Origin of the sequence: Arenibacter algicola (genome assembly GCF_018860365.1) — a bacterium.
GTDB classification, from domain to species: Bacteria; Bacteroidota; Bacteroidia; order Flavobacteriales; family Flavobacteriaceae; genus Arenibacter; species Arenibacter algicola_B.
Genome location: NZ_JAHKPO010000025.1, coordinates 1 through 57,671 on the forward strand (window position 1 = coordinate 1; position 57,671 = coordinate 57,671).

Annotated in this window: 37 protein-coding genes (1 of these 37 running past the window's edge); 27 read left to right on the top strand and 10 right to left on the bottom strand. The window is 40.8% G+C overall.

All coding sequences use genetic code 11. The features are described from left to right. The 4 genes from KO529_RS20760 to KO529_RS20775 form a co-directional block, all read left to right on the top strand. Positions 1-1,551: gliding motility-associated C-terminal domain-containing protein (locus KO529_RS20760; RefSeq protein WP_215949779.1), on the top strand; the 1,551-nt coding region annotated here is incomplete at its 5' end. A 24-nt stretch (positions 1,552-1,575) separates the two neighbouring features. Next, complete coding sequence (locus KO529_RS20765; protein WP_215949780.1) at positions 1,576-2,505, top strand: PorP/SprF family type IX secretion system membrane protein; 930 nt, start codon at positions 1,576-1,578, stop codon at positions 2,503-2,505. 10 nt (positions 2,506-2,515) lie between these two features. Beyond that, positions 2,516-4,438 carry an OmpA family protein gene (locus KO529_RS20770; protein WP_215949781.1) on the top strand — a complete coding sequence of 641 codons (1,923 nt, stop codon included), beginning with the start codon at positions 2,516-2,518 and terminating at the stop codon, positions 4,436-4,438. Between the two features lie 146 nt (positions 4,439-4,584). Next, a complete protein-coding gene (locus KO529_RS20775; protein ID WP_215949782.1) occupies positions 4,585-5,580 on the top strand; it encodes a sterol desaturase family protein in 996 nt (331 codons plus the stop codon). Here KO529_RS20775 and KO529_RS20780 read toward each other — a convergent pair. Next, on the bottom strand, positions 5,570-6,358 hold the full coding sequence (locus KO529_RS20780) for an endonuclease/exonuclease/phosphatase family protein (protein ID WP_215949783.1): 789 nt from the start codon (positions 6,356-6,358) through the stop codon (positions 5,570-5,572). The genes KO529_RS20775 and KO529_RS20780 overlap by 11 nt on opposite strands. A 62-nt stretch (positions 6,359-6,420) precedes the next feature. Next, the gene (glmM, locus tag KO529_RS20785) at positions 6,421-7,809 is read right to left on the bottom strand and encodes a phosphoglucosamine mutase (RefSeq protein WP_215949784.1); all 1,389 of its coding nucleotides are present in this window, start codon (positions 7,807-7,809) and stop codon (positions 6,421-6,423) included. A gap of 96 nt (positions 7,810-7,905) precedes the next feature. Between glmM and KO529_RS20790 the strand changes: the two genes are divergently transcribed. From KO529_RS20790 to KO529_RS20805, 4 genes are all read left to right on the top strand, one after another. Continuing rightward, complete coding sequence (locus KO529_RS20790; RefSeq protein WP_215949785.1) at positions 7,906-8,493, top strand: ACP phosphodiesterase; 588 nt, start codon at positions 7,906-7,908, stop codon at positions 8,491-8,493. A 243-nt stretch (positions 8,494-8,736) separates the two neighbouring features. Further along, positions 8,737-9,549, top strand: a complete 813-nt coding sequence (locus tag KO529_RS20795; protein WP_215949786.1) for a DUF5602 domain-containing protein — start codon at positions 8,737-8,739, stop codon at positions 9,547-9,549. A 300-nt stretch (positions 9,550-9,849) separates the two neighbouring features. Further along, entirely contained in the window at positions 9,850-11,538 is a 1,689-nt protein-coding gene (ggt, locus tag KO529_RS20800) for a gamma-glutamyltransferase (protein ID WP_215949787.1), read from the top strand. Positions 11,539-11,618: 80 nt separating this feature from the next. Further along, entirely contained in the window at positions 11,619-12,323 is a 705-nt protein-coding gene (locus KO529_RS20805) for a hypothetical protein (protein ID WP_215949788.1), read from the top strand. 946 nt (positions 12,324-13,269) lie between these two features. On the opposite strand, the gene KO529_RS20810 is transcribed toward KO529_RS20805, so the two are convergent. The 4 genes from KO529_RS20810 to KO529_RS20825 are packed head-to-tail and all read right to left on the bottom strand — an operon-like array spanning position 13,270 to position 16,752. Beyond that, on the bottom strand, positions 13,270-14,163 hold the full coding sequence (locus tag KO529_RS20810; protein WP_252734498.1) for a sugar phosphate isomerase/epimerase family protein: 894 nt from the start codon (positions 14,161-14,163) through the stop codon (positions 13,270-13,272). A 26-nt stretch (positions 14,164-14,189) separates the two neighbouring features. Further along, complete coding sequence (locus KO529_RS20815) at positions 14,190-14,990, bottom strand: SDR family NAD(P)-dependent oxidoreductase (RefSeq protein WP_215949789.1); 801 nt, start codon at positions 14,988-14,990, stop codon at positions 14,190-14,192. A 5-nt stretch (positions 14,991-14,995) separates the two neighbouring features. Next, entirely contained in the window at positions 14,996-16,021 is a 1,026-nt protein-coding gene (locus KO529_RS20820; protein WP_215949790.1) for a zinc-binding dehydrogenase, read from the bottom strand. Positions 16,022-16,053: 32 nt separating this feature from the next. Beyond that, on the bottom strand, positions 16,054-16,752 hold the full coding sequence (locus tag KO529_RS20825; RefSeq protein WP_111625341.1) for an orotidine 5'-phosphate decarboxylase / HUMPS family protein: 699 nt from the start codon (positions 16,750-16,752) through the stop codon (positions 16,054-16,056). Positions 16,753-17,197: 445 nt separating this feature from the next. On the opposite strand from KO529_RS20825, the gene KO529_RS20830 reads away from it, so the two are divergent. Beyond that, positions 17,198-19,255, top strand: coding sequence for a TonB-dependent receptor plug domain-containing protein (locus KO529_RS20830; RefSeq protein ID WP_215949791.1), 2,058 nt, complete (start codon positions 17,198-17,200; stop codon positions 19,253-19,255). Between the two features lie 673 nt (positions 19,256-19,928). On the opposite strand, the gene KO529_RS20835 is transcribed toward KO529_RS20830, so the two are convergent. The 3 genes from KO529_RS20835 to KO529_RS20845 form a co-directional block, all read right to left on the bottom strand. Continuing rightward, entirely contained in the window at positions 19,929-22,649 is a 2,721-nt protein-coding gene (locus KO529_RS20835; protein WP_215949792.1) for a bifunctional YncE family protein/alkaline phosphatase family protein, read from the bottom strand. A gap of 166 nt (positions 22,650-22,815) precedes the next feature. Next, a complete protein-coding gene (locus tag KO529_RS20840; protein WP_252734499.1) occupies positions 22,816-23,955 on the bottom strand; it encodes a saccharopine dehydrogenase family protein in 1,140 nt (379 codons plus the stop codon). 549 nt (positions 23,956-24,504) lie between these two features. Continuing rightward, positions 24,505-25,185, bottom strand: a complete 681-nt coding sequence (locus tag KO529_RS20845) for an FMN-binding protein (RefSeq protein WP_215949793.1) — start codon at positions 25,183-25,185, stop codon at positions 24,505-24,507. Positions 25,186-25,822: 637 nt separating this feature from the next. Between KO529_RS20845 and KO529_RS20850 the strand changes: the two genes are divergently transcribed. The 14 genes from KO529_RS20850 to KO529_RS20915 all read left to right on the top strand — a co-directional run bounded on the left by KO529_RS20850 (position 25,823) and on the right by KO529_RS20915 (position 45,959). Further along, positions 25,823-26,830, top strand: a complete 1,008-nt coding sequence (locus KO529_RS20850; RefSeq protein ID WP_215949794.1) for a zinc-binding alcohol dehydrogenase family protein — start codon at positions 25,823-25,825, stop codon at positions 26,828-26,830. Between the two features lie 18 nt (positions 26,831-26,848). Further along, on the top strand, positions 26,849-28,501 hold the full coding sequence (locus tag KO529_RS20855; protein WP_215949795.1) for a UxaA family hydrolase: 1,653 nt from the start codon (positions 26,849-26,851) through the stop codon (positions 28,499-28,501). 75 nt (positions 28,502-28,576) lie between these two features. Continuing rightward, positions 28,577-29,407, top strand: a complete 831-nt coding sequence (locus KO529_RS20860; RefSeq protein WP_215949796.1) for an amidohydrolase family protein — start codon at positions 28,577-28,579, stop codon at positions 29,405-29,407. Between the two features lie 1,918 nt (positions 29,408-31,325). Then, complete coding sequence (locus KO529_RS20865; RefSeq protein ID WP_215949797.1) at positions 31,326-32,486, top strand: MraY family glycosyltransferase; 1,161 nt, start codon at positions 31,326-31,328, stop codon at positions 32,484-32,486. Between the two features lie 76 nt (positions 32,487-32,562). Next, positions 32,563-34,089, top strand: coding sequence for a lipopolysaccharide biosynthesis protein (locus KO529_RS20870; protein WP_215949798.1), 1,527 nt, complete (start codon positions 32,563-32,565; stop codon positions 34,087-34,089). Between the two features lie 90 nt (positions 34,090-34,179). Beyond that, the gene (locus KO529_RS20875) at positions 34,180-35,094 is read left to right on the top strand and encodes a polysaccharide pyruvyl transferase family protein (protein WP_215949799.1); all 915 of its coding nucleotides are present in this window, start codon (positions 34,180-34,182) and stop codon (positions 35,092-35,094) included. Between the two features lie 28 nt (positions 35,095-35,122). Next, on the top strand, positions 35,123-36,232 hold the full coding sequence (locus KO529_RS20880) for an EpsG family protein (protein WP_215949800.1): 1,110 nt from the start codon (positions 35,123-35,125) through the stop codon (positions 36,230-36,232). A gap of 1 nt (position 36,233) precedes the next feature. Then, positions 36,234-37,208, top strand: coding sequence for a glycosyltransferase (locus tag KO529_RS20885; RefSeq protein WP_215949801.1), 975 nt, complete (start codon positions 36,234-36,236; stop codon positions 37,206-37,208). A gap of 21 nt (positions 37,209-37,229) precedes the next feature. Beyond that, a complete protein-coding gene (locus tag KO529_RS20890; protein ID WP_215949802.1) occupies positions 37,230-38,240 on the top strand; it encodes a glycosyltransferase family 4 protein in 1,011 nt (336 codons plus the stop codon). Positions 38,241-38,311: 71 nt separating this feature from the next. Next, positions 38,312-39,598, top strand: a complete 1,287-nt coding sequence (locus KO529_RS20895; protein WP_215949803.1) for a phenylacetate--CoA ligase family protein — start codon at positions 38,312-38,314, stop codon at positions 39,596-39,598. A 61-nt stretch (positions 39,599-39,659) separates the two neighbouring features. Then, positions 39,660-41,312: a glucosamine inositolphosphorylceramide transferase family protein gene (locus KO529_RS20900; protein WP_215949804.1), complete on the top strand. Its 1,653-nt coding sequence runs from the start codon at positions 39,660-39,662 to the stop codon at positions 41,310-41,312. A gap of 228 nt (positions 41,313-41,540) precedes the next feature. Beyond that, the gene (locus KO529_RS20905; protein WP_215949805.1) at positions 41,541-42,752 is read left to right on the top strand and encodes a phenylacetate--CoA ligase family protein; all 1,212 of its coding nucleotides are present in this window, start codon (positions 41,541-41,543) and stop codon (positions 42,750-42,752) included. Beyond that, on the top strand, positions 42,752-43,528 hold the full coding sequence (locus KO529_RS20910; protein WP_215949806.1) for a glycosyltransferase family 2 protein: 777 nt from the start codon (positions 42,752-42,754) through the stop codon (positions 43,526-43,528). Before KO529_RS20905 ends, KO529_RS20910 begins: the two co-directional genes overlap by 1 nt. Before the next feature lie 100 nt (positions 43,529-43,628). Continuing rightward, positions 43,629-45,959, top strand: a complete 2,331-nt coding sequence (locus tag KO529_RS20915; protein ID WP_215949807.1) for a GumC family protein — start codon at positions 43,629-43,631, stop codon at positions 45,957-45,959. Positions 45,960-46,953: 994 nt separating this feature from the next. Here the strand turns inward: KO529_RS20915 and dnaK are convergent. Continuing rightward, positions 46,954-48,864: a molecular chaperone DnaK gene (gene dnaK / locus KO529_RS20920; protein WP_215949808.1), complete on the bottom strand. Its 1,911-nt coding sequence runs from the start codon at positions 48,862-48,864 to the stop codon at positions 46,954-46,956. A gap of 1,610 nt (positions 48,865-50,474) precedes the next feature. On the opposite strand from dnaK, the gene KO529_RS20925 reads away from it, so the two are divergent. The 4 genes from KO529_RS20925 to KO529_RS20940 form a co-directional block, all read left to right on the top strand. Beyond that, positions 50,475-51,389 carry a metallophosphoesterase gene (locus KO529_RS20925; protein ID WP_215949809.1) on the top strand — a complete coding sequence of 305 codons (915 nt, stop codon included), beginning with the start codon at positions 50,475-50,477 and terminating at the stop codon, positions 51,387-51,389. Positions 51,390-51,775: 386 nt separating this feature from the next. Beyond that, the gene (locus KO529_RS20930) at positions 51,776-53,200 is read left to right on the top strand and encodes an L-serine ammonia-lyase (protein ID WP_215949810.1); all 1,425 of its coding nucleotides are present in this window, start codon (positions 51,776-51,778) and stop codon (positions 53,198-53,200) included. Positions 53,201-54,507: 1,307 nt separating this feature from the next. Beyond that, positions 54,508-56,748, top strand: coding sequence for an SMP-30/gluconolactonase/LRE family protein (locus KO529_RS20935; protein ID WP_215949811.1), 2,241 nt, complete (start codon positions 54,508-54,510; stop codon positions 56,746-56,748). Between the two features lie 55 nt (positions 56,749-56,803). Then, a protein-coding gene (locus KO529_RS20940; protein WP_215949812.1) for a hypothetical protein crosses the window boundary here: on the top strand, positions 56,804-57,671 show its beginning. It continues 1,400 nt past the right edge of the window; the window shows 868 of its 2,268 coding nt (coding positions 1-868); it begins with the start codon at positions 56,804-56,806; the stop codon falls past the right edge of the window.

A 57,671-nucleotide genomic window follows, 5' to 3' on the forward strand; every position in this document is an offset into this window, starting at 1 on the left:
CTTACCGATAACGGGAACGATACCTGGACCCTGACCGTACCCGCAGGGAGCGAACTGGCCGAAGGCACCTACGATGTAGCGGCGACCACCACAGACCTGGCCGGCAATACTGCAAACGATACCACTACGGACGAACTATCCATTGACCTTACGGATCCTACGGCACCCACCGTAAATACCCTGTTGACCAACGATACTACCCCGACCATTACCGGGACTGCAGATTCGGCCGACGTGCTTACGGTCACCCTGAACGGGACCACCTATACCGAGGGCGATGGCAACCTTACCGATAATGGGAACGATACCTGGACCCTGACCGTACCCGCAGGAAGCGAACTTCCTGAAGGGACTTATGACGTGTCGGCAACCACCACAGACCTGGCGGGGAATACAGCAAATGATGCCACCACAGACGAGCTTAGTCTTGTGCCATTACAAACTCTTACCACAAATTCCACTAACCAAGAATTTTGTGCTTTTGACAGACCAAGTCTCAATGATATTCAAATTAACGAGAGTAATGTTTTATGGTATGACCAAGAAAATGGAGAAAACATATTAGACTCTTCCACTTTATTGGAACATCAAAAAACCTATTATGCTTCACAATTATCGGGTGATTTAAAAAGCACAGCCCGTTTAGGAATTACTATTAATTTAATTGAACCACCTACGCCTACTTCAGAAAGTTTGACTCAAGTATTTTCTACAGTCGATAATCCAACCCTTGGTGATATTCAAGTCAACGAAAGCAATATTATCTGGTATGATGCTCCTGTACTTGGAAATATCTTGGATTTTGACACCACATTGGTAGACGGAACAAACTACTATGCTGCATTGATCGATTCAAATTGTGAAAGTATAAATCGACTTGTAATTAGAGTTCAAGTAGATGGAATATCAGATTTAAAAATAAGAAAAGAAGCCAGCAGCTATAATCCTATGGTAGGTGAAAATGTTAATTTTACCATTACCGTTACCAATGACGGAGATACTAATTTCACCGACCTTACAATCAATGAAAGAATTGAAAGTGGATTTACTTATATAGAATATACAGCAACCAAAGGCACTTATAACCCATCCAACGGGGAATGGAGTATCGATAATATTGGGCCTTCAGAGACGGTGGAATTGAATATTGGGGCAACTGTTAAAGCTGCTGGAAGTTATATTAACAATGCATCCATATCGAGATCTACTCCATTGGACAACAACTTGAATAATAATAGTGCTCAGATAGTATTGGAACCATCATGTTTAAAAGTATATAATGAATTTACTCCAAACGACGACGGTGATAATGACTACTTCAGAATAGATTGTATTGAAACGTTTCCAGAGTCGGATTTCCAAGTTTTTAACAGATATGGTGCCCTGGTGTATCAGAAAAAAGCATACCAAAATGATTGGCGAGGATTGGCCAATGTACAAGGTGTTGTGCGCAAAGGAGAGCCATTGCCCACAGGAACCTATTTCTATATACTTAAAACCGATGCTTTGAGCGAAAGCAAAACAGGTTGGTTATTTTTAAGAAAAGACTAACAAGCATTACACATCAACCAATAGATGAAGATCCTAAATAAAAATATACCAAAACTCTTAACACTGTTTCTCCTTTTAGGTGGAGGTAGACTAATGGCGCAGCAATTGCCACAATATACCCAGTATATGTACAATACCTCTACCATAAATCCGGCATACGTTAATGAAAACAACCGTATGGATGCCACTTTGAGCTACAGGGCACAATGGATTGGAATTGACGGTGCCCCAGAGACTAAAGCACTTACAGTTTCCGGGATCATCAACAACAAAATTGGTTTGGGCGTTAATATCTTTAAAGATAACATTGGACCTTCGACCGAATTTAGTTCCAATGCGGTTTTCTCTTACTATCTAAACTTGAGCAAAAAAGTAAAATTATCGCTAGGCCTAAATGCGGGCATCGATTTTTTTGAGGTCGATTATTCCAAAGGCAGTTATTACGACCAGAATGATGTTCTTTTTAGTTATGACGATTATTACAATGCCCTCCCCGTTATAGGTGCAGGGACATATATTTTTAGCGATAACTGGTATGTAGGTTTTTCAATTCCCAACATGCTCATAAACCAATCCAATGTAGAAAGCGACAAGAATTTGATACATCGGGACAACCATATATATATTATTGCTGGGTATGTAATAGATGTTTCAGCTACCGTAAAATTAAAGCCTTCTATTTTGGTCAAGACTATAGATCATGCACCTCTTACAATAGACGCCTCCCTAAACGTGCTTTTTCTGCAAAAATTTACCTTAGGTGCCTCACATAGACTTAAGGACAGTTATAGTGCCATGGCCGGATTCCAGATTTCCAAGAACTTTTTTATGGGTTATTCATATGATTACAGTATATCCGATATTGGTAATTACAATCAGGGTTCTCACGAAATTATACTTAAATATTTAATGCCAAGATGGGGGCCAAATGCCCGTTCACCCAGATTTTTCTAAGCAAAGACCTATGAAAATTATCCTTTCCATATTAACTCTATTTATTTATAATGTCCATCTGGCACAAAATTCCAGAGCGGATGCGAACGAGTATTTTCAAAATTTAAATTTCACGGAGGCGATAAATATTTACCAGCAACTGGAATCGAAAAAGAAAAAATCCAAACCTCTTTTTGTGGAACGCTTGGCAGAAAGTTATTTCAATATTAATGATTATGCCAATGCCAAAATTTGGTACGAAAAATTTTATGCCCTTAAGGATAAAAGAGTAGATGAGAAAACGATTATCAAATACATACAAAGCCTTAAAGCCTGCCAGGAATATAGTGTTGCCAATAGTATAATCAAGGAATATTACAACTATGATAAGCAAAAATTGGCCACCATCTTGGAGCAGGAAAATTATTTGGATAGCCTTATGGCGGAGGCACCCCAATACAACATTGCCAATTCAGAAATAAACTCGCAACTTTCGGACTTTGCCCCTATGTACTATAAAGATGCTATTGTATTTTCCTCAAGTAGAGCTCCGGAGTTTTCCGAAGATGCCGAATACTCCTGGAACAACCAACCATATCTTTCCATTTTTACGGCCGATAGGAACAAAACTACAGGAGAGCTTGGCGATGTACAAAAATTCCATAAGAACATTCAATCCTCCTTTCACGAAGGAACCCTAACCTATTCCTCCGATTATAAAACCGTTTATTTTACCCAAAATTATTTAAAAGGCAACGAGCTGCAGGTAAATCCAAAAGGGTTCTCCAATATGCAGATCTTACGGGGAGATGTGGAAGGAGATTCCATTGTGAATGCAGTTTCCTTAAAATTCAACAATCCCAAATACTCTTTCGGGCATCCATTTTTAACAGAGGACGGGAAACGACTATTCTTTGTTGCAAATATGTACGGAGGCTTTGGAGAAACTGATATTTACTATGTGGATATTGATGAAGACGGAGACTTGGGCCCTGCCACCAACCTTGGACCTACCATTAATACCTCGGGAAGGGAAATGTTTCCATATGTTGAAGGCGAATACTTGTATTTTGCTTCGGACAGTCATTTTGGCCTGGGTGGATTGGATATTTTTAAAGCTGAAATGGAATCGAGCAATGTTTATGGAATCCCAAAAAACATGGGAATGCCCATCAATAGCAATATGGATGATTTTGCCCTTATCATAAAAGACTCGGAAAACACGGGCTACTTTTCTTCCAACAGGGCCAATGGAAAAGGGGACGACGATATTTATTCCTTTAATAAATCGGCCGAAATGATGGTTTATAAAGGCACTATTTTAGACGATATGACCAAGAATCCCATTCCAGAAGGCACTATAAAGGTATATGATGAGAACAAACAATTGGTTATACAGGCCAATACAGATGAGCAAGGTAACTTTGAAGTAGCTTTAGATCCCAATATCAATCACATATTTGCCTTCTTTAAACTAGAATACAAACAGGAAATTCTTGCGGTCAACAATGCTGATAATCCAACCCTTTATAAGGACGTTAATAAAACGATGTTGATTCCCTTTTCAAAGTTTGTGGTTAACGAAGGTGGAGTAGAAAAAGTTAGGGTAAACCCTATATTTTTTAATCTGAACCGATTTAATATTACGTATAAAGCCGCTGCAGAGCTGGACAAGATAGTGAGCTTTATGAATGACTTTCCATCGGTAAAAATTAAGATAGAAGCACATACCGATTCTAGGGCATCAGATGAATTTAATATGCAACTTTCCGATAATAGGGCAAAATCTACCCTGGATTATCTTGTTTATATGGGAATTGATCCCTCAAGAATTGAGAGCGCCATAGGTTATGGAGAGTCCCGTTTGATAAATAATTGTGCTAACGGTGTCCCCTGCAGCAATGAAGACCATCTGGCCAACAGGCGCTGCGATTTCATTATTATTGGTAAATAGGTGAGAAAAAGTTTGAGTGCATTTGTGTTACCTACTGTCCTTATAGCAACCAAACTCTTGTCTAACAGGGCGTTGGTCTAAATTTATGGTACGTTTTAACTTTTATAATTATATTAAAGCCATAATTATAATAAGTCAAACCTCTTATGGACATTTTAGGAACCCTATACAATGAAATCATTGGATTTTTGGGCATACGGCAGGCACTGGAAATTTTGCAAGCAGGAGATTATAGTGTTTTCTCTACTTACGATGGTGTTGTTTCCCTTATTTACCCCATAATTCCCCTATTATTACTATTGGAATTCATTCTTGGTCTGGTATACAAAAAGCCTAATACCAAGGTATATAAGGTTAACTTCCTCATCTATGTATTTAATAGGTTTATTGGCCGATTTATAGCCATAGCCATGGTGACCTTTATTATAGGGTGGTTACAACCCTATGCCCTTTTCCAGACAAAAATGACCTGGTATTGGTTTATTTACGGATATATTGTTTGGGAATTCGGTCATTTCCTATACCACTATTGGGGGCATAAAGTGCGACTTTTTTGGTGTTTGCATTCTACCCACCACGCTCCAGAACAAATGAACCTTTCCGTTACCCATGCCCATTTTTTTCTAGAGGCCCCTTATGCCGATGCCATTAGAACCACAGTATGTATCCTCTTGGGCGTTGAACCAATTTTACTATTTCTGATCATGTTTATAGATGGCACCTATGGCGCATTTATCCATGTTGGTGAAAATATGATGAAAGATGGTAGAATGGGCTTTTTGAACAAAATTATATTAACCCCCTCCCATCATAGGGTACATCACGCCAGGAATCCATTATATATGGATACCAATTTCTGCAATTTGCTGAATATCTGGGACAAGGTTTTTGGAACCTACCAGGATGAACAACATGATATTGAAATAGAATATGGTATAACCCGTAAAATGGATAGCGGCAACTTTTTGGATGTTTATTTCGGCGAATTTGTGGCCTTGTTCAAAGATGTCGCCAAAGCGCCTGGCTTAAAAAATAAACTACTTTATATTGTTATGCCTCCGGGTTGGAGCCATACCGGCGAACACCAGACCTCAAAATTGGTACGTGGAGCCTACCTAAAGGAACAACTGGCTAAGGAGTAAATACCAGAGTGGCAATCACGATACAGTGATCGCTGGCATAATTCTCACATACCACCTCATAATCCAACACCTGCCATTTTTCGGGCTGATTGTACATAATATGATCAATGCAGATATTGGGACCGGTTGCCGGAAAAGTGCCTTTCCAAGCATTGGGGTGTTTGGGTTTTGAAAATTTTTCAGATATAATAGTGATAGGGTTACTATTTGGCACTGCGTTAAGATCGCCCACCAACAAAGTTGGGAGTTCCGTATCCCCCAAATGGGCAATGATGGCCTTGGCCTGCATCACTTTATCGGTTTCATCCTTCAAGTGATCCAGATGGGTACCAACAAACTGAATGGTATTACCGTTTTTGGTTTTGACTTGGGTTACCAAAGCTGCCCTAGGTTCCGAATTCGGTAAATGTGGCAGCGCTAAATTCTCACTGCCAATAAAAGTAAATTTTGATAGCACCGCCTCTCCATACTCCCCTCCATCATAATACATGGCTCTGGCAAATAACGAGGCCATTTTTGTTCGGATTCCCAATTCGGTGGGCAAATCGTAGTTTTTGGCTCTCTTCGTTTTAAAATCGACCTCCTGTAACGCTACCAAATCGGGTTGATAATGATTAATCACTCCTGCTATGGTATCCAAATTAAAATCGTTCTTGGTAGTGGCCCCATGTAGAATATTAAAACTCATCACCCTTAGGGTATCTGCCTGTGCATGGATACCAAAAGAAGATCCCGCCACAAAAACGACAAGAAGTAATTTTAAAATGTGATATTTCATATGCCCAATTAAAAATTTGGGCCGAAAATATGCGATTTCCGACCCTTATTTAAACTATTATATTAGATTCCTGCTACTGCCTTTATCTCGCCTATTATTCTATCTGCCAGGCCATCCGCTTCGGCCTGACTTTTGGCTTCCGTATAAATTCGTATGATAGGCTCGGTATTGGATTTACGCAGGTGTACCCAATTCTCTGGAAAATCGATCTTTACACCATCAATGGTAGAAATCTCTTCATCTTTATATTTCTCCGCCATAGCAACTAAAATACCGTCTACATCCAAACCAGGAGTAAGTTCAATCTTCTTTTTGCTCATAAAATAACTGGGGTAACTGGCTCTTAGCTCGCTTACGGTACCTCCCCTTTCTGCCATCAACATTAAAAATAAGGCCGTTCCTACTAAAGAGTCCCTACCATAATGACTTTCAGGATAAATAATGCCTCCATTGCCCTCGCCACCAATAATAGCCTTGTTGGCCTTCATTTTGGTCACCACGTTTACTTCACCAACAGCAGCAGCTTCATAAGTGCCTCCATGTTTTTCAGAAATATCCCTTAAAGCCCTGGAAGAAGATAGATTGGAAACGGTATTTCCCTTGGTTTTTCCCAACACATAATCTGCACAGGCTACTAAAGTATATTCCTCCCCGAACATTTCCCCCTCATTGGTGATAAAAGCCAAACGGTCTACATCCGGATCTACAACGATTCCAAAATCGGCCTTTTCCTTTACTACCAATGCACATATATCGCCCAAATGTTCTTTTAGAGGCTCAGGGTTATGCGGAAAATGCCCTGTAGGATCGCAGTACAGTTCCACTACTTCTACTCCCAATTCCTTTAAAAGTTTAGGTATGGCAATGCCTCCGGTAGAATTTACCCCGTCTACCACTACCTTAAACTTGGCCGCTCTTATAATATCGGCATCAACCAAAGAAAGGTCCAACACCTCGTCTATATGGATATCGATATAGGAATCGTTCCTATTAACGGTTCCCAAATCATCCACCTCTGAGAAATTAAAAGCTTCCTTCTCTGCAATTTCCAATATTTTGGCACCTTGGGCAGCATCCAAGAACTCCCCTTTCTCATTTAGAAGTTTTAAGGCGTTCCATTGCTTTGGGTTATGACTGGCCGTAAGGATAATACCCCCATCGGCCTTTTCCAAAGGCACCGCTATTTCTACAGTTGGGGTTGTAGACAGGTCCAGGTCCACTACATCTATTCCCAAACCTACTAGGGTGGATACTACTAAATTCTGGATCATTTCTCCGGATAGTCGCGCGTCTCGCCCAATAACTACCGTTAGTTTTTCCTTTTTAGAGTATTCTTTTAACCAAACACCGTAAGCAGCCGCGAATTTAACCGCATCAATAGGCGTTAAATTATCACCTGGTTCACCTCCAATGGTACCTCGTATTCCCGAAATAGATTTTATTAAAGTCATATTTTATTTATAAATTTTTACAAATATAAAAGGTTAGGTTTAAATCCTATGCCGCTAAGTTGTAAATTCGAACTTAATAAACTTCAACCGAGGTCAATGAATTTTTTAGCACACCTATATCTTTCTTTTGAAGACGACCAGATAACTATCGGAAATTTTATAGCAGACAGTATAAGGGGCAATAAATACAATCACCTTCCAGAAAAAATTCAGAAAGGAATTGTACTGCACCGTGCTATAGATACTTATACGGACAAGCACCCAATTGTAAGGCAGAGCACCAAACGCTTGCATGAAAACTATAGTCATTACAGCGGTGTAATTGTCGATATTTTCTATGATCACTTTTTAGCCAAGAATTGGTCAGAATACGCCGATACCCCATTGCCCCACTTTGTGGACAATTTTTATGATCTTTTGGAAAACAATTACGATATACTTCCCATAGGGGTCAAGCGCATGATGCCCTATATGATTGCGGATAATTGGATTTTGAATTATGCCAAAATGGAAGGTATATCCAGGGTTTTGAATGGAATGAATAGGCGGACCCAAAATAAATCCAAAATGAATTTTGCCATTTTGGACCTTGAAGAACATTATACCGATTTTGAAAAGGAATTCACTTATTTTTTTGAAGAATTGATCGTATTTTCCAAACAAAAATATCTCTCCTTAAGATAAGTACCAGGAATTGTGGGTAAAACCCATTCCATGTCAAGGGACAACCATGATTTTTTTCATCTAAATATGGTATTAAATTACAATAAATAAGTACCTTTAATCACCTTTCCCAAATGTGGGAACACTCCCCCAAATAATTATAAGTTCCGCTTAAATACATTTCCCCTCACAGTTAGTCCTTTTAACATTGTGCAAACAATGGTGTGCGTTTTTATTTAAAACTTTACCTAAAAAACAACAACTATGGGAATTAAACATTTGAACTACATTGGAATTGGATTGATCTTTCTCTTAATGCTTCTGGGCTGTAGTCCGGAGTCAACAATCGAAGATACCCTGGAACCTGTCAATAGCAAGGCCCTTTTAAAATCCAACACTTTCTATGGTCCCCAAATATCCTTGGGGAAAGGCCATGTACGGTCATGGATAAGGATTGCAAAAGATGGCACTCCAGAAGAATTGGGCGTGGAAATGTCCAAAAATTTACTAACCCAACTGCCCAAAGGTGATGACCCTGTACAATTGGTACTTCCATTGCACAAAAAAGCAATGGATGTGACCCCGTTCAATCATGTCCTTTTTGATTGGAACCCTCACGGACATGAACCCGATGGCGTGTTTACAGTACCTCATTTTGATGTACACTTTTATTTGACCTCAGTTGCCGCCCGGGAGGCAATTCCGACCTACCCCGAAGCAACGCCCCAGTTCGACAATTATCCGCCACCAGGCTACCTACCTGTTGATTATATAACTCCGCCGGATGGTGGTACGGCAGTGCCTATGATGGGTACCCATTGGATCCCAACGAGCTTTGTTCCCCCATTTTCCAATATACTGCTTTATGGAACTTACGATGGGGAGGTAACATTTGTGGAACCAATGAATACAGTGGCCTACATAGAAAGTGGGGTTCCTTTCAGCGAAGCTTATTCGCAACCTACAAAATTTACAAAAACCTCCTATTATCCAACGGTCTATAATGTTTATCAAAATTCAAAGGATCAAAAACAAATTATCTCTCTAAGCGAATTCGTGCATCGGGAAGCCGAATAGACACTATAAAAAGGGTTGTCAAGGTACAATCCTTTTTTTTTGCAACTTATTCAATTACCTATACTTATTTTCTGATGAAATCGCCCAAGAAAAGAAGATTGGCCGTATCCTCTTGACAAGGCGATCATTTATCTGGCCGCTTTTAACTTATTTTTATTTTGGCAAGCCCTTGGTACATATATTTAATTATTAACGGAATTGCCCAATAGATTAATGCTTATCCATAAATTTTAAGTCGATTGCGTCTTAAAGTTTATATTTAATTGGAATATGACTATCTTTTTGGAAAAATTATAGTCTATGATCCGTATAACTGGTTTCTTGCTTGGAATACTCCTATTTATCAATTGCAGGAACATACCCGAACCCACACCCACAGGCTTAGTTACTGAAAAAGCAATGGTTGTCTCCGCTCGGGTGGAGGCCTCCAAAATTGGATCTAACATCCTTCAAAAGGGAGGTAATGCTTTCGATGCTATGATTGCTACAGAACTGGCTCTTGCCGTGGCCTATCCCTATGCAGGAAATATTGGCGGCGGAGGTTTTATGGTATATAGGAAAGCCAATGGAGAAATAGGAGGTTTGGACTATCGCGAAAAAGCGCCTTTGGCGGCGCATGCAGATATGTATTTGGATTCTTTGGGAAATGTAATCCCGGGAAAAAGCACTTTGGGAGCAACGGCCGTAGGCGTTCCTGGCACTGTGGCCGGTGTAATTGCCGTGCATAAAAAATTTGGATCACTACCCCTTAAAGAAATCATGGCGCCAGTTATTGAGCTGGCAAAAAAAGGAGTTATTGTAACCAAAAAGCAAGCCGAAAGATTGGAAAATTATCGCGACATTTTTATGGAAGTGAATAGCGACACTACTTTTTTTGCCACTGTTTACAAGATGGGCGATTCTATAAAATACCCGGCTTTGGCAAATACCCTCCAAAAAATTTCTGATCAAGGTAAAGATGGATTTTACAAAGGGGAAGTTGCAGAAAAATTGGCCAATTTTATCCAAGCCAAAGGAGGTTATCTTACTATTGAAGATCTTGAAAAATATGAAGCCAAATGGAGATCTCCTATAACGTTCAATTATAAGGACCTAAAGATCATATCTATGAGCCCTCCCAGCAGTGGAGGGTTTACCATAAATCAAATTTTTAAGATGATGGAACCCTATGACCTATCCAGCTTTGGACATAATTCGGTTAAATCCATTCAATTGTTTACGGAGGCCGCGCGTAGGGCCTATGCCGATAGAAACTACTTTCTGGGAGACCCGGATTTTGTGGAAATCCCTTTAAAGGAACTTTTGTCCGACCAATACCTACAGGAAAGAATGCAAAATTTTTCCTTTGACAAGGCTACCAAATCCTCTGAAGTATCCCATGGGGAGGTACAGATTGTTGAAAGCGATCAAACCACCCACTACTCTATTGTAGATTCGTTTGGGAATGCCATTGCGGCCACAACGACAATTAACGGAGGTTATGGTTCAAAACTGTTCTCGGATGAACTTGGGTTTTTCCTTAATAATGAAATGGACGATTTTAGTGCCAAACCAGGAGTTCCCAATATGTTCGGACTAGTGGGGGCCGAGGCCAATAGCATTACCGCAGAAAAGCGGATGTTAAGTAGCATGACGCCCACCATTGTGGAAAAAAATGGGGCGTTATGGATGGTAGTAGGGACTCCGGGAGGGTCCACGATAATAACAGCGGTGGCTCAGACCATTCTAAATTGCTATGAATATAATATGAGTATGCAGGATGCTGTAAACGCTCCCCGTTTTCACCATCAATGGCTGCCCGATGCCATCATTTTTGAACCGGAAGGATTTGAACAGAGCTTACTCAGCGACCTAAAAATCAAGGGGTACATCATTAATGAAGAAAACACCCCAGTTATAGGTAAGGTAGATGCCATTAAGATATTGCCAAACGGTAAACTTGAAGGGGGTGCCGATAGGCGTGGGGACGATACCGCCGTAGGATTTTAGGCAAAACCGTAAGTTGTATCCGCCCAATTTGTATATTAGGCTCACTGGATGCATTGCGAACCCCTAAAAACCGATTATAATTGATCAAAAAAATAGGCAAAATATTACTTGGAGTATTGCTGCTGTTATTCACCTTGGGCGCTATACTCTATGCTATTTACAACGAACCCATGCCTACGGGTATCAAAAGCCAAAATGCCGATGCCTTGGCCATGAAAATGCTGACCTCCCTCAATTATAAAGCCTACAAGGAAACCCGGTTCCTGGAATGGTCTTTTGCCAATGGAAAACACCATTATCGATGGGATAAGAAAGTAGATACCGTACTTGTTGCTTGGAGCGATTATCAAGTGCATCTCGATTTGAAGGTACCCTCAAAAAGTACAGTTGCCAAAGATAAGATACCCCTTGAGGGTGAAGAAAAGGAAAGACTTCTTAAGAAGGCCACCTCTTTTTTTAACAATGACTCTTTTTGGCTGGTTGCCCCTTTCAAGATTTTTGATCCCGGTACAGAAAGGAGTATAGTATCCTTGGAAGATGGTACCCAGGAATTATTGGTCACCTACACTAGCGGTGGCAACACTCCGGGCGATTCCTATCTATGGAAATTACAGCCCAATGGCTTCCCGATCAGCTTTAAGATGTGGGTGAGTATTATCCCTATTGGCGGCATTGAAGCTAGTTGGGACGACTGGCAGGTTATGGAAAGCGGTGCATTTCTGCCCAGCCAACACAGTATTGGCCCTATAACCTTGGATATGGGGAATGTAAGGGGGTATCAGTGATGCAGTTTTCAGTTACTTCAGCCATTAACCACTAGGCAATAGGCAATAGTGGATTACCACAGTGACCAATTAGCAATAAGCAATTTTAACGTAAGAAGTAAATTAGTATTCAGTGATTAGTATTGAGAATCTAGAGTCTAGATGCTAGAGTCAGTTTCTTGGCTCTAGGCTCTAAGCAACACCCATGTCAGATCCAGCTCATCTCGATAAATATCGTGAGAGAACTACATGAAAGACAAGGTCCAAAGTAGAAAGATCAAGGGCTAGATTGAAAACCACTTGTGTGCGACTTCTCGTCGTCCCGAAAAAGGGACTCTGTCGAAGTGACTAGGATGTCAGTTCGAGTGTGCCTGCCGAAAGACGGAGTCGTTAACTACCTCATTGCACATTAACCAAAGGCTCCCCTCTTGGAACGAAGAGGGGAATGAATTTTGCGCCATTTTGCGCGAAAGAAAGGGGAGTTGGAAGCCCTAACTTTCACTTATTCTCCGTCTTCTGTCTATTTTCCCAAGGATTGGGATTTCAAAACCCTCCGTCTTCGCTTATGGCGAAGCCACCTCCCTTCGTCTGAAGGGAGGAGCTTTTCATGTTTCGTCACTTCGAGCCTGCCCGGCCGTAAGGCGGGTGATTTTATGAAGCGCAGCGCAATAAACTTGTATCGAGAAGTAGAAGAACAACACCAAAGCAGTTCTCGATACTAAATGCCTATCGGCATTTCACTCGAACTGACGACAGAATCAAGAACATAGAAATTCAAAAGTTTTCGACTCTGGTCGGTCTCTTTATTCTTTACTCTCTTTTCTATAGACTCTGCCTTTTGCCTTTTGGCTATTCCGTCATTGCAAGTTTACTTCTTATAAAACCATTTCCCCCGAAACCAAAAAGTCACCAACAGACCTTTTCAAATCATATTGGTGACTTCTTGCTTATACTGATGTAGGTAACCCTACTTAAACTCCGGCCAATACTCCTTTACTTTCTTTCTTAGGAAGGCTACGCTGCGCTCCAATTGATCCATTCCATCCACTCCATCCTCGATACTGATCCAGCCATCAAAACCAACTCTTTTCAGTTCCTTAAAAATGGCATCATAATCGTTTAGGCCTTTGCCTATCTCTCCGTGACTCAATCTTTTGGCATAACCCATGGCACCACCTTCTTCCTTGCGAAGATCTTCAATAGTTCCTTCTTTTAGGTAACGGTCGCTGGCATGCATGGTCACTACACGATCGGACACCCTATATAGAAGTTCCAAAGGGTCCTCCCCTGCCAAAAAGGTATTGCTGGGATCGTAATTGACCCCAAAATTAGGGTGGTGGATACGATCTACCAACATACAAAAAATGTCCATTTGCTGGGCAAATTCGGGATACTCCCAAAAATCATCCTTATAGTGGTTTTCCAAAATTAGGGTAACCCCTAACTTTTCAGCAAGGGGAAGGCACTCTTTAATGCAATCCGCCGCAAAGCCAACACCTTCTTCTATGGTCAGTTCGGGACGACGTTGTCCGGACAATACCCTACAATAGGTCCCGCCCAAGGCATGGGTCATTTCTATCCAACCAATTTGTTTTTTAATTTCCTTTTCCCGAAAAGCGGCATCAGGATGCGTAAAATCCGGGGAACAACAAAGCATAGGAATTGTTTTTCCATGACGCTCTACCTGTTCCCTAAAAATAGGCCAGTTGGCTTTATCGGCCATCTCCAAAAATCCGGCATACCACTCCAATCCGTCTACCTCTAGCTCAACGGCCAGGTCGATCCATTCGGAAACCTTCATGGTTCCATCCTTACAAAGTTCATGCATAAATGCTTTGGGAAATACTGCTAATTGTGGCAAATCTTTATTCTTTTATTGTTATTAAATTATTTCTTTTTGTGGGAACCTTCCCAGTTTTTGGGGAGGTTACGCCCTATTATAGGAAACTGTTCCAGGTCCATTACCTGTGAACTCACAGGCCCGCATTCATCGGAAAGCCAATAGAGGCAGGCTGCTGCTATTTCCTCTGGGGTAAAAATTCGTTGTGCAGGGGCAAAAATGTCAGGTATATCCTTGTACCAATCCGCTTTCATTCCCTGCTCCTTCTTGTTCAATATTTCTTTTTCCGTGAGTACCCAACCTGGATTGATCTGGTTTACGCGTACCCCATTTTCCCTAAACAAACTGTCGCCCAGATTTCTGGTCATTGTCATCAAAGCCCCTTTGGACATGCTATAGGCCAATAGATCGGGTTCCCCGCCCCAGGCGTTGATAGAGCCAATATTAAGGACACAACCACGAACCGAGGACAAATGAGGTAAGGCTGCCTGAATGATCATTAGAGGAGCAATGGAATTCACGGCCAACATGCGCTTAATAAACGGTACTTCGGTGCTCACGATATTTGAAGAGGCTATATATGCGGCGTTATTAACCACAGCATTTAACTGCCCAAATTTAGATATGGCCTTTTTCACCAATAACTGCGGAGCACCTTCCTCCGTAATATCAGTAGTAATGTGGGCTGCGTTATCAGCCCCCAATTCCTTCACCAGTGCCAAGCCTGTTTCCTCTTCCAGACCGTTGACGACTACCTTCGCCCCTTCCTGAATGCAACGTTTGGCAATGGCCTTACCAATACCCGTATAGCCACCTGTAATTAAAACTACTTTATCCTTTAACCGCATAGGTATTAACTTGGTTTTAAAACACTTTTCACCACCTTGCCGGAATGCATTTGTTCAAAGGCCTCATGCCAATCCTTTAATTCCCATACCCCACCAATAATTGGCTTTACATCCAAGGTTCCGGAAGCCAAAAGGGAAAGCACTTTTTCCCAAATCGGATAATTATGGCTAAAACTACCCTGAAGGGTAACATTCTTTTGCACCAATGGATCCAAGGAGAAGTTTAGAGGTTGTGGTCCCCACCCTACTTTGGTAATATGTCCGTTTGGACGAACCAATTGCAAAGCTATTTTTAAAGTAGCACTGGCTCCTGCTGCATCTATAATGCAATCTGCTCCCAAACCATCTTGTTTATTGGCCCAAGCGCTTGCGTCTCCAACAATGCCCTCACAACCATATTGCTTGGCAATGTTCAATCTCTCCCTATCCCCTTCCAATCCAACAATGGCCACTTCGGCACCGCATAAACGAGCCATGGCGGCACAAAGAATACCAATGGTCCCAGGACCTAAAACGATGACCCGATCTCCTGGTTTTATTTTTGAGTTCATTACAACAGCACTGTAGGCCACCGAACAGGGCTCCGTTAAACAGGCTTGTTCAAAAGGCAGGTTTTCAGGTACCGAATGCAAACATCTTGCAGGCACCCTAACAAAACGCGTCATTGCACCATTTACCCCATACCCAAATCCTTTTCTAGTAGGATCCAAGTTGTAAAGGCCTTGTCTGGTAAGTGGACTGTTCAGATCTATTACTGCAGCGGTCTCACTAACTACCCTGTCGCCTTCCTTCCATCCGCTTACCCTTTTCCCCAATGCCACAATATGGCCACCAAACTCGTGCCCAAGGACCACGGGGTAATTTACCGTCCAACTGTGGTCTGAAGTCCATTGATGCAGATCACTTCCGCACACCCCAACGTTGGCCACTTCCAACAATACATCATCTTCGCCTATCGTCGGCTTTTCTATTTCCCTAATTTCAACACTTCCCGGCTTGGAAGAGAAATTTACTACTCCTATTGAACTCATTTATTTGATTATTTTTATTTGGTATTTATTTATTAACGTGTTACTTCCCCGTAAGCATGGATCTTTTCACAAATAAGTCGCAACGAACTTTCCAGATCTCCATCGGCTGTTTTAAAGGAGTCCGCATCTATGGTCAAGGGTGCTCCTAAAACAACCATGGGCGCTCCATATTCCGGGCAGCGTATGGCCTGTTCCAAGGTAAGCCCACCAACAGCTTGTACCGGTACCTTGACCGCATTGACCACTTCGCGCAATTGATCCATTGGGCTTGGCATTTTTAAACCTTGGGCAGCAATTCCACGACGCTCGTCATAACCTATATGATGTATTATATAGTCGCAGCCAAGGTCTTCCAACCATTTGGCGCCTTCCACCATATCCGGACATCCTAAATTATCGCCCATTACCTTTACTCCGTAATCTTTCCCAGCTTGTACAACCACCTTTATGGTTTCTGCATGTGCCCTCGCCATTACCACCACATGGGTTGCTCCTGCCTTTGCCATCATTTCGGCTTCCAGATATCCCCCGTCCATTGTCTTAAGATCTGCTACTATAGGTATATTGGGGAAAGCCTCCCTTAATTTTCGCACCCCATGCAATCCTTCTGCAAGAATAAGGGGGGTACCTGCTTCCAGCCAATCTACCCCTGCACGCAATGCCATGGCGGCCGTTTCTAAAGCTTCATCTATATTGGTAAGGTCTAGGGAAATTTGTACAATTGGTTTCATAAAAGGTCAATAAATTTTTAAATTATAAAGTTGTATTCTTTAATTTGACATAAGCCGCAATCCATCTAAAAACCCGTAAAAGGTTCATAAAAAAGATTGATTTTTTTGGGCTTCAGCGTAAATCCAAAGATAAAGAATCACAATACATAAAATTTATCAATTATAAATCCAATATTACCCTTTTAAGATTTATCAACACTTGTATTGCCACAAACAATAATAAACACTCCCTATAGACACCAATCCTATTATTGTCTTTTATATTCTTGGAAGAACTATTATTATTGCAAAAGATAAATTTTAAATAATACTAATTTAATACCTAATAAAAGCGAATAGGCCAATTTTGCTACCTTATATTAAAACGGACTTAACTGTCCCGTTAGGAATTCTATCCACATAAAAACAGAACATCCAATATCATATTTACCCAATTACCCTTATAATGACCTTAGCTTTAAACCGACCTTCCAAATTACTTTTTATCATAATTTTATATAGTATCACAGGATTCCTTTTTGGCCAGGAAAATTCCCGGTCCCCACAAGACTCTTTGTCTTTAAACACCTTGGAAGAGGTAGTGGTTACGGCAAACCGATATGGATCATTACAAAATAAGACCCCAGAAGCCATTGAGGTCGTCAACAACAATTCCATACAGAGATTTCAATTACGTACGGCGCCTGAGGCACTGCTGTTGGCTCCCGGGGTGTTCGTACAAAAAACCAACCACGGCGGGGGATCACCATTTATAAGAGGGTTAACAGGGAACCAGACCTTACTTTTATATGACGGTATACGCCTTAATAATGCTACGGTAAGATCCGGACCCAACCAGTATTTTAATACTATTGATGTGTTCAGCGTGGGCAAAATAGAGGTTTTACGGGGAAGTGGTTCGGTGCAATATGGATCCGATGCTATAGGGGGTACCATCCAAGCCTTGAGCACAGCGTTGGATACTGCCGAAAAGCCGGTTTGGGGTACGGACCTTTTTACCCGCTTGGTGACACAGGGCATGGAACAGACGGCCAATGCGGCCTTAAAATATGGTGATAAACGAATGGCCTTTAGGGCCAATACCACTTGGCGAAATTTTGGAGACCTTGTGGGTGGGGATACCACAGGACAACAAAGCCCTACGGGATATCGTGAATTGGATTTTGACCTCAAGGGCAAAATATTACTATCGGATCGTTCCAGCCTCACCACAGTCTACCAGCGTGTACATCAAAAAGATGTTCCCGTCTACCACAAAGTAGCCTTGGAGGATTATGCCATTAATAAAATGGATCCCCAAAAAAGGGAACTGGCCTATGTTAGACTCCACCAAGACCTAGGGAACAATATCTTTAAAACGGCGGTGGTCACGGCTTCCTACCAGCATCATGAAGAAGGCAGGATATTGCAAAAAAATGGTTCAAATTCCCTACGTACCGAAAACGATAAGGTCAGGACCTTTGGATTTTCGGCCGAAGCCCTATCCAGCAGTGGAAAAATATGGTCGGCCAATAGCGGCATAGAGGTCTATAGCGATAAAATAAAGAGTAGTCGCATTGATAAAGACTTATCCACCAATACAGAAACGGCCAATCGAGGATTGTATCCTGATGGGGCCACCATGACCAGTATGGCCGCTTTCAGTATGCATACCCTAAGTTTGGACCAATGGGAAATTACGACAGGTTTGCGGTTCAATACCTTTATAAACAAAGTGGCCGATTCGGCTTTGGGAACTACCAAATTGACACCCTCTGCCCTAGTAGGTAATTTGGCCGTTCAACGTAGTTTAAACCAATCCTCCAACGTCTTTGCCTCCATCAATACGGGATTTAGAGCTCCCAATATTAATGATCTTGGATCCTTGGGCATTGTTGATTTCAGGTACGAAACACCTAATTTCGATTTAAAACCGGAGCATTCCCTACAATATCAAGTGGGCTACAAATTTCGCAATCGCGTTGTGAAGGCCGAAGTATTTTTATATCGCAATGAATTGTACGATTTAATTGTGCGCAATAGCATTGAAGGAGATCGCATTGAAGGTTATCCCGTATATCAGAAGAAAAATGTGGAACGCGGCTTTATACAAGGAGCGGAAATGGGGTTGGACCTAAGCCTGAATCCGAATTGGAACCTGACCGGAAACCTGACCTATACCTATGGTCAGAACAAAACCAGTGACGAACCTGCACGCCGCATCCCGCCCATATTTGGACGATTGGCCACCTCCTACGCCATAAAAAATTGGAATCTTAATGCAGATTGGCTTATGGCAGGCAAACAGGACCGTTTGGCTTCAGGGGATATAGATGACAATAGAATTCCTGATGGGGGCACCCCTGCTTGGAATGTACTTAACATACATGGCAGTTACTCCATTAATTACATTACCATCGCTGTTGGCCTACAGAATGTTTTCAATGAAGATTATAGATACCATGGCTCTGGTGTTAATGGTTATGGCCGGTCTGGAGTGCTGTCGGTTTCTGCTAGGTTGTAGTTTTGGGGTTCAAGGTTGGGTTGTAATCAATATTTAACATCTTAAACTTGAGTGCTTCTCGGTGCCGTCTACTTCTCGATACAATCCTCCTCTGTCGGATCACTCGAAGTGACGGAACAAAAAAAAGCTCCTTCCCTTGGTTAAGGGAAGGTGGATTCTCTGACGGTAGGAAGAGAAGACGGAAGGGATTGAAAGCCCAATGCATAGGAATGGACGACGTATAGGGAACTAGTCAAAAACACACAATGAGCTCCTGTCAAAAACACACCCCTAACTCCCGCCAAAAGGCGGGACAGGCTCCTCCCAAGAGGGGAATTTGGTATATACAAATTTGAATGTTAATAACAGATATGTTCCAGATTTGGATAATATGACATTACGAGCCTGCCGCAGGCAGACAGGCAGCTTTGGCGACGAAGTAATCTCCCCAATGTATAAACAAATGCCAACCTGCACACCCCTTCCGTCTTCTCCTCTGTCGAAGCCACCTTCCCCTGACTAGGGGAAGGAGCATTTTATGTGTAGAATTTTCAAACTTAAACTAAAACCGTTCACTGATTACTGACTATTGACTATTGACTACTAAAAAGTGTTCACTAACAATTATTGCAAATTGTTTACTAAAAACTGTTCACTGTACATTGTTTATTGACCACTGATTACTGATTACTGCCTACTCTTCATCCTCCGCCTTGTTCTTATAATGGTTCACCCTGGCATCGTCCTCGTTATCCATTGGGGGGCCTTGTTCTATTTTGCGCCAATCTATGGTTTTGTTATACTTCTTCATGGAGAGTTCGGCGTTGTACATACGTTCATCATGGCGCTCCAAGGTATAGGGTGTGAAGTCGGGCTCTGAGGTGAAAAAATCCTGAAGCAATGAGGCCGTAACATCAAACTGATTAACATAGGGAACATTCAATATGTTGTACATCGTCTTTAAAATGGCCCCAAAATTAGCATGGGTATTGGAAACATATCCCTTTTTTACATAAGGGCCTGCCATCATAAGAATGGACCTATGCGCATCCACATGATCTACACCTCCCTGTGGGTCATCCTCTGTAATAATGACCAACATATTCTTCCAATATTTGGTCCTGGAAAGAAAATGCAGTACCCTACCCACCGCCAGGTCATTATCTACCATAAAGGATTGTGGGTAAGGGTATCCATCCTCTGGACGGACTCTAGCCCCATGATCATTGGGTAGCATCATGGTCACCAATTGCGGCATGTCTTCCTCCCCTTCGATCCATTTCTCTGTAAACTCCCTTTCAAACTGATCCATCCGGTATTGATCGGGGATATTCATATTATAACCGGCATAGTCGTGACTGGTCCTTATAAAAAGTGCCTTTTGCATGGGCACCATCACCCCGTGGGCAGCACCTGTATTGGTATCGTACCAATCCTCACGCACATGCGCTGTTTCATTGGCCTGTCCAAAATTGTAAAAAGAAACCTTTTCCCTATCCAAGGCTTCCCAAAGTCCGCCAATCTCGGCATAGTCCTCTGGATCTACACTCCCGATAGTTCCCGGATGACGACGCCCAGGAGCGTCCGAAAATATTTTAGCGGTCTTGCTTACACTGGCATTGGCCTCTACCCATTCATTGGGAATAACCCCTACCAGCCAATGGTGGCCATGTACGGAAGCATCACTATCACAATAGTAATTGTCCGAATAGGCAAATTGCTTTGCAGCCTTATGGTGGTTGGGTGAAATGCGGAGATTGGGGAATTGTGCCTGAACCGAATCCGGTAAGGTATAGGTATTATTAACCCCATAACGGGCCAAGGTACTATCTCCCTTTCCAGTTTTAAGCTGCCCAAAAACCTCATCGTAGGTCCTGTTCTCCTTGGTAATATACACCACATGTTTTATAGGACTCTGACGCAGTTTTGGCAAGGGAGGCAAGGGATTGGTACCGTCATCGGTTATGGTGCTTTCCCTGAAAGTATTGTCGATAGACATTTTGGTGTACTCGGCAAGCTTTTCATCGGTTGGCATAGCTACCCTTTGGAAACTGCCCAATTGAATGTCGCCTATATAATCGCCCTGTGGGGGTTCTACAAAGTCCTTCCCACCATTGGGTCCGGCTCCAAGTCCTCTACAGGTAATGATATAAATATTCTTTTCATCTTTGGACAATTCCACCCTTGTAGGCCCCCATCCACTGGGAATAAGTCCTTTGGTAGTTTGGGATGGAATATCTATTACGGCTATCGCATTGAACCCCAACAAGGCCACGTACAGTGTTTTTTCTTCCTTATCCATGGTAATTCCGAAAGGCAATAGGCCACGGTATTTGTCTATACGGGCATCGACCTTTATCGGAATATGGCCAACAATCTCTTGACTCATATGATCAATAATCGTGATATTGTCGTTAGTGGCATTGGTTATATAGGCGAATTGTTTCCCTACAGCAATGGAATTTGGACTTGCTCCCCCTACTACTTCAGCATCTTCCACCGTCTGCCCTATTTGGTGCCCTGTCTTAAATTTTTTGATCACCTTATTATTATCAAGGTCTATGGTAAAAACGCTCATGGCATCAGGATGCAACGGACTTCCTACGCCAGGGATTTTACGACCTTCTACTACGGTACCTTCTATGGACTCTTTGGTGTTGTCCCCATAAGGGTGATGGGAAATCATTAGGGAATCGTAATTGGCCGGAGTAGCACCCTCGATCAAGGGATAGGAATACATTCCAACATTGGCCACAAAGGCCTGCTTTTTATCTGGACTGATCGCCAAACCAAAAGGTTGTCGACCCACATTAACGGATCCCTTTATTTTTTTGGTATCCAAATCGATACGCACCATTCTAAAGTTTGCACGATCCAACACCAACAATTCGTTCTCGGCTTCATTTATCCGCAGATCCGAAGTAAAACTATCTTGATAATCCTTCCCATCAACAATACCATTTAAAGAAATGGAATCTACTTTTGCAAGGTTCTCCACATCGTATTGGATCACTGCTCCGGTATCTCCCCCACTTAAATAAACCGTTTTGGAATCCTGTGCAAATTCGACCCCCAAAAAGGACCCTTTTGCCAACGGTGAAGGAATAGTGCCATCATAACTTGGAATCCTGACCGACTCCAAGGAGGCTACATCTATTACAGTAAAAACCCCGTCGTGCAGGGTAACCGCCTTGCTCCCATCAGGAGATACGGCCATCCCAAAGGGATCATGTGTAATCCGCAATTTATCCCCTACCGGAGTTACATACCTCCCACTGGCCAAAATAGATATTCCGTTTTCATCAATAATACTGTACTGGTCTTTACCGGGCACCTGTAAAATGGAAATGCTGTTTTGGCGTGAATTACAAGAAATAAAAACTAGGGTTAAAAGGAGGATAATTAGCCGATTCATTAGGTTGATTTTAAAGTGTAAATAGATATTTTATATAAAAAAAATAATATTACGCATTTTTGACCAAAGGAAAACGGTCTTAACCATAATTTTACATTATGTTAAAATAATTTAATTGAAGTAAAAGTTATAAACAGCCAAACAAATATCCAAATTCTATTTAGGCTTAATTGATATAGCCATATATAGGTGCTACAAAATTACCGTTCAAAAAAGGCTTTGGATCTATCTGACTTTGTAGAACAACGCCTTTGTGATTGGACTCCATTAACATAAAAGCAGCCTGAACCATGGGTGCTGCAGTAGTGGTCTGTATAGCCCTAAGTCTGTGTATCCCCACTTTTTGCGGATATATTAGCTTGGAAACCTCGTTCCTTCTAGGTGTCCCTTGCCAATCTTTACCCTCCACTGCGGCATACAGTACAATTTGATCGTTCTCTATATGGGGAATCCCACTCTCCATTTTCTCCTGAAGGGTCTTAATGGCTGCATCGGCATTCTTAAAACTTGCAATTTGCTGTTGTACCCAGGCGTAGTGCCCGGGATATCTCAAGGTCTTATAATCCAAGTTCCGCACCTTGCCGGCCAGAGCGTCTGGCAGATCGGCGGCCCCACCTGAAGTAAGGTCCTCCTCATAGGTCCTACCATCTATAATGATCGTAGCCCTTTCCGAGAGGGATTTAAGCGGTACTTTTTTAAAATCGCGTACTGCTTCCGCATCTTTAATATATTCCGTGGCTACCCCCACTGGACTCCAAGTAAATCCGTAGTAATGTGGTGCCACTGCATGGTCCGTTAAGGCCCCAACCTTAAACTGCAGCTTATCTACCTTGTCTACCTTATGCTTGCTGCAAAATTCCTTAAAAAGATGATGCGCCAACAGATTGATATACCCTGGTGCCAGACCTGATTGCAGCACAAAACCGGTTTCGGCATTTTTGGCCAATGCTATAATTTCATTGGTCTCCGCCACATATTCGGTGAGGTTTACATAATGCATTTTAAAATCTTTGGCATAGCTCGCCATTTTAGGTGCCAAACTACCGGGAAGACAATCCAGCAGCACATCGCCCTGGGTAAAAATGTCCTCCATTTCTTTCGTCAGACCGGTTTCGGAAAGGCAAAATGCCTTGACCACTCCCGGGTTGGTAGTGCCCTTCCCGATCCAATGGGCTACTTTTTCCGCCTTTTCCAGCGTCCGATTACCAATAAATATTTTTAGGGGAACATTGCCCCAATCCGCCATTATTAATCCAACGGCCCGGGCAATACCCCCAGCACCGGCAATAACCATGTTGTACGACATAAATATGTAGCTTAATATGTTATAAGAAAGATAGCATTTTTTCTTGGAAGTTTCCTCCGTTACTTGTAGATACTATTCTACTTCGTAGGACTCCCTAACTGCTGGTAGGCAGGCTCACACAGAAAGGCGTGGATGCTAAGAGGCAAGAGCCTAGAATCTAGACTCTATCGTCAGTTCGAGTGAAATGCCGATAGGCATTTAGTATCGAGAACCCGTTTGTGCAGTTCATGTGCTTCTCGATACAATTTTATTACGCTGAGCTTCATAAAATCACTCGAAGTGACGGGCAATAGCCATTTTGTATCGAGAACCCGTTTGTGCACGCCGTTTACTTCTCTGTCGGAGTGACGAACAAAAAAGCTCCTTCCCTTGGTTAAGCCTGTTCCGCTTTTTGGCCAGAGTATTAGAAGGGAGGACGCGAAGTGACAACTTTCAACTTTCAACTTTCAACTTTCAACTTTTAACTTTCAACTTTTAACTTTTAACTTTTAAACATTAAACTATTGCCTACTGGCTAATGGCTGAAGAAAACTGATTACTTAAGCCTTCTCAATTCCCTTTCAAATAGCCACCATACTTTCGCAAACCCTCGTTCAACATGGAAACGGCACCCTTGCTTGTCATGGTTGCACTGGAAATCCCGTCAATAAAATGTCCGTCGTCATTGGCTTTTTCAATGGCTTTTTGCAATGTAAAGGTGTCTTCCTCCAAATTGATTTTCACACCCAAGAACTGATCTTCGAATGTTTTTTCGCTAACTGCCGCCCCATAACCTTCAGATTCTGCTTTGTGTTCAAAGGCTATGTTTTTTATTTCCAACGTCTTTTTGTCCAAAAGAACCTTTGCCCAAATGGCCCCACCAAAACCAACACCCTGTACAGGTAGAACAACTAGGTCCGTTTCCTTGACTTCAAATATAGGCAGGGAAGTGGCTTGCCCGCGGGTCGCCAACTTTTTATACAGCTCGCCCGCCCTTTCCAAATCAATGTTAGAAATGGTGCCACTTGAAGTATTCAGCTCTTTAAAAATTATTAGGTCTTGGATTTTCGTGGAATCCGTAAAAGTCGGCGAGGCAAATAATGCAATTTCCTTAATAGTGTCCGGCAAGTCGGTTGTGGTTTGGATTACCTCTTTTACGGCTTCATTTTTTTGTTCCGTCTGTTTTGGGTTTTCCTTGCAGTTCCACCCCAAGACAACCAGGATCATCAAAAGTATTTTTATTTTCTTCATATTCATTTTTTTGAATTTAAAACTCACCAAATTAACTTCAGTGTTATTTCCGAAGGTAATACCAAGACATAATTCCTGAAATGATTTTGGTCAGTCACATATATTAAGATTCTAGTCCCTAGCGATAGTTCGAGAGCTTCTCGATACAATTTTGCTCCACTTCGTTTTACAAAATCACCTGCCTTACGGCCGGGCAGGCTCGCAATGACGGCATTGAACTTTCAACTTTCAACATTGAACATTCAACACAAATCTTTAGTCTCAACTCTAGCATCTAGGTTCTAGATTCTTCCAACGCTCCATCACCGTGAGGACATTCAACTTTATAACATTAATACTTTCAACATTTAACTTTCAACATTCAACCCAAGTCTTAGTCTAGTTTCTAGGTTCCTGACTCTGGCTAGTCTTTGCTCTTTTCTCTTTTCTCTCATCAATCTATACTAATTTTCCACTTCCCAATACACAATTAACCCTATCCAACATTCAAGCTTGAACATTGAACAATTTTTAAATCTTTTTGGCTAAATTACACCCTTAAACCATATTAGCATTTTTGCTCTTGTACTTTCATGCAACAGCCTTAAAATGATAATGATCAATCACATCAACCACAAAAAATAAAAGAATTAATCGCATGAAATACATTGTTTGTGAGGAACCTGGGGACTTTCAGTTAAAGGAAAAAGAAGCCCCGATACGCAAAAAAGGGGAAGCCCTCTTAAAAGTGAACAAGGTAGGCATCTGCGGTACCGACCTGCATGCCTATACCGGCAATCAAGCCTTTTTTACCTATCCTAGGATCCTGGGCCATGAACTGGCCACTACTGTATTGGAGATCGACGAAAACGATAAAGGCATAGCGGCCGGGGATAATGTGGTGATCATGCCCTACCTGAGCTGTGGCCATTGTGTGGCCTGTAGGAACGGCAAGACCAATTGCTGTACCCAGATCCAGGTCCTGGGTATACATACGGACGGCGGTATGCAGGAAAAGATCACCGTACCGGTGGATATATTGTTGCCTGCCAAGCACCTGACCAACGAGCAGATGGCCATAGTAGAACCTTTGGCGATAGCGGCACACTCTATCCGTAGGGCGCAGATAGTACCTGGGGAAACGATTGTGGTCGTAGGCTGCGGCCCCATTGGTATCGGCATCATGAAATTGGCCCAGATAGAAGGAGCCAAGGTCATAGCCCTGGACATGAACCAGGACCGACTGCAGTATGCCAAGGAAAAGATTGAGGTGGACCATATTGTAAATGTGGCCAAAGACCCCGTAAAACAGATTTCAGAAATTACCAATGGCGATATGGCCACGGCAGTATTCGATGCCTCGGGCCACAAGGGAGCCCTGGAACAGGGACCCAACTATATGTCGCACGGCGGTAGGTATATTTTGGTGGGACTCTCCAAAGGGGAACTTACCTTTACCCATCCAGCCATACACGCCAAAGAAACCACCATTATGTGCAGCAGAAATGCCACGGTGGCCGATTTTGAACGGGTCATCCAAGTCCTGGACCAGTTTCCGACAGATTCGTTCATTACCCACAACGTGCATTTCACCCAGATGAAAGAGAATTTCGACAGCTGGCTAAAACCCGCTACGGGAGTAATAAAAGCCACGGTAGAATTTTAATATTATTAGCATACCATTATGTCCAAGAACTTTTTACAGATACATCCCAACGATAATATCCTTGCAGCTTTGCAGGATATGAAAAAAGATTATGTGGTAGATTTTGAGGGGAAATCCTTCCCTCTTAAAAACAATGTTACCGCCAAACATAAATTCGCCCTTCAGGATTTCAAGGTGGGAGACCCTATCCTAATGTACGGTGCCCTGATAGGAAAAGCTGTTAAGCCCATTGCCCAAGGGGAAAGCATTACAATAGAAAATGTGGTGCATGCCTCTTCCGATTACAATGTGGGGGAACAACAATCCCACTGGGTGGCTCCGGATATTTCCAAATGGAAAAACAGCACGTTTAATGGGTACCACCGTGCCGACGGCAGTGTGGGAACCGCCAACCATTGGCTGGTAATCCCTATGGTATTCTGTGAAAACAGAAATGTTAACGTACTGCGCACTACCCTACTCAATGCATTGGGCTATGAGACTGCCCAAGACTATATCATAGATACCGAAGTACTGGTATCCATATACAAAAAAGGGGCCAGTACGGATGACCTGATGGCTGCACCCATTATTAAAACGGCCGAGGATATTAAACAGAACAGGACCTTCCCAAATGTGGACGGCATTAAGTTCCTCACCCACGACGGAGGCTGCGGCTGTGATCGCGGGGATTCGGACACCCTTTGCAACCTTTTGGCAGGATATATTACCAATCCCAACGTTGCCGGGGCCACCATACTTAGTTTGGGCTGCCAGAACGCAGAGGTAAAAATTTTGGAGGCTGCCATAGCCAAACGCGACCCCAACTTTTCCAAACCACTACATATTTTGGAACAACAAAAAAGCAAGAGCGAGCGTCATTTTATAGAGGAAGCGGTAAAGAAGACCTTTTTGGGCCTTATTGAAGCCAACAAGGTAAAACGCCAACCCGCCCCATTAAGCAAATTGGTATTGGGATTAGAATGTGGAGGATCGGACGGATTTTCAGGAATTTCTGCCAATCCGGCCCTTGGCTATGCTTCCGATCTTATAGTGGCTTTGGGAGGTGCTACCGTGCTTTCGGAATTCCCGGAACTCAATGGCGTAGAGCAGGAACTCATCAACCGTTGTGAAACACCGGAAAATGCAGAAAAGTTTGCCAATATTATGAGGGCATATTCCGCCAAAGCGGTTTCCATAGGCTCCGGATTTGAAAACAATCCATCGCCAGGAAATATTAAGGACGGACTCATCACAGACGCTATGAAGTCGGCCGGAGCAGCTAAAAAAGGAGGTACTTCCTTGGTACAGGATGTATTGGATTACACGGAAAGAGTCACCAAAAATGGCCTGAACCTTTTATGTACTCCCGGAAACGATGTGGAGAGTACCACAGGTTTGGCCGGATCGGGATGTAATGTAATAGCCTTCACTACCGGCTTGGGCACCCCTACTGGCAACCCAGTGGCCCCGGTCATAAAAATGTCCAGCAACAATGCCCTTAGTGAGCGTATGAAAGACATCATCGATTTTAATACCGGTACCATTATTACCGGAGAAGATACCATACAGACCAAAGGAGAGGAACTGTTGGACTATATCATAGAGGTGGCCAGTGGCAACATTGTCCCAGCCGCGGTTAGATTGGAGCAGAACGACTTTATCCCATGGAAAAGGGGGATTTCCCTATAACTGGTCTCTCCGAAGGAGAGCTAAAGAACATAAAACCAAGAAAACTTTCAACTTTCAACTTTATAACTTTATAACATGATAATAGATTCTCACCAACATTTCTGGAAATATAGCCCTGTAAGTCACTCCTGGATAAATGAGCAAATGAAGGTTATCCGAAGGGATTTTTTACCCTCGGACCTAAAACCGGTATTTGTAAAAAACGGCGTGGATGGCTGTGTGGCGGTACAGGCGGACCAGACCTTGGCGGAAACCGATTTCCTTTTGGAACACGCCCATAACAACGCTTTTGTTAAAGGCGTCGTGGGCTGGGTAGATCTGAGAAGTCCAGACGTGGACCAAGCATTGGAAAAATACGCCAAGGACAAGAATCTAAAGGGGTACCGACATATAGTACAGGACGAGGCAGACCATAATTTTATGTTGCGGCCCGACTTCCTAAGGGGCATCTCCAAATTGGAGCAATACGGGGCCGTCTATGACATCCTTATTTTTCCGCATCAGCTGGGGGCTACTCTGGAATTGGTGAAAAAATTCCCAAATCAGAAGTTCGTCATCGATCATATTGCCAAACCCTATATCAAGGATGGCTTTTATGACGGTTGGGCGGCCATGATGAAGGAAATCGCCAAACACGAAAACGTACACTGCAAAATCTCGGGCATGATCACCGAGGCCGATTTCAAAACCTGGACCCCGGAACAGATACATCCTTATATGCTATTGGTCCTTGAGGCCTTTGGCCCTGAACGCTGCATGTACGGTTCCGATTGGCCCGTTTGCTTGGTCGCCGGAACCTACACCCAGGTAAAAGAGCTGACCACCAATTTCATTTCCGGCCTTAGCTCCACTGAGCAGGCCGCCATTATGGGGCTGAATGCAGTGGACTTTTATGGACTGGAGTGAGACAGTGGTTAAGTTGAAAGTTATAATGTTATAAAGTCAAAAGTTCGTCACTTCGTGGAAAGAGACAGAACCTAGAATCTAGATGCTAGAAGCTAGACTAAAGATTTGTGTTGAATGTTCAATGTTGAAAGTTGAAAGTTCAATGCCGTCACTTCGAGTGATTTTGCAAAACGAAGTGGAGCAAAATAGTATCGAGAAGCACTCGAACTGACTACAGAACTAAAACCGTCATTGCGAGCTTGCCTAGCCGTTAGGCAGGCATAGCGTGGCAATCTGCTTCTTACAGCAAACAGGGTACAATTAGCAACAAACAAAGTAAAAAGTCCTCCCCCTAACCCCCTCCTACTGCAAAAAAGCTGCACAAGCAAGGAGGGGGAATAATTCTTTCATAAATACAATATTAGCACCTGAACAATTCCCCTCTTGGGAGAGCCTGTCCCGCTTTTTCCGCGGGAGGTCAAGGTGGCTTCGACGTAGGAGAAGACGGAAGGGGTAGCCTGGCTGGAAATCTGTTCATTCCATGCAGAGATTGCTTCGTCACCTCGCAATGACGAAATCTTCCGAAAATCTAACCCATCAACCCATTGGCACATTTTCCCATTACCACATTAACTCATTATCAAATTTCCAAATCAACTCATTATCAAATTGATACATTTCCACATTAACCCATTGCTACATTAATCCATTGGTAAATTTTCACATTATTTCATTAATCTTTTCTCTTTTCTCTCTTCTCTTCACTTTTGCCTTTTGCCTCATGGCTCCTGGCTCTTACGTCATTGCGAGCTTGCCTAGCCGTTAGGCAGGCATAGCGCGGCAATCTGCTTCTTGGCAGTAAACAGTTTTCTGTAATCAGTAACCAATACTTGAGAAACTAGAATCTAGAGCCTAGACTAAAGATTTGAGTTGAAAGTTCAATGCCGTCATTGCGAGCTTGCCCAGCCGTTAGGCAGGCATAGCGTGGCAATCTGCTTCTTGCAGTGAACAGTTTTCTGTAATCAGTAACCAATACTTGAGAAACTAGAATCTAGGGCCTAGATGCTAGAGCCAAGACTAAAGATTTGTGTTGAAAGTCGTCACTTCGAGCCTGCCCGACTTTAGACGGGTGATTTTATGAAGCTCAGCGTAATAAAATTGTATCGAGAAATGAACGGCGTGCAAAAACCGGTTCTCGATATAAAATGCCTATCGGCATTCCACTCGAACTGACGATAGAACAAAACCATTAAAAGGCACTATTCTTGGGCCACACTCCCATAAATCAAAATCCAACTACAATACACTTAAAAATACTTATCTAGGACCTTGCGGATTTCCACAGGGAAATGTCCATCTTAAAATTTAGGTTTGTGGAACGAAACGAAATAATGAGTTTAAGACCTGAATATTGGAATGGTATAATTGGTTAAAATTGTTTTACTACAAAAGCATATTGGCCGGCTTGTTGAAATCGTGTTCGGGGGAACTCACAAATTTCACAAGCTTTGCCTTTATCCATAATTAAAATCACAGATGGGCAAAGGACAAATATCCTGAAGCTTATAGGCAATTTTGATGTTGTACAGGCCTTCGCAATTTCACTAGGACCACAAACATGTATAAAGGCTAACCATTTAATAATATTCCAACATTGTAGGTCCCATATTATTACGTTTTTTGTTTGTTACAGTGCCAAACAATTATTGGATAAAAGTGCAATTAATCGATTAAATAATATAAAATAAAACAGAACTAAACCATATTAAAAATCAGAAAAATCCTTAGATTTGCGCCTCAAAGATTATTATTTTAACTGGTAATAATTTTTAACCCTAAATTTTGCTTTTTGTTCCTTTAGAATCCCCCTATAAAGTGTTTCAAAATAGTTCATGGACTAGCTAATATTAACATGACGCTTATGTGCTAAACACTAACTATGGCATATTTTTATGAATTATTTTCCAATCTCTATTTTTTAGGGATAGTCTCCGTATGCATGCCACTTCTGTTGTGCTTTAGGATGTTCCCGGTAATTATTTTTGCGGTACGTTCTAAAAACCTCATGGATGAGCCTGGCAATCGCAGTATGCACACCTCAAAAACACCTACTTTGGGTGGGGTAGGACTCTTTATTGCCTTTTCCCTATCCATTGCCTTTCTTGGTCTAATGGCGGGACTTTCTAAACCCGATCTAATTAAGCTCGTATCCCTTTTAGCGGCGACTATAATGTTGATGTTTTTAGGCGTTAAGGACGATCTTTTCGGTTTGGCCCCAAAAAAGAAATTTATGGTGCAGATAGTGGCCTCCCTTATGGTGATTGTTTTGGCAGACCTAAGGATTATTAGCTTTGAAGGTATTTTTGGATTGGGGGAACTCCCCTATTATATTTCAGTAGTCTTTACACTTTTTGTATTTCTGTTGATTATCAACGCCTTTAATCTTATAGACGGCCTGGATGGTTTGGCAGGATCTGTGGCCCTGTTATCCAGCCTATCTTTTGGCACCTTCTTTTTTATAAATGAAAGGTATCTCTTTGTCCTTATTTCCTTTGTTCTTATTGGGGCATTATTAGGGTTTCTAAGATACAACCTCTCTCCCTTCCGTAAAATATTTATGGGAGATTCCGGATCCATGTTTATAGGTTTTCTATTGGCTTTTCAGGCCGTTGGGTTTTTATCCTACAACGCTACCATAGACAACCCCGTTACGAACATTAAAGCACCCATCATGGCCATGGCCATATTATCCTATCCACTTTTGGACACCTTAAGGGTATTTGCCATTCGCATAAGCCAAAAAAGAAGTCCGTTTAGTGCGGACAGGAACCATATTCACCATCGGCTAATAGACTTGGGCATAACCCATAAACAGGCTTCGTTATTTGTAGTGATCTTAAACGGGCTCCTTATACAACTAGCCTTTATAATTCGTGATTTATATATTAATGTTCAGCTCTATATTATTCTAGTGGTCATCCCCTTAATATACGTCTCTCCATGGTTGTTTGTCCGTAAGCAGGGAAAATTAAAATTGATCAAGCCCAAACCTATAAAATGGTCCAACATTAGATCTAGGATAAATAATTTCTTGGGGTAATACAAATTTAGCCTTAGTCATAATTCCATTTAATCATTATATAAATTTTAAAAAATAGAAGAGGTAAGTTTTTTTTATGAACAATAACCAATCTAATAATAAACGAATAGCCAAAAACACTGCAATGTTGTACTTCCGTATGCTTTTGATTATGGGAGTAACATTATATACCACGCGAATAGTACTGCGTATTTTAGGAGTAGAAGATTTTGGTATCTACAATGTGGTTGGTGGGGTCATTACCATGGCTTCCTTTTTAAGTGCATCTATGTCCTCAGCTATTCAGAGGTTTATATCCTTTGAATTAGGTCAAAACAACTTACTTCAGTTGAATAGGGTATTCGGAATGAGTATAAACATACATATCCTTATTTCTTTTGTTGTACTTATAATTGCTGAAACACTTGGGTTATGGTTCATTAACACTCAACTCACCATACCCACAGAAAGACTAATTGCAGCGAACTGGGTTTATCAATTTTCTGTATTAGCTTTTATTGTGAATATTATTAGCGTTCCTTATAATGCCGTAATACTTGCGTATGAGAAGATGAGTATTTTCGCCTATATAGGAATTCTCGAGGTGGTATTGAAGTTAACAGCTGCTTTTGCCCTCAATTGGTTTGGCTTTGACAAATTAGCTCTTTACGCCATATTTATATTCATAATTTCATTGATTGTCAGAATTTTTTATGGGATTTATGTAGAGCAAAATATTCAAGACTGCACATATTCATTTTTCTGGGACAAAAAGCTTTTTAATACATTATTAAATTTTGCGGGTTGGAATTTGTGGGGCAATATCGCCTTTGTCACTTATAATCAAGGTATTAATATTTTACTAAATATATTCTTTGGGCCCGCTATAAATGCAGCTAGGGCAATTGCGTATCAAGTAAACAGTGCTTTAAATAGTTTTGTTGCTAACTTTCAAGTGGCACTAAAACCTCAAATAATAAAGTCCTATGCTACTGGTGATAATGGGTATATGCAAGCACTTATATTTAGTGGAGCTAAATATTCTTTCTTTTTAATGATGCTACTTTGTGCTCCTATTATTTTGAGTACCTCACAAATTTTAGATTTATGGTTAGATACTGTACCTGCATACACTGTTGTTTTTTGCAGGCTAGTGTTGATTGAAACAATAATTAACTCCATATCTGGTACACTAATGTCCGGAGCCCAAGCTTCAGGAAAAATTAAATTGTATCAAGGACTTGTAGGTGGCTTATTAATGTTGATATTACCTATTTCTTATGCTTTTTTGTATTTTGGTTACCCACCGGAAACTACATTATATATTAGTATTAGTTTTGCCATACTGGCACTAATATTTAGAGTATACATCGTAAGTTCACTTTTGATATTTTCAAAAATGGCATTCCTAAAAAAAGTATTATTTCCTGCAACTATAATTACAGTTTTAATTACCCTAACAGGGCTGGGACTTGCACAATATTCAGAAATGAATATAACTAGTTTTATAGTGACTAATCTTGTTTTAATAATTACAATAGTTACATCAATTGTTTTTATAGGACTTGAAAAGAAAGAGAGAGTATTTTTAAGAATGAAATTCCTTGAAATTAAAAACAAATAAAGGTTAAAAGAATTTTTTGGAGAATTTTTTTTAATAAGAAGGAGTACTAGGATAACCATTAAACCCTTAAAAAGATTTCTATATTAAATTATGAAAATAATAAATCTATATTGGCACAAAACAAATCAGAGTCATGGTAATTTTGGAGATGAACTAAATCACTTTATAGTATCCAAACTAACTGGTTCTAAAATAAATCAAATAATAATTCCTTCCAAAGGGTTCAACTATATATATAGAGCATTAAGTTATATATATAAAAAAAAATCAACAAAGGATGTTCTCAAACTATTTAAACAATTTTTTGTTAATGATTTTGTTGTTGGAATCGGGAGCATTATTGCTATACCAAAAAATCCAAGGGCTAAGGTTTGGGGTAGTGGTATAATTAAAAAAGATGACATTATAAATAAATCTAACTTTTATGCTGTTAGAGGCTCTTATACACAAAAAAGATTAGTGGAGCTGAACTTAATTGCTCCTGAAACTATTGGAGATCCTGCATTATTGTTACCCCTAGTTTATGAGGTTGACGTCAAAAAGAAATATTGCTTAGGTATTATACCACATTATATACATTATAATAGTATTAACAACAACTTAAAACACGATTCAATTTTAATTATTAATTTATTAGATCCAATAGAAAAAATAATAAATGAAATTGTCTCCTGTGAACGCACAATATCCACTTCACTTCATGGTATTATAGTATCACACGCATATAAAATACCTTGTTTGTGGTATGTATTTTCAGGAAAAAATTTAGCTGGCGACAACATCAAATTTTATGATTATTTTTCTTCAGTTGATATAGAAGAATATTCACCATTCTCATTAAACATAGTAGATTTTAACTTAGAAAAAATAATAAAACTATTTAAAATACATAGTCAAAATACATTAATAAATAACAATTTAATTGAAATTCAGCAACAACTTATTAAAGTCGCGCCCTTTCCAATATTGGACAAATATAAAAGCAAACCGTTGTTAAAGAAGTAACCTATCGAAATATTTCAAAACAAAGGTAATGGCAGATTCATTTACTTATCTCATATATTTATCGACACTTTTTTTGACCATTTTCTTGGTTAAACAAGGCTATAGTAGATCTAATTTGAGGGAAAACGCGAGAGGTAATTTATTTTTAATTTCCCTTGGACTCTTGGTATTGGTAGTGGTTGCAGGTCTTCGTTATAATACAGGTCAAGATTATGAGGCTTACGCACTTCTTTATGAAAATGTAGCCACTGTGAACGATACCCAAGAATTGGATATGGAACCAGGGTACATTGTCTTAGTAGAATTTTTGAACGGGCTTAATCTTGAAGCCTGGTCTTATTTTACCATTTCAGCATTTATTACCTACCTCCTTTATTTCTACAGCTTCAAGAATTTTAAGTCCAACTTATATTTGGGGATTTTCTTTTTTATTACTTATGGATTCTATTCCTATTCTTTTAATGGGGTTCGCCAAGCTCTTGCCATGAGTGCCTTGGCTGTTGCCGTTATGTATGCCCAAGAGCGAAAAATATATCATTATTTCATAATAATTATTTTGGGTGGTTTAATGCACAAGAGCCTGTTCCTATTTTTGCCAATGTACTTTGTCATCCATCGTATTAAATTATCGAGCTTTTTTTGGTATATCGCCTTTGGTATCAGCCTGGTATTACATTTTATCCCTTTTGAAAACATAATAAATATAGAGGCGCTTTCTAACCTTCTATCGGGCACACAAGTTGATTATGGCAATTTTGCCGAGACTTTTTCTGATAATGCCGATGAAGCTGGTGGCCTTACTCTTGGCTATTTGGTACGCGTAGGTATCGGGTTTTTTATTTTGTTTTATTATTCAAAGATTATAAAACTGGAACCAAAGTGTTTGCCATATTTTACACTTTCATTGATAGGAATAGTACTATATAATTCATTTTCTCATATAGTTTTGGTGACCCGATTAAATTACTATTTCCTGCTCTTCACCACCTTTAGTTTGGCTTTTATTATACAGTACCTTTATAAAACGAAGCAAAGCCTTATCGCCAATGCTGTGTTAATGTTTTTTGTCTTCCTTTTTTGCTACGGTATTCATTTAGGGGAAAACGGAGCCTCACCCTATCAATTCCTTAATTTTTAAGATGAAAAAAAGCAATATTTCATTTATCATCATAGGTAAAAACGTAGGTGCCACCATTACTAAATGTATTCAGAGCATTATTCATACTACCACAGTAAATTACATTTCAGATTATGAAATTATTTATGTCGATTCACGGAGCACAGATGACAGTATTGAACAGGTTCGCAAATTTAAAAATTGTGCAATTTTTATTATTAATGGGGACACCAACGCAGCCATTGCCCGTAATATTGGGGCAATAGAAGCTAAAAAAGAGGTGCTTTTCTTTATTGATGGAGACATGGAGATCATACCGGAAACTTTGCAATTGCTGTACTCACCCGAAAAAGGCCTGATACATGATTTTGTATCTGGTGATTTTGAAGACCACTTTTATAATAATTCGGGCAACTTTGAAGGGTTTGAGAAAAGACACAATCTTGATAAAGACGTGTTTCAAAATACGACAGGCGGCTTATTTTTAATAACCAAACGACTATGGCTTCAAATTGGTGGCATGCGTAACAAGTTTAGAATTGGGGAGGATTTTGATCTAGGCCTTAGATTAAGCGAAAAAGGCTACAAATTATTACGAATAAAGGAGGTTTTAGCCAAACACCATACCGTATCTTACCACCGGAATGATAGATTGTGGGCTGATGTTATGAAAGGTGATTTTTTATATTACAAAGCCCTGCTCTATCGCACACACATCTATAACAAGCTTATTTACAAATATTTAGCCAGAGAAGTGACCATGTTCTTTTTCATAATCACTTTATTTCTATCAATTTACTTAAAGAACCCTGTGTTTTTAGGTGTTTACTTATTATTAGTGCTGGTAAAACTATTATACAAAAGGAAAAAGATTAAAGGAAATTTTTGGTCATTATATGTCCGCTATATTATATACGATGTAGGGTCCTTTTTAGGCTTTTTTCTATTTTGGCCAAAATCAAATTTCAAACTAGAATATGTTGAACTTAAAAAGTAACGCAATACAATTGGGGTGGTTATGAAAAAGGTAGTTTATTTCGGAAATAAGACTTCTGGGTTTCAAGGTACAAAAACTACTCTGGAAACCTTAGAACCTTTATTGTCCGAAATAGTGGACATAAAGTCGTATTCGCACAAAAAAAATAAACTGTTCAGATTATTGCATATGATTATGGGCTTTTTAAGGAATGTAAATACTGCCGATTATATCATCATTGATGTGTATTCAAGTACTGCCTTACGCTACGCCGAAATAATTGGCTACCTGTCCCGGGTATTTAACAAAAATTACATCTTGGTGCTCCATGGCGGTAACCTGCCCAAAGTATATGACAAACTAGAACAAAGAATAAACCGCTTGTTTGACGGTGCTAGGCATATTATAGCCCCCTCACATTATCTACAGAGCTTTTTTGAAAGCAAGGGGTTTACAGTGCAATTAATACCCAATGTTATTGAATTGGAGCAATATCCATATTTGAAACGTACAAAAATTCGCCCTAAAATATTGGCTTTAAGAGGTTTTAAACCGGTCTATAACCCTATGATGACGGTAAAGGCTATAAAAACCCTAAAAGAACAGGGAATCTCCCCGGAGTTAAGACTCTTGGCCAATAGTGATGAAGAGCACTACAATGAAGTACTAAATTACATTAAAGACAATAAGCTACAAGACTGTATAACAGTTTTACCCAAACAAAAGAAAACGGTCTGGATCGAAGAATCCAAAAACTTTGACATTATGGTAAGTAATCCTATAATTGATAATACGCCAATTAGTATACTTGAGGGTATGGCACTCGGCATGTGTGTAATTACCACCAATGTTGGTGGTGTTCCTTATCTGGTAAAAGACGAGGAGGAGGTGCTGTATGTAGAATCAGATGATAGTAAGGGGCTTGCGGATAAAATTTCAGAATTGCTTACAGACAACAATATGGCAATTAAACTATCGACAAATGCGCGAAGAAAAGCGGAACAGTTTGATTGGATATCCGTCAAAACCTTATGGGAGAAATTATTATCTTAATGTATAATTAATTTAAAAGCTAAGACTAAAAGATAAACGGGTATATGTTAAGATATTCAAAATATCATGCAATGTTAAAAAAAGTGTTATTTAAATTCGGTGTTTTATTGAGAAATCCCTCGTTAGAAAATTACCTGTTATTTCTTAAAGAATCAGACCATTGGACTGAAGAAAAACTAGTTGATTATCAGATTAATAAGTGTAAAGAATTTTTGGAATTTGCTTATAAATATTCCCCTTTTTACAAAGAAATTTTTGATAAAAATGGGTTTAAACCAGCTGAATTCTGCGACTTAAAACAATTGAACCGACTACCTGCTATTTCTAAAGAAGAATTGATAAAGTATAACCAAGAAATTCAATCTAATTATCAATTCAAGAAGTTGTTCGTAGCAAGTACTTCGGGTACTTCAGGGCAGTTATTGAGGTTTTTGAAAAATGAGGAATGGGATTCCCACACTAGGGCCGCCATCTTTAGAGGCTACACATGGTATAATGTAAAGCCATGGGATAGAAACGGCTACCTATGGGGGTATAATATAGACCCAAAAGCAGCTAGGAAAATTAAATTATTGGATTGGCTTCAGAATAGGTTTAGGTTATATACTTATAAATCAAAGGAAATTGAAAATTTTGCGCGTAAACTAAAAGGCGCCAAATACCTACACGGGTATTCTTCTGTGATCTATGAGGTGGCCAAACTGGTTAATAAATCAGGCTTAAAAATACCCCATAATCTTAAAATGATAAAAGGTACCTCAGAAAAAGTTTATGATAGTTATCAAGAAGAAGTTAAAAAGGCCTTTGGATTAAAAATGCTTATCGAATACGGTGCTTCGGAATCCGGCCTTATTGGTTTTGAATGTCCTCAAGGAAGTATTCATATAGCTATGGAAAACGTTATCATTGAAGAAGAAGATGGCGAAATATTGGTCACCAATTTGTTGTCAAGGTCGTTTCCTATTATTCGATATAAGCTAGGTGATAGTATAAAATTGGCGGACAGTGAATTTAAATGTTCCTGTGGCAGGTCACATGCGGTTATCTTGGACATACATGGACGCTTAGGTGAAAAAATAATTGGTAAAACGCGTGAATTTCCAAGTGTGTTATTGAATATTTTTTTCAAGGGAATAACCAAAAATCATGGAATTTTATTGAACTACCAATTGCGGCAAAACTTTAAAGGACTCGTGGACATAGATATTGAGCAAGAAGAACATGGCAATGGACCTATACTGGAAAAAGAGCTCAAAAATTACTTTAAAGATGATATTGAATTCACCATAAGGTATGGTCAGCACTTGCATAAAATGGATGGGAAACTTAAAAACTTTATCACCACTTTAAAAGATTAGGGTATTTTGATTGCGCACTTGCTATTAAAGAACTTTTTTATTTAAATTTTTAAAATTGGGAATGAGAATAGGTTTATTGGTCAGGACACTTGAAGATTTGGAAAACTGGGAACTTCGGATAATTGAAGGAATCCGAAAGGATTCTAATCTTGAACTATTCCTATTAATTGAGGAGGATGAATGTATAGTAAGCAATACAAAAAGCAAATTTCCACAAAATAAAAAGCTTGGCACAACCAAGAAGAGTTGGGGAGAATTAATTATATACTTGCAGTTGTTTATAGAAAGGAAGTTCTTTTTTAAGAAAAACAATACGCAAAACAAACAAAGCGTCCTGGATTTCCTGAACACTTGTAAAACCATACACTTGGAAGTACTGGATGAAAATGGGATGGGTTGTTTTAAGACCTCAGATATAAAACAGATTGAGGAATACAAATTGGACCTACTGTTAAATCTCGGATTTCAAAACATCAATGTTGATATAACAAAAGTGGCATCACACGGTGTTTGGTCCCTTATGCATTCAGAAGACTTATTAAACCATAAAGAATATATTGGTCTATATGAATTACTTAATATGGCACCGGCTATTGAGGTGAGATTGCAACAGACCAAGGCAAGCTCTAAAGGTATTCTCATAATTGACAGGGCGTTTTTTAGTCCACATTGGTCCTTGACAAAAACAACGGATGAAATTTTGGAAGGTTCTGTTTCTTTGATACTAAAAAACATAAGGTTACTAAGTAATGGAATTTCCATGACTGGAAAAGCATTGGGCAGTTCCAATTCCAAAGGTTCTTCCCTTAGATTGAAAGAAGTTATAAAATACTGCTTTAGTTTTTATTTCGCTATAGCTAAAAAGGTATACAAGACAGTAAATAGTACTTTATTCGGGGCTAACTATCAATGTTGGAATTTGTTCTTGGCCAGCGGAGACTTTTTAAACACCGAACTAACTGGACTAAAGCCTGCAAAACCACCAAAAGATGAATTTTGGGCAGACCCTTTTCTTTTTCAGTATAACAACGAAAATTATGTTTTTTTTGAAACCTTTTGTTACAAAACCAAAAAAGGGAAACTTTCCTGTGGAATAATAGAGCAGGATAAAATAACCAATGTTGCGGATATTCTGGATTTGGAGTACCATTTGTCCTACCCCTTTGTTTTTGAAGAGGACGGAGAAATTTTTCTAATGCCGGAAACCATGGACAATAAAAGACTGGAGATTTATAGATGCACCCATTTCCCAACCAAATGGGAACTATATTCAACGGCCTTCGAAGGGGAATTGGTGGCAGATGCCTCATTTTATAACGATAAGGAGGGCCAAAAGTGGTTGTTCATTAATAAAAAAGCAATCCGCACTGTACCCTTAAATAGTGAATTGTTTATTTACCAGGTAGATTCCGCTAAGCTCAACACCTTAATACCTCATGCGCAGAACCCTGTAATTATCGATTCTAGAAAAGGGAGAAATGGCGGGGCAATTTTTAGCTATAACAACGAAATCTACAGGCCTTCCCAAAGAAATGAAGGCAGTGTTTACGGCAGGGCCTTAAACATCAACAAGATCAAGGAACTTACGATCCATTCCTATAAAGAAGAAAACACTAGAATTATTGAGCCCGATTTTCAGGAAGGATTAATTTCAATACATCATTTACATCAAATAAAAGATCAATTTGTTTTTGATGCCGCATTCAAAAAGTAAAACTTATAGACCCCATAAAAAGAATGTTACCCATGATATCTAACATTGTAAATACCATAAACTTCCAACTAGTTCTGTCAGAAAGGAAAACTAACCTTGAATAAACCTTAATTAGAATACAAAATCCCCTAGGATAGGTGTTAAGCCACGAATAATATGATTCATAAGCTCCTTTTCAAACTTGGTGTCCGACTACGGAATCCATCATTATATAAATATCTCAATTTTTTGAAGCAATCGGATGGTTGGTCCAAGGAGGAACTGTTGGAATACCAGCTACATAAATGCAAAGAATTTTTGGAATTCGCCTACGAACACTCGGCATTTTACCAAACTACCTTTGATGACTATAATTTTAAGCCCTCAGAACTTAATGACTTGGAACAATTGAAGCAGTTGCCCTCTATTTCCAAGATGACCCTGATAAGGTATAACAGACTAATACACTCCAATTACCCCTTTAAAAAATTATTTAAATCCTTAACTTCAGGCACTACCGGTGAGTCCTTGGAGTTCTTAAAAAATGAGGAATGGGATTCCTGTACTCGGGCTGCCATGTTTAGGGGATACAGCTGGTATGCTGTGCATCCTGCAGATAAAAATGGGTATCTCTGGGGCTATAACATAGACCCAAATAAGGCTCAAAAAATTAAATGGCTAGATCGGCTACAGAACAGATTTAGAATATTTTCCTATAGCCCCGAGGAAATTAAAAATTTCGCCAAGAATCTAAAGGGCGCTAAATACCTGCACGGATACTCCTCAATGATCTACGAAGTGGCCAAATTGGTGAACAGATCGGGACTAAAAATTGATCATGACCTTAAAATGATAAAAGGAACCTCCGAAATGATATTTGATGCCTATCAGCAAGAGGTCCAAAAAGCTTTTGGATTAAAAATTTTAAGCGAATATGGCTCTGCAGAATCCGGTATCATAGCCTTTGAATGCCCAAAAGGGAATATGCATATTGCCATGGAAAATGTTATTGTAGAAGAAGAGGATGGTGAGATCTTGGTGACCAATATGTTATCCAAATCGTTTCCAATCATTAGGTACAGACTGGGTGATATGATAGAATTGGCGGGTAAGGATTTTAAATGTAATTGTGGTAGGGCCCATCCTGTTATTTTAAATATTAACGGACGGGTAGGTGTAAAAATAATCGGAAAAACACAGGAATTTCCAGGAAGGATGATTTACAATGTTATTAAAAACCTGTCCGTTGAACATGGCATTGTATTAAATTATCAGGCAAGACAGCACATCCAAGGTATTATTGATCTTTATATAGAACAGACTGAGAAAGATTCCCAATGTATATTGGAAAAGGAATTGAAAAAGTATTTTAAGAATGATATCGATTTTAATATTTTTTATGGACAGAACCTGCACAATATGGAAGAAAAACTAAACGACTTTATAACCACCATAGGATAATGGAACCACATTTAATAAGCATAATAACCCCTGTACATAATTCGGCCCAATTTATTGAAGCAACATTGGATACGGTCTTACAACAAACCTATACCCACTGGGAAATGATTTTGATCGACGATTGTTCCGAGGACGCATCGGTGGCCATTGTTGAAAAATTTATGCAAAGCGATGCCAGATTTAAACTAATAAGGAATTTGGAAAAATCGGGTCCTGGAATTACAAGGAACAAAGGTATTACAGCAGCCCAAGGCCAATTCATTACCTTTTTGGACAGCGATGATCTTTGGTTCCCCAATTTCTTGGAAACCTCGCTGAACACTTGTTTGGACAACAACTATGAATTTGTATTTTCATCTTATGAGCGAAAGGACGAGAACCTAAACCCTTTGATCAGTGATTTTATCGTCCCAAAAAAAGTTACTTATAACGACGTTTTAAAGTCTTGTCCAATATTATGCTCCAGTACGTTTTTAGACATTCGACGGATCGGTAAACACTATATGCCCAATTTAAAGAAACGACAGGATTGGTGTCTTTTTCTATCTGTTTTAAAAGAAGTAGAATATGCTCACGGCATTCAAAAGCCTATGGCAATTTATAGAATGCGAAAGGATTCTATCTCCAGGAACAAACTAAAACTAATCCCATATGTTTGGAAAGTGTATAGGGATGTAGAAAAACTTAGTTTGATACGATCTTTTTACCTATTAAATTTATGGTCCTTAAATGGATTTAAAAAGTACTACGTAAAAACTCGGATTACCAAAAAATAAAAGCAATCATAATAAAGCAAATTAGTATAATAGCAGAAATAATTAAGGATATTTGCAAATTCCTATTAACTCCGGTATGGAGTTTTAAATATGAATATAAATGATGAAAGAATTGCCTAGAAATATAGAGCTTGTTGAAGAGGAGGAATCCTTTACATTAATGGAGAACATTAAGAAATACCTAAGGTATTGGCCTTGGTTTCTCCTTGCAATAATTGCATGCATTGGTATTGGATATGTTTATATGCGCTATGCTCCGGTTAAATATAATACTGTAGCCAAGATCAAGATTATAGACGACACCAAGGAAGCCGATATAGCATCTGATGCCCTTGCCCTTTTGAGCAGGAACAATAAGATAAACCTAGAAAATGAAATAGAGGTTTTAAAATCTTACCGTATTCTTAAACAAGTGGTAGAAGAGCATCACCTGGACATAGCCTATTATGAGGTGGGCAAAGTTAAATCTACCCAACTATGGGTTGCCCCCTTTATTGTGGAGAAACAAATTGAAGCAGATAGTGTTCAAACCCCATTGGTTTACGATATAACCATGGATGCCCAGGGCATGAGAATTACGGATGCAAATGACCAGGTCTTTACCCCAAATTTAAAGGAACCCGACTCGCCTACAGCCGGCCTCCCCTTTACAATAAAACTTCGTAATGGTATGGAACCCAAGTTTTACGAGGGCACTAACTTTAGGGTGGTACTAAACCCTATAAAGAAGGTAATATTTCAATTAATAAACGATATACAAGTACAGGCCACCAGTAAGAGCAGTGAGATTTTATCTTTGTCTTTAATTGGAGGAAATATTGATAAAAATGAGGCCATTCTAAATACCCTGATCGAGAAATTTAACCGGGACGGGGTATTGGACAGGCAACTGGTGTCTAAACGAACCCTCGACTTTATAGACGAACGTTTTATATACCTCACCCAGGAGCTGGATTCTATTGAAGGCGGCAAGGAAAGCTTTAAACGTTCCAACAACCTCTCTTATATAGAAGCAGATGCGGGAGCAAGCTTATTAAAAAAGTCTGAAACGGAGGCCGAGGTAAATAAGTTGGAAAACCAGATTTCTATTTCCATTTTATTAAAGCAATCTGTAATCAACCAGATGGATTATGGTCTATTGCCTGCCAATATTGGGCTGGAAAATACAAGTCTTAATACTTTGGTCAGTGACTACAATAAACTCTCGTTGGATAGGGAGAAATTGTTACAAAACGTGGGTAAGGACCACCCTACCCTAGTTGCCCTTAACGAGCAATTGGAACGTGCCAAGGTCAACATCATTAAATCGGTGAACATCTATGAAACACAGTTAAAAAATTCGCTTCGTCAATTAAAGGAGGAAGAAAGTCGCGCAGGTTCACAATTTGCCCGTTTGCCGGAAAAGGAAAAAATGTTGCGTTCCATAGAACGGCAGCAGGACATTAAGGAAAATCTTTTTCTCTTGCTACTTCAAAAACGTGAGGAGGCCGCCATAAGCTACGCCGTAACAGCTCCGTCCGTAAAGATTGTAGATTATGGATTGACCAATAGTATCCCGGTATCGCCAAAGAAGATCATTGTGTATGCGCTTTCGTTGATAGCGGGCATGTTCCTGCCCTTTGTTGTACTGTATATCAGATTTACACTGGATACAAAAATCAGGAGCCGAAAGGATCTGGAAATTTTAAATCCAGAAATCCCTATTGCTGGAGAAATCCCATTGTTCAAGGGAACCAAAAGCTTTTTGGAAGTCAATGATCGCTCTATTTTGGCAGAATCCTTCAGTATTTTAGGTACTAACCTTAGTTACCTCCTGCCCGAAAACAAAGCTAAGGGGGGCCAAGTCATTGCGGTGACTTCCTCTGTTAAAGGCGAGGGAAAAACACTTTTGTCCAGCAATTTATCATTGGCCTATGCCAGTTTAAATAAAAAGGTTCTTTTGGTCGGTGCCGATTTAAGGAATCCCCAACTACATACCTATTTTAACGGAAATAGCGGTCAAAAAGGCCTATCCAACTTCCTAAATGACCCTGGTATGAACTGGAAAGACTGCTTGGTAAAAGGTCCCGGCAATAATGGCTCGCTTAATATATGCTTTGGAGGTCCCATACCCCCAAATGCCCCGGAATTGTTATCTAGCAAAGCTTTTGCCCAATTTCTGGAAAACGCAAAACAAGAATTCGATTATATTATATTGGACACCGCTCCTACCATGTTGGTCTCGGATACACTTTTAATCTCAAAATTCGCCGATGCCACCCTATTTGTAACTCGTGCCGGCCTAACGGACAAGCGCCTCTTGGATTTCTCCAAAAGCCTGCACAAAACCAAAAAACTGAAAAACATGGCCTATGTGGTCAACGGTGTGGGCAATGGCAAGGCCAAAGGCTATAACTATGGCTATGGTTATGGGTATGGGAGCGAGAAGTAAGGAGTTATAATGTTTAATGTTATAAAGTTGAATGTTCAAGGTTTAAGGTCTAATGCCCGTCACTTCGAGCCTGCCCGGCCGTAAGGCGGGCCTGCCCGACTTTAGGCGGGTGATTTTATGTAGCGCAGCGCAATAAAATTGTATCGAGAAGACATCGCAGTATTCAGTAAGCAGTGGTCAGCGGTCAGAGCTCTTTAGGCAAAAGCCAATAGTTTCTGTCTTCAACATTATAAACTAACGTCATTGCGAGCTTGCCTAGCCGTTAGGCAGGCATAGCGTGGCAATCTGCTTTTTACAGCAAACAGTTTTCAGTAATCAGCAATTAGTATTGAGAAACTAGAATCTGGAGCCTAGACTAAAGATTTGTGTTGAATGTTCAATGTTGAAAGTTGAAAGTTCAATGCCGTCATTGCGAGCTTGCCTAGCCGTTAGGCAGGCATAGCGCAGCAAGCTGCCCTTACAGTGTACAATTAGCAATAAACAAAGTTAAAGTCCTCCCCCTAACCCCCTCCTACTGCAAAAAAGCTGCACAAGCAAGGAGGGGGAATAATTCATTCATAAATACAATATTAGCACCTGAACAATTCCCCTCTTGGGAGAGCCTCTCCCGCTTTTTCCGCGGGAGGTTAGGGGTGGGTTTTTGACAGGAGCACATTGTGTGTTTCTCAACCTACCCGCAATCTCTTGGCTCATTCATTAATCCTGCGCTTTCAATCCCTTCCGTCTTCTCCGCCTACCGTCGAAGAATCCACCTTCCCTTAACCAAGGGAAGGAGCCATCATTGCTTCGTCGCCGTAGCTCCCAAAGTCCTCCCCCATAACCCCCTCCTACTGCAAAAAAGCTACACAAGCAAGGAGGGGGAACAATACCTGCATAAAACATCTTTAACACATCAGAACAAATTCCCTCCCCTTGGGGGAGGGCTAGGGAGGGGTCCAAAACAAAAACCCCCATCAATTGCTTGACGGGGGTTTGTTTATAGTAAGGGAAGTCCTTATTTCACTTCCTCGAAATCTACGTCCTCAACGTTATCGGCTTCTTTAGACTCTCCGTTGGAAGATGCTGTATCAGCGCCACCTGCTGGTGCACCTTGCTGTGCTTCGGCCTGGGCCTTGTACATTTCCTCAGAAGCTACTTTCCAAGCCTCATTGATCTTTTCCAAAGCTGGAGTAATCAAAGCCAAATCTTTAGCTTCATGGGCTTTTTTAAGCTCTGCCAAGGCATCCTCAATCGGCTTCTTCTTATCATCAGATAATTTATCACCAAACTCGGTCAATTGCTTTTCGGTCTGGAAGATCATTCCATCGGCCTCGTTCAATTTATCGGCAGTTTCCTTGGCTACTTTATCAGCTTCAGCATTGGCTTCAGCTTCCGCTTTCATTTTCTTGATCTCTTCTTCTGTTAATCCTGAAGAAGCTTCAATTCTAATATCCTGCGTTTTGTTGGTAGCCTTATCGGTAGCCGATACTTTTATAATACCATTGGCATCAATATCAAAGGTAACTTCGATCTGTGGCGTTCCTCTTTGTGCTGGTGGAATACCATCCAAATGGAAACGTCCTATTGTTTTGTTATCCTTTGCCATTGGGCGTTCTCCCTGCAATACATGGATCTCAACAGATGGCTGATTGTCAGCAGCTGTGGAGAATACTTGCGATTTCTTTGTAGGGATAGTTGTGTTGGCCTCTATCAATTTGGTCATTACGCTACCCATAGTTTCAATACCTAGGGACAATGGTGTAACGTCCAAAAGAAGTACATCTTTTACATCTCCTGTCAATACCCCACCTTGTATAGCGGCACCTACGGCAACCACCTCATCAGGGTTAACACCTTTGGAAGGTTTCTTTCCAAAGAACTTCTCAACGGCATCCTGTACCGCAGGAATCCTTGTAGAACCACCTACCAAGATAATCTCGTCAATATCACTCTTGCTTAAACCTGCTGCTTTTAAGGCAGTGGCACAAGGCTCAATAGTACGTTTTACCAAATCATCTATCAATTGCTCAAACTTGGCTTTGGTCAATGAACGTACCAAATGCTTAGGTCCTGAAGCCGTAGCGGTAACGTATGGAAGGTTAATTTCGGTCTGTGCAGAAGACGACAACTCAATTTTTGCCTTTTCAGCAGCCTCTCTCAAACGTTGCAATGCCATGGCATCCTTACGTAGGTCTATGCCTTCCTCTTTGTTGAACTCATCGGCCAACCAGTCGATTATTTTTTGATCCACATCATCACCACCCAAGTGGGTATCCCCATCGGTAGCCAATACTTCAAAAACACCGTCTCCCAATTCAAGGATGGAAACATCATGTGTTCCTCCACCAAAATCGAAAACTACTATTTTCTGATCTGTATCCTTCTTGTCCATACCGTAGGCCAAAGAAGCTGCGGTAGGCTCGTTTATAATTCTTTCTACGGTAAGTCCGGCAATTTCACCAGCCTCCTTGGTTGCTTGTCTTTGCGCATCGTTAAAGTAGGCAGGTACGGTAATTACCGCTCTACTAACGGTCTGTCCTAAATAATCCTCGGCAGTTTTCTTCATTTTCTGAAGTATCATTGCCGAAAGTTCCTGAGGAGAATACAAACGTCCGTCTATATCTACCCTTGGGGTATCGTTATCTCCTTTTACCACTTTATAAGGCACCCTTTCCGCTTCCTTCTTGGATTCGGAGTATTTATTACCCATAAAACGTTTTATGGAATAAATGGTTTTATTTGGATTTGTAACTGCCTGTCTTTTGGCAGGGTCTCCAACCTTAATTTCGCCACCCTCTACAAAAGCAATGACAGATGGAGTAGTTCTCTTACCTTCTGCGTTTGGGATAACAACAGGCTCGTTACCCTCCATTACGGAAACACAAGAGTTTGTTGTTCCTAAATCTATTCCAATAATTTTACTCATGTTTATATATTTACTGTGTTGAAAAATCTTTTTATCACTCGGGTCTATTAAGACAATGATTGTGCCATGACAAAAAATATGACAAGCTGTCAGACCCCTCCTCCAAATTCACCAAGAATTGCAATTCCGTCTGCTTTTTTGGGCATTCCCCCTTGGCGAAAATATGCCAAGGGGTCGTGCTTTCCATTCCTAGTCCCAAAAATGTCCCTCCCTAGGTCCTCTTTTGGGAGCTATCCATTGCAATCACTAATGCAGTTGTTAGTTGAAAGTTATAATGTTATAAAGTTGAAAGTTATAAAGTTCAAGGTTGCAGTTGGGTAGTGAGAAGAAGAACCTAGAGCCTAGATGCTAGAGTCTAGACTAAAGTCTTGTGTTAAAAGTCGTCACTTCGAGCCCGCCAGCCGGTCGGGCAGGCCTGCCCGGCCGTAAGGCGGGTGATTTTATGAAGCTCAGCGTAATAATATTGTATCGAGAAGTGAACGGCGTGCAAAAACCTGTTCTCGATACAAAATGCCTAACGGCATTCCACTCGAACTGACGGGGAAGCATTAGAACTGACGATAGCGTTTAGAATCTTAGCACCAACTAAATCCCCTCCCCTTGGGGGAGGGATAGGGTGGGGTCTATTAGGAGTGCCTGTCCCGCTTTTTAGCAGGAGGAAAAGGTGGCTTCGACGTAAGAGAAGACGGAAGGGGGTAGCCTGGGTGGCAATCTGCTTCTTACTGTGAACAACACCAATAAACAGTTTAATGTTTTATGTTCAAAAGTTGAAAGTTGAAAGTCTTCACGGAGATTGGGCGTTGGAAGAACCTAGAGCCTAGATGCTAGAGTCTAGACTAAAGTCTTGTGTTAAAAGTCGTCACTTCGAGCCCGCCAGCCGGTCGGGCAGGCCTGCCCGGCCGTAAGGCGGGTGGTTTTATGAAGTGAAACGAAATAAAATTGTATCGAGAAGTAAAGACAGTACCCAAAACCTGTTCTCGATACAAAATGCCTAACGGCATTCCACTCGAACTGACGGGGAAGCACTAGAACCGACGATAGAATAAAACCCGTCATTGCGAGCTTGCCTAGCCGTTAGGCAGGCATAGCGCGGCAATCTGTTCATTCCATGCAGAGATTGCTTCGTCACCTCGCAATGACGAATTCTTCCGAAAATCTAAACCATTAACCCGATGGTAAATTTTCTCATTTTCAAATTGACTCATTTTCAAATTGCTGCATCAACCCATTGATACATTTCCACATTAACCCATCTATCTTTTCTCTTTTTTCTTTACTCTTCGCTTTTGGCTCTTGCCTTCTGGCTTTTGGCTATTCCGCCATTGCTACATTAACCCATTAATCCATTTCCACATTACCCCATTGCTACATTATCACATTGGTACATTTTCACATTAAACCATTTCCACATTAACCCATTTTCAAATCATCAAATCTTCAAATTGATACATTGATTCATTACTCCATTGTTACATTTCCACATTAACCCATTATAAAATCTTCAAATTAACTTATTTTCAAATTGATTCACAACCCTCCTTAATCTTCCTAAATCCAAAATCAACTATATTTGGTTTCAAGAATCAAATAAAAAAGAACACCTCTACCCTATGGCTCTACTTCAAAAAATCAAATTCATCCTAGTCCTGGCAATCCTCATAGGTTGTGGTTCAAAAGCCCCTAAAGCTGGTTCCAACCAGGACCTGGCCATCGGCATCGTGGCCGACTGCCAGTATTGCCATTGTGAATCCACTCCCTCCCGATTTTATAAAAACTCGCCCGTAAAACTGCAAAATGCGGTAGACAGTCTTAACAGCTCGCCCTTGGACTATGCCATTCATTTGGGCGACTTCATTGATCGGGATTTTAGCAGCTTTGACACCGTTGGACCGATCTGGAACACTTTAAAAACAAAAAAATTCCAAGTATTGGGCAATCACGATTTTAGTGTTGCCGATTCCCTAAAACCCTTGGTGCCCAACAAAATGAACCTGAAACAACGGTATTACAGTTTTGTGGAACAAAATTGGCGATTCATTGTCCTGGATGGGAACGATCTAAGTTATCAAGGAGCCATAACTCCGGAAAAGCGGGCACAAACGGACTCCTTATATACCCTGCTGTCCATATCCAAGCCGCCCAACCTTCAAACCTGGAACGGAGGCTTAAGTCTTGAGCAACTAAAATGGGTGGAAAGCGAATTAATATTGGCCCAAGAGAAAGAGGAGAACGTCGGATTTTATTGTCATTTTCCCGTTCTGGGGGAAGATAAAGTGCATAGACTATGGAACAGTCCGCAATTTCTTGCCCTTATAGACCAATACCCCAATGTGAAATTCTATTTCAACGGCCATAACCACAACGGCGATTATGCCGAACGCCATGGGGTACACTACCTTACCTTTAAGGGAATGGTAGACACCCAAAGCACCTCCGCCTTCGCCAAGGTCCGAATTACCAAAGACTCCATTCTTGTACAAGGGCATGGACGGGAACCTTCCAGAAGTTTAAAAATTAGGGAATGAAGTGAGAATTTAAATCATGGTGCCTAGTAACTGAACTATCGACTTATATTCAAGATTTTAGTTTCAAAGTTTAAGGTTCCAAGTTCAAATCCCAATTAGTCATTAGTACATTACCCCATTGCTACATTTCCTCATTGGTACATTTCCACATTAACTCATTTACACATTAATCCATCTTCAAATTATCAAATCAACACATTATCAAATTCATTCATTTCCTCATTAACCCATCTATCGTTTCTCTTTTTTCTTTACTCTTCGCTTTTGGCTTTTGCCTTCTGGCTTTTGACCAATCCGTCCACAATACCGTAACAATTGCTAATAATCGCCACTACATTTCCCAATAGATAATCCTATATTTACCCTAAAAATAAACCTTTTGGAAAATGGAATGCATTAGTGTTTTCGACATGCTTAAAATAGGTGTCGGTCCCTCCAGCTCCCATACTTTGGGACCATGGCGTGCCGCCGAGCGTTTTATTGGCGAACTACTGGAAAAAAAAATATTCCCTTCCGTTACCCAAATCCAAATAGAAGTATATGGTTCCCTCTCTCTGACCGGAAAGGGCCACGCCACCGATCTGGCCATTATGTTGGGCCTTACAGGAGCCGACCCGGTCACCATTCCCATAGAAAATATAAGCGGCATAATAAAGGAAATTCAAGAAAGCAAGAAGCTCCTATTAAATAATTCCAAAGAAATTCCTTTCGATCCCAAAGTGGATATCATATTTAAAAAAGAATTTTTGCCCTTTCATGCCAATGGCATGATCTTTAGGGCCAGCTTGGCCAAAGGCAAGCAAATAAAGGAAACCTACTATTCCATTGGCGGAGGCTTTGTTGTTAAAGAAGAACTTAAACGTTCCAAAAAGAAAATGGAAGTTTTTAAGGCCTTCCCCTTTCCCATAGAAAAGGGAGCGGACCTATTGGCCACTTGCAAAAAAGAAAATAAATCCATTTCCGAATTGGTGTTGGAAAATGAACGTTCCCTGCGTTCCGATTCTGAAATAGACCAAGGCCTACAACATATTTGGGACACCATGTTGGAGTGTATGTACATTGGCTGCCATACCGAAGGGAGTCTGCCCGGTGGGCTCAATGTACGGAGAAGGGCCTATGACACCCACCAAAAATTAAAGGGCGACCTCCCCTATTCTACCCCTCAGGAATGGCTGCTTACTATTAGAAAGACCGAAGTTAAATTTCGTTCCATCCTCAAATGGGTAAGCTGTTTTGCCCTAAGTGTCAATGAGGTAAACGCCTCCTTGGGAAGAGTAGTCACGGCCCCTACCAATGGCAGTGCAGGGGTAATACCGGCCGTACTTATGTACTATATGGTCATAGAAAACCACGAGGCCAATTTTGAACACATAAAGCAATTCCTCTTGGTTGCGGGTGAAATTGGCAGTATTTTTAAAAAGGGAGCCACGATTTCCGCGGCCATGGGCGGTTGTCAGGCCGAAATTGGCGTGTCGTCTGCGATGGCCGCCGCTGCACTGACAGAACTAATGGGCGGTAGCACTGAGCAAGTACTTATGGCCGCAGAAATTGCCATGGAGCATCATTTGGGCCTAACCTGTGATCCTATAGGTGGATTGGTACAAATACCTTGTATAGAACGCAACTGCATGGGAGCCATAAAAGCCATCAATGCGGCAGAACTGGCGTTGGACTCCGACCCTGCCAATGCAAAAGTGCCCTTGGACAAGGTGGTCAACACCATGTGGGAAACCGCCAAGGATATGAGTACCAAGTACAAAGAAACTTCTGAAGGCGGACTGGCCGTTGGGGTGTACCTGAGTGATTGTTAGTACACAGTGGTCCTTAGGCAAAAGCCATTAGCCATTAGGCAATAGTTTGTGTGTTCATCATTCTGAACTGACGTCATTGCGAGCCTGCCCGGCCGTCAGGCGGGCGCAGCGCGGCAATCTGCTTCTTACAGTGTACAATGCTTATGTTTGAAGTATAGTAGTATTGAGAACCTAGAGCCTAGATGTTAGAGCCAAGACATAAGAATTATGTTTAAAGTTGTTTAACTAGATGCTCCTTCCCCTTGGGAAGGTGGCTTCGACGTAGGAGAAGACGGAAGGGGTAGCCTGGGTGGCAACCTGCTTCTTACAGTGTACAATGAACAATTAGCAATAAACAATATTTATGTTCAATGTTTAAAAGTTGAAAGTCGTCACTTCGAGCCTGCCCGGCCGTAAGGCGGGTGATTTTATGAAGCTCAGCGTAATAAAATTGTATCGAGAAATGAACGGCGTGCAAAAGCCGGTTCTCGATACTAAATGCCTGTCGGCATTTCACTCGAACTGACGATAGAATAAAACCTGTCATTACGAGCTTGCCTAGCCGTTAGGCAGGCATAGCGTGGCAATCTGCTTCTTACAGTGTACAATGCTTATGTTTGAAGTAAAGCAGTATTGAGAATCTAGAGCCTAAAATCTAGATGCTAGACTCATTGGCAAAAAACAAAATCCCCTCCTGAGATGAGCCTGTCCCGCTTTTTAGCGGAAGGTTAGGGGTGTGTTTCAACCCAAACTCTATCAATTGTCTTACACCTAGAATCTGGGCTTTCAAAACCCTCCGTCTTCGCTTATGGCGAAGCCACCTCCCTTCGTCACAAGGGAGGAGCCCTTGCTGTTGTCATTGTGAGCCTGCCCGGCCGTCAGGCGGGTGATCCGACAAAGGAGGATTATATCGAAAAGCACTCGAAGTTTACAGTGAACAGTCTTCAGTGGTCAGCGGCTTCGACCACCGGATGAAATTACGGAGATTGAGAGTAGAAAGAATCTAGACTCTTTTCTCTTGGCTCTTGGCTCTTGGCTCTTAAAAGATGTTTACTTCCCGGACACCAACTTCATCAATAAACAATTTCATCCCCATTTGAATAGTCGGCCACCAGAAAAATTTCAATTATTCTAACACTTTATTTAAAAATTAAAGAAGAAATGAATAATAAAGTCAATATATGATGCAAATCATGTAAAATATAGGAAGTCCAATACATTCAAATAAAGTTTATTTGTACAGGGCTGTAATACCTTTATTTAATACTTACCTATTAATGATTTCGTTACGGGCCTGCTGTCTATTGCAACCAAAAATATTTAATGACATGAGAAAAAGCTTTCGAAATTTATTATGGGTCGTTCTCCTAGCGGGCATATCCTGTTCAGAGGCCCCAAAAGGGGAAACCGCCACCACATCCTTGCCCGTTTATAAGGATGTACCCTATCTGCAGGATTACAGCATTAAATATGACAAACAAGAGGATGACCTGCTACTATTCGAAGCTTTTATGGACCGTAATGAGGTTATTCAGGTTTCTTCTTCGGACGGAATTTTACGTACCCACGATGGGCAATTCCTTTATCCTGGAGTTCTTTTACAGGACAAAACTTACCGTCCCATAACCGATAAGAATATTGCTGCAATGACCACCTATCTAAATCAGTTTGTTTATCTGGATGACGAGGCGGTACTCAGCAACGCCTGGGCCGGAAGCCTATTCTTAAAACACAACCTTCCAAAAGCGAATATTTTTGCTGCCGGAACCGATTTCGATTTCTTGATAAGCGATGGACCATCGCTTCAATATGTTTCCAAAAATAATAGCGGCTGGCAAGGCGCCCTATCCAAGGATAAGGCCATAGCCATTAAATTCGACCAAAAAACCAATTCCTTCTGGATTTTGGGAGAAAAATCCGTTACCTCCTTCAATCCAAAAGATAAAACCCTAAAAACCGTCTATGAAGGGAGTAATTTTACCTCCTTTGCCCTTGTGGACAACAAATTGATATTGACCACCCTGGATGGATATTTCGAAGTAGATGCCACTTCTGGAAAACAAATTGGGGACAAAAAGACCAAATTGCCCTGGACAGAAATTACCTATGTTGGTGAAATTGACGGACATCTGTGGTTTGGATCTACCAAAGGGGCGTTTATGATGAAGGATGATGGCAAATTTAATTACTACTATGGAAAACGTTGGATGCCCAGCAACAATGTGAAACATATTTCCAAAGGTACCGATGGCTCTATCCTAATATTAACGGATACCGGCCTTGGACAAATAGTATATGAGGAAATGACCCTACATGACAAGGCCCTATATTATGAAAAACAGGTACGGGACAGACATATAAGACTGGGGTTCAATGCAACTCTAGTGGATATGGACAATGGCAATTTTGACACAGGGCGACTTTCAGATTCCGATAACGACGGACTTTGGACTACCATGTATCTGGCAGGAGAGGTTTTTCGCTATTCCGTAACCAAATCGGAAGATGCGCTTCAGAACTGTAGGGAAGCTATGGATGCTATGGAAAGATTGTTCAGCATTAACCCGGTACCGGGATTTCCTTCCAGATCTTTTGAACGAAGTGGGTATATAAATCAATTACATGATCCTGATAGATGGCAACACAGCAGTGACCCTGAATGGGATTGGAAATCTACCACCAGCAGCGATGAGGCCATTGGGCACATTTTTGCCTATGGTGCTATGGCGGAAATAATGGACAATGACCTTAAAGATCGTGCCATAGTCCTTATAGATACCCTTATGAGCCATATTGTAAGAAATGATATGTATATGGTAGATTTTGATGGGAAACCTACCACATGGGGCCGATGGAATCCAGAATACGTAAATGCACGACCCAAAATGGTGGGCGACAGAAAAATAAATGCTTCCAATATTATAGGCATGCTACAAACGGCCTATCATTTTACGGGAAAGGAAAAATACAAGGAAAAAGCCTTTGACCTAATGGATAATCATGGGTATTTGGACAACCTAATGTGGCCCATGAAAGATGTTGCCATGGCTCCGGATGATGCCGATGATTGGAGCAAGATGCTATCCGAATCCTGGAACCATTCCGATGATGAAATGTATTTTGTGGGGTATTGGGGCCTTTATAAATATGCCTTTAACGACACTCTAAAAACTAAATTCAAGGAAGCCATTATAGACCATTGGGAAATTGAACGCCCGGAAAAAGAAGGTGCCTGGAATATTATAACCGCCCTTACGGGGACCAAGGAGTTCGATTTGGAGGAAGCTGCCTGGTATCTTAGGGAACACCCTATGGATATGGTTGCCTGGGAGGTTATGAACAGCCATAGAAAAGATCTTACGTTTATAGCCCCTAATTTTAGGGAACAGACAACGGCAGAGGTATTACCTCCCGACGAGCGCCGCGTACAAAGACATAACGCCAATATGTTCACATTGGACGGAGGTAGAAATGGCACAGAGGAATTTTCGGCAGGGGACATCTGGCTGCTCCCCTACTGGATGGGAAGGTATTTAGGGGTTATTAGTGAGCCCATGCCCTCCGAATAGGAATTGAAAATCTATAATTGAAACATCAATTTAATCCTGAACAAGGTTTCAAACAATGAAATACGGCATATTAGGCATTATTATCCTATGCATTTGTGGCTGCGGTAAGAACAAGGTTAAAGCTCTTGCTGCAGCTACAAATCCAAATAGCAGGTCTGTTTATGTGGACACGCCCTATGCCCAGGAATATGCAGTAAAATACTATCTATCAGAAGATCAAAAAGCCAATGGGGTTCAGGATATACTATCCAACCGCAACAGAAATATCCAGATACTGTCCAACAATGGCCTATTGGTACCTAAAAACGGACAACAGTTCTATTCTGGAACGCTTATTCCCGATATTTCCTATAGCCCTATGGCTACTAAGAACATTGCTGCTTTCACAAAGTACAAGGATCATATTGTGTACTTGGACAACTCCCATGTTTTTAGCAATGCATGGGCCGGAAAAATACAGATAGAACACGGTCTTGAAAATCCCAAGCTCCTGGTTGGAGGTAAGGATTTCCATTTCTTGGTTTACAATGGAGAGCAGCTAGCCTACCTAAACCAAGAAGGACAAGAATTAAAACTGGCCGCCGAAACAGGTATTTCACAAATTCTATATCAGGGAACGGAAAATAGATTTTTATTGGTTTCCCCAGAAAAAATAATAGCCTTTATTCCCGGGAAACCCTTAAAGGAAATCTATGTAGGTTCAGGCATCAATTGTGCTGCCCTGGTCAATGAGGGTACCAAAATTGTGGTAGGCACCTCTAAAGGGTACTTTTACTTGGGCGAGAATAAACTTATTAAAAATGTGCCATGGCCGGAAATAACGACTATTCAGGAAATTGACGCCATACTTTGGTTTGGAACCACATGGGGTGCTTATAAACTTCTGGAGAATGGTAGCTATAGTTACTATTCCGGGGAACGTT

Bases quoted from the DNA above. Each gene is read 5' to 3' on its own strand.
- KO529_RS20765 (WP_215949780.1), top strand. From the start codon at position 1,576: ATGAAGATCCTAAATAAAAATATACCAAAACTCTTAACACTGTTTCTC.
- KO529_RS20770 (WP_215949781.1), top strand. From the start codon at position 2,516: ATGAAAATTATCCTTTCCATATTAACTCTATTTATTTATAATGTCCAT.
- KO529_RS20775 (WP_215949782.1), top strand. From the start codon at position 4,585: ATGGACATTTTAGGAACCCTATACAATGAAATCATTGGATTTTTGGGC.
- KO529_RS20780 (WP_215949783.1), bottom strand. From the start codon at position 6,358: ATGAAATATCACATTTTAAAATTACTTCTTGTCGTTTTTGTGGCGGGA.
- glmM (WP_215949784.1), bottom strand. From the start codon at position 7,809: ATGACTTTAATAAAATCTATTTCGGGAATACGAGGTACCATTGGAGGT.
- KO529_RS20790 (WP_215949785.1), top strand. From the start codon at position 7,906: ATGAATTTTTTAGCACACCTATATCTTTCTTTTGAAGACGACCAGATA.
- KO529_RS20795 (WP_215949786.1), top strand. From the start codon at position 8,737: ATGGGAATTAAACATTTGAACTACATTGGAATTGGATTGATCTTTCTC.
- ggt (WP_215949787.1), top strand. From the start codon at position 9,850: ATGATCCGTATAACTGGTTTCTTGCTTGGAATACTCCTATTTATCAAT.
- KO529_RS20815 (WP_215949789.1), bottom strand. From the start codon at position 14,990: ATGCGGTTAAAGGATAAAGTAGTTTTAATTACAGGTGGCTATACGGGT.
- KO529_RS20820 (WP_215949790.1), bottom strand. From the start codon at position 16,021: ATGAGTTCAATAGGAGTAGTAAATTTCTCTTCCAAGCCGGGAAGTGTT.
- KO529_RS20825 (WP_111625341.1), bottom strand. From the start codon at position 16,752: ATGAAACCAATTGTACAAATTTCCCTAGACCTTACCAATATAGATGAA.
- KO529_RS20830 (WP_215949791.1), top strand. From the start codon at position 17,198: ATGACCTTAGCTTTAAACCGACCTTCCAAATTACTTTTTATCATAATT.
- KO529_RS20835 (WP_215949792.1), bottom strand. From the start codon at position 22,649: ATGAATCGGCTAATTATCCTCCTTTTAACCCTAGTTTTTATTTCTTGT.
- KO529_RS20840 (WP_252734499.1), bottom strand. From the start codon at position 23,955: ATGTCGTACAACATGGTTATTGCCGGTGCTGGGGGTATTGCCCGGGCC.
- KO529_RS20845 (WP_215949793.1), bottom strand. From the start codon at position 25,185: ATGAAGAAAATAAAAATACTTTTGATGATCCTGGTTGTCTTGGGGTGG.
- KO529_RS20850 (WP_215949794.1), top strand. From the start codon at position 25,823: ATGAAATACATTGTTTGTGAGGAACCTGGGGACTTTCAGTTAAAGGAA.
- KO529_RS20855 (WP_215949795.1), top strand. From the start codon at position 26,849: ATGTCCAAGAACTTTTTACAGATACATCCCAACGATAATATCCTTGCA.
- KO529_RS20860 (WP_215949796.1), top strand. From the start codon at position 28,577: ATGATAATAGATTCTCACCAACATTTCTGGAAATATAGCCCTGTAAGT.
- KO529_RS20865 (WP_215949797.1), top strand. From the start codon at position 31,326: ATGGCATATTTTTATGAATTATTTTCCAATCTCTATTTTTTAGGGATA.
- KO529_RS20870 (WP_215949798.1), top strand. From the start codon at position 32,563: ATGAACAATAACCAATCTAATAATAAACGAATAGCCAAAAACACTGCA.
- KO529_RS20875 (WP_215949799.1), top strand. From the start codon at position 34,180: ATGAAAATAATAAATCTATATTGGCACAAAACAAATCAGAGTCATGGT.
- KO529_RS20880 (WP_215949800.1), top strand. From the start codon at position 35,123: ATGGCAGATTCATTTACTTATCTCATATATTTATCGACACTTTTTTTG.
- KO529_RS20885 (WP_215949801.1), top strand. From the start codon at position 36,234: ATGAAAAAAAGCAATATTTCATTTATCATCATAGGTAAAAACGTAGGT.
- KO529_RS20890 (WP_215949802.1), top strand. From the start codon at position 37,230: ATGAAAAAGGTAGTTTATTTCGGAAATAAGACTTCTGGGTTTCAAGGT.
- KO529_RS20895 (WP_215949803.1), top strand. From the start codon at position 38,312: ATGTTAAAAAAAGTGTTATTTAAATTCGGTGTTTTATTGAGAAATCCC.
- KO529_RS20900 (WP_215949804.1), top strand. From the start codon at position 39,660: ATGAGAATAGGTTTATTGGTCAGGACACTTGAAGATTTGGAAAACTGG.
- KO529_RS20910 (WP_215949806.1), top strand. From the start codon at position 42,752: ATGGAACCACATTTAATAAGCATAATAACCCCTGTACATAATTCGGCC.
- KO529_RS20915 (WP_215949807.1), top strand. From the start codon at position 43,629: ATGATGAAAGAATTGCCTAGAAATATAGAGCTTGTTGAAGAGGAGGAA.
- dnaK (WP_215949808.1), bottom strand. From the start codon at position 48,864: ATGAGTAAAATTATTGGAATAGATTTAGGAACAACAAACTCTTGTGTT.
- KO529_RS20925 (WP_215949809.1), top strand. From the start codon at position 50,475: ATGGCTCTACTTCAAAAAATCAAATTCATCCTAGTCCTGGCAATCCTC.
- KO529_RS20930 (WP_215949810.1), top strand. From the start codon at position 51,776: ATGGAATGCATTAGTGTTTTCGACATGCTTAAAATAGGTGTCGGTCCC.
- KO529_RS20935 (WP_215949811.1), top strand. From the start codon at position 54,508: ATGAGAAAAAGCTTTCGAAATTTATTATGGGTCGTTCTCCTAGCGGGC.